The sequence below is a fragment of the Stenotrophomonas sp. 57 genome, assembly GCF_030291075.1.
Lineage (GTDB): Bacteria > Pseudomonadota > Gammaproteobacteria > Xanthomonadales > Xanthomonadaceae > Stenotrophomonas.
The window spans coordinates 1-57046 of the sequence record NZ_CP127407.1 but is presented as its reverse complement, the minus strand read 5'-3'; the positions used below and the strand labels follow the sequence as shown (position 1 = coordinate 57046).

Here is a 57046-nt window from a genome sequence, read left to right as displayed (position 1 = left end):
TCAGCAGCGGGCTTTCCTGCACCACGTCGTCGTACACCAGCGACACCGGCTGCGAGGCATTGAGGTCGAAATCGGTGTTGCCCAGGCCGCGGATGTAGAAGCGCGGGAAGGCACGGCCGTAGGACGACTCGATGTTGAGGCTGGGCACGCGCGCGGCCAGGAAGCGGATGTCATCGCCGGCCGAACCGAGCACATCCAGCTTCTCGCCCTGGATCGCGCTCAGTGCGACCGGTACGTCCTTGGCGTTCTCGACGCGGCGCTGCGCGGTCACCTGCAGGGCATCGAGGGCAACCGGATCCTTGGCAGCGGGGATTTCCTGGGCGGCTGCTACCAGCGGCAGCAGGGCGGAAAGAGCGGCAACGAGGGGGCGCGCGACCGGAAGGCGGCCACGGGAAGTGCGGGTCGGGGACATGGCGGTAGGCTGTGTTTGGAGGGGTGGTAAAACGGCGCTACCAGATAATTGTTGCAATACAGCACCTGCGCCGCAAACGCCCGCCGTTCATGGCCCCGTCGCCGACGCCCCCGGGCGCTCGCTAGACTCGGGGTTTCCACCGCGACGGACCCGCCGCCATGACCCAGTGGTTCTTCCACGCCTCCGCCCAGGCCGAGCGCGTCGGCCCGCTTGATGACGAGGCCGCGCGCCGCTACGCCCAGGCCAATCCACGCGCCCTGGCCTGGTGCCAGGGCATGAGCGGGTGGACGCCGATCGCCGAGGTGGCCGAGCTGCAGGCGCCGGCGCCGGGCATGCCCAATACCCCGCCGCCGGTACCGGCAGGCGTCAGCGGCCGCGCCGACGACATCGAGTTCCGCATCGTCGGCCATGAAATGCAGTTCGTGGAGATCGAGCTCGACCCCGGCGAGAGCGCCATCGCCGAGGCCGGTGCACTGATGTTCAAGGACGCCACGGTGCAGATGGATACCGTGTTCGGCGCCGCCAACGGCGTCCAGGGCGGCTTCATGGGCAAGGTGATGGCCGCCGGCAAGCGCGTGCTGACCGGCGAGAGCCTGTTCGCCACCGTCTACACCCAGAGCGGCCATGGCAAGGGCAAGGTCGCCTTCGCCGCGCCCTACCCCGGCACCGTGCTGGCGATGAAACTGGACCAGCACGGCGGCCGCCTGATCTGCCAGAAGGACAGCTTCCTGGCCGGTGCGCGCGGCGTGCAGATCGGCGTGCAGTTCCAGCGCAAGATCATGACCGGCCTGTTCGGTGGCGAAGGCTTCATCATGCAGAAGCTGGAAGGGGACGGCTGGGTGTTCATCCACGCCGGTGGCTGCGTGGTCGAGCGCGAGCTGGCCGCAGGTGAGCGCCTGGACGTGGATACCGGCTGCGTCGTGGCCTACCACCCGACCGTGGACATGGACGTACGCCGGGTCACCGGCATCAAGAGCATGCTGTTCGGAGGCGAGGGCGTGTTCCTGGCCACGCTGACCGGCCCGGGCAAGGTCTGGCTGCAGTCGCTGCCGTTCTCGCGCCTGGCCGGGCGCATGTGGTTGGCGGCGCCGCAGGGCGGCGGCCAGAGCCGCGGCGAAGGCTCGGTGCTGGGCGGCCTGGGCCGGATGCTGGACGGCGACAACCGGTTCTGAGCCCCTCGCCCGGGCGGTGCCGACCTTGGCCGGCCCCGCCCGCGCTCCATTTCCTGAATAGGCAGCTCCCCCACCCTGCCCGCCCCGCCACCGCTTCGGTATGCTGGCGCCCTTTCCCGAATCCGGCGCCGCGAGCGCACTGCCGATGAGCCTGTTCCGCCCCCGCATGCTGCTGTCCGTCGCCCTGATCGGCCTGCTGGCCGGCTGCGGTGGCGACCCGGTCCGCCCCACGCCGCCGCCGGCACCGACCGTGGTGCCGCAGGCCAAGCCGGTGAAGATCGGTATCGCCCTCGGTGGCGGTGCGGCCAAGGGCTTTGCCCACATCGGCGTGATCAAGATGCTGGAGGCCAATGGCTTCGAGCCGGTGGTGGTGTCGGGCACCAGCGCCGGCAGCGTGGTCGGCGCGCTGTATGCCAGCGGCATGGATGCGTTCCAGATGCAGAGCAAGGCGGTGGCGCTGGATGAAGCCAGCATCCGCGACGTGCGCCTGTTCTCCGGTGGCCTAGTGCAGGGCCAGAAGCTGCAGGACTACGTCAACGAGCAGGTCGCCAACCGCCCCGCCGAGCGCCTGAAGAAGCCGTTCGCCGCAGTCGCGACCCAGCTGGAAACAGGCGAGCGCGCGATCTTCGTGCGCGGCAACGTCGGCCAGGCCGTGCGCGCCTCCAGCAGCATTCCCGGCGTGTTCGAGCCGGTGAAGATCGGCGGCCGCAACTACATCGATGGTGGCGTGGTCAGCCCGGTGCCGGTGGATGCCGCGCGCCAGCTCGGCGCCGACTTCGTGATCGCCGTGGACATCTCCAGCAAGGCCAGCGGCAAGGCACCGACCGGCATGCTCGGCATCGTCAACCAGTCCATCTCGATCATGGGCCAGCGCCTGGGCGAGCAGGAACTGGCGCGCGCCGACGTGGTCATCCGGCCGAAGGTACTGGACATCGGCGCCGCTGATTTCAGCCAGCGCGGCACCGCGATCCTGGAAGGTGAAAAGGCCGCGATGGCGGCGATGCCGCAGATCCGCGCGAAGATCCAGCAGCTGCAGCGCGCACGTGCCGCCGCAGCCGCACCGCCGCCGGTGGCTGCACCCAAGTGCGAGGAAGCCTCGCGTCTGGGCAAGCTGATGGGCCGCAAGGACAAGTGCTGATCCGTTGATGGCTGGCCACCGGGCACGCCCCGGTGGTCGCTCAGGGCTCCAGCTGCGACAGCGGCAACGCCTGGAAGCCCTTCACGGTACGCAGCACGAAGCTGGAATTGGCATCGGCCACGCCACCGGCGTTGAGCAGGCGGTCCAGCAGGAAGCGCGAGAAGTGCTCCAGGTCGCGCACGTAGACGTGCAGCAGATAGTCCATGTCGCCGGTCAGCGCATGGCAGGCCACCACTTCATCCCACGCTTGCACACTGTCCACGAAGTGGCCGATGGCGGCCTGGTCGTGCTTTTCCAGCTGCACCCGCACGAAGGCCTGCAGGCCCAGGCGCAGCTGCCGCGGTTCCAGCCGCGCACCGTAGCCGACGATCACGCCCTCGCTTTCCAGCCGCTGCAGGCGGCGCAGGCAGGCCGAGGGCGACAGGTTCACCCGCGCCGCCAGTTCAGCGTTGGTGGCGCGACCATCCCGCTGGATTTCGGCCAGCAGGCGTATATCCGTGCGATCGAACTGGACTTCTCCGGCCATTGTTGCCCCGCAACATGGTGAGTACGCAAGGATATTGCGCCACCGAGCCCATTCGGCGCAACTTTTGCAACCCTGTTGCGCGAGCTCTGCCCTAGCATCGTGGGTATCCCACCCAGGAGTGCCCCATGGACCTCGCCCAGCCCCGCCGCGTCGAACACCAGCAGACCGACAAGGGCTACGTGCCGGTGTACGCCACCGCGCTCGTCGAGCAGCCGTGGGACACCTATACCGCCGACGACCACGCCACCTGGAGCACGCTGTACCAGCGCCAGCGCGAACTGCTGGTCGGCCGCGCCTGCCAGGAATTCCTGGATGCGCAGGACGAGATGGGCATGAGCGCGCACATGATCCCGCGCTTCGACCAGCTCAACGAAGTGCTTGGCGCCGCCACCGGCTGGACCCTGGTCGGCGTGGAAGGCCTGCTGCCGGAACTGGATTTCTTCGACCACCTGGCCAACCGCCGCTTTCCGGTGACCTGGTGGATCCGTCGCCCGGACCAGATCGACTACATCGCCGAGCCGGACCTGTTCCACGATCTGTTCGGCCACGTGCCGTTGCTGATGAACCCGGTGTTCGCCGATTACATGGAAGCGTACGGCCGTGGCGGCGTCAAAGCGCACGCCATCGGTCTGGACGCGCTGCAGAACCTGACCCGCCTGTACTGGTACACCGTGGAATTTGGCCTGATCAATACGCCCGATGGCCTGCGCATCTACGGTGCGGGCATCGTGTCGTCAAAGGGCGAATCGCTGTACTCGCTGGAATCGGCCGCGCCGAACCGCATCGGCTTCGACCTGCAGCGGATCATGCGCACGAAGTACCGCATCGACACCTTCCAGAAGACCTACTTCGTCATCGACAGCTTCGAACAGCTGATGCAGGCGACCTCGCCGGACTTCACCCCGATCTACGCCGCACTGGCCGACCAGGCGCACCTACCAGCCGGTGATGTGCAGGCCGACGACCACGTGTTCCAGGCCGGCACGGGTGAAGGCTGGGCGGACGGCGGCGACGTGTGATGCGCGCTGCCGCGCGGGTATCCTGCACGGCATGACGGATGCATTTGCTTCGCTGCGCGTAACCGATGTCGCTTTCGACGACGACTTCATCGTGCTGACCCTGGCCGATGGCCGCCGTACCCGCCAGCCGCTGCGCTGGACGCCGGCGCTGTTCGAAGCCACGCCTGAGCAACGCGCGGACTGGGTGGCCACCGCCAGTGGGTTGGGCGTGAACTGGCCTGCGCTGCTGCCGCCGCGCGAGACGGGCGTGGTCGATATCCCCAACCAGGTGTGGGATGACCGCTACGAGGCCGCGCTGGCGCGACTGAAGGCAGCCGCGTGGACGCTGGATGCGCTGTCCGACGAAGACCAGCAGCTGGTGGCGCTGTGGCGCATGGAAGCGGACATCAACAACGGCGGCTTCATGCAGTTCCTGTGCAACTGGGGCGACCCGACCTGCCAGCTGGCGCTGCGTGCGCTGCAGGCGATGGGCGCGGCGCAGACCCACGCGATCCTGGCCGGCATGCGCGGGCTGGTCGACCGGCTGGAAGATGACCCGGCGGTCAAGCAACTGACCGACCTGTACGGCGCGATGACCGAACAGGAGCAGGAGGCGCTGCACGCCTTCGACGAAGCCTATTTCGAGCGACCGGGAGACCTGGCCAGGTTGGGGCTGAAGCACTTCGGCCCGGAACCTGTCGAACGACGATGAGCATGCACGCCGGCGCTGTTCTGTAGAGCCGAGCCCATGCTCGGCTGCGTTTCAATCAGCGCGGGTACACCAGCAGCAGCACCAGATCCTCCTCACCCACCTGCTGCAGCGCGTGCGTGCTGCCGATGCGGGTCAGCAATGCGTGGCCTGCGCGCACGTCGTGCTGCTTGCCATCCAGCACGTAGCTGCCCTGCCCGCTGATGATGTAATAGATCTCATCCTTGTGCTGTGGATGCAGGCCGATGCCGGCGCCCTTGTGCAGCACGCGCTTGCGCAGCACGAACGGCAGGTCCGTGTCGGCGAAGAACGGGTACGCGGTGGTCGGCCCGGCGCCGCCATGCGGGCCGGGCTGGATGCGTGCAACCGTGTCTTCGTGCAGCACCTGCGAGGGCGGCTGCGCATCGGCGCCCTGCGCTGCGCCCATCACGTCGCAGTCGATATCACGCACCAGCGCCGCCTGCAGTGCAGGCAGCAGCGGCACCGCCTCGCGCAGCACCAGGCAGGCCACCGCATGGGCACCGGCCACGCTGAAGTGGGTGCCGTCGGCCTTGTTCTGCCCGGGCACGAACAGGAAATACGGACGTGCACCCTGCTCGCCCAGCGCACGGATCCAGCGCGTGCTGCGATCGTTGAGCTCGATCAGCGCGACGCGCTCGCGCGCCGCCAGCTGCTGCATCGCCAACGTGTAGCGCGCATGCGTATCCAGCAGTGAACCGAAGTCGTACAGCAGCCGCGCCACCGGCGTGACCAGCACCGGCGTTGCGCCCTTGTCACGCGCCACCTCCACGTAGCGCATCAGCAGGCGCGGATAGTCGGTGTCCGGATCGGTGTAACGCGTGCGGTCTTCGAACTTCGCATCGTTGTGGCCGAACTGGATCAGCAGCACGTCGCCGCGGCGCAGCTCGCTGGCGATCGCGTCAAGGCGCCCTTCGTCGATGAAGCTGCGCGTGCTGCGCCCGCCCTTGGCGTGGTTGTGTACCTCGAAGCGTGCCGGGTCCAGGTAGCTCTGCAGCGCCTGGCCCCAGCCCGCCTGCGGCGCGCGTTCCGGCCCGTATTCGGCGGCGGTGGAATCGCCGGCAATGAACAGCCGCGTCGGCGCCGCCTGCGCGGTGGTGCACGACAACAGCAGCAACAGCAGCAGGTTGCGCATGGCGTGGCCCCGGTAGAGCCGAGCCTTGCTCGGCTGCTTTTCGATCAATGTGCAGCAGCCGAGCATGGCTCGGCGCTACAGAACAACACGCTTCAGCGCGCCAGCCAGCCGCCATCGACCGGCAACACGGCGCCGTTCACGTAGTCCGACGCAGACGAAGCCAGGAACACCGCTGCGCCGGCCAGGTCGTCCGGCGTGCCCCAGCGGCCCGCCGGGATGCGCTCGAGAATCGCCTTGTTGCGGTCCGCATCGGCACGCAGCTGGGCCGTGTTGTCCGTGGCCATGTAGCCCGGCGCGATGGCGTTGATGTTCACGCCCTTGCCTGCCCACTCGTTGGCCAGCAGACGGGTGATGCCGGCGATGCCGCTCTTGCTTGCGGTGTAGGACGGCACGCGGATACCGCCCTGGAAGGACAGCATCGAGGCGATGTTGATGATCTTGCCGCGGCCCTGTTCGATGAAGTGGCGGCCGGCCGCCTGCGAGATGAAGAACGCTGACTTGATGTTGACGTTCATCACGTCGTCCCAGTCCTGCTCGCTGAAGTCCACGGCGTCGGCGCGGCGGATCAGGCCGGCATTGTTGACCAGGATATCCAGCCCGCCCAGCCCGTCGATGGTTTCGCGGACGACGCGTGCCACCGGCTCGATGCTGATCAGGTTGGCTTCGATGGCCAGGCATCGGCGGCCCAGCGCGGTGATCTTTTCAATGGTGTCGGTAGGCGGCGCGATGCCAGCCACGGCGACATCGGCACCCGCGGCGGCCAGCGCCACGGCGATGCCCTGCCCCAGGCCGGTGTTGCCACCGGTGACCAGAGCGACCTTGCCTTCCAGGCTGAAGGGATTAGCCATTGCGTATGCATTCCTTGATGGAGGTGAGCGGAGTCACGGTGACGGCCGCCGCCACGCGGTGTGCGGCGGCCGTGCAGGGCTTACTTCAGCTGGCAGATGTCCAGCACGTGCATGTCGGTGTAGTCCAGGTTCTCGCCGCCCATCGCCCAGATGAAGGCATAGTTGCTGGTACCGGCACCCATGTGGATCGACCACGGCGGCGACACCACGGCTTCGTTGTTCTGGATCACGATGTGGCGCTGCGCGGCCGGCTCGCCCATGAAGTGGTAGACGCGGTCGCTGTCGCCCAGGTCGAAGTAGAAATAGACCTCGCTGCGGCGGTCGTGCAGGTGCGGCGGCATGGTGTTCCATACGCTGCCCGGCTTGAGCACGGTCAGGCCCAGAAGCAACTGCGAGGACTGGCAGGTCGCCGGCACGATGTACTGGTAGATGGTGCGCTCGTTGCTGGTTTCCAGCGCGCCGCGGTCCAGCGCCACTGCGTCCTTGATCGACAGCTGCTTGGTTTCGAAGCGGGCATGGGCCGGCGTGGACGCCAGGTAGAACTGGGCCGGGTTGGCCGCGTCACTGGAAGCGAATACAACCTCCTCGCTGCCCATCGCCACATACAGACCGTCCTTCGGTCCCAGCGTGTAGGCGGTCCCGTCCACGGTGACCGTACCGGTGCCGCTGCCGACGTTGATCACGCCCAGCTCGCGACGCTCAAGGAACGGATGGCCTGCGGCCGACGCGGGCTCGGTCTGCTTCGGCAGGGCCAGCGGAGCGTCGACGGGGGCGGCGCCACCAATCACGAAGCGCTCGTAGTGGGTGTACTTGAGCGTCACCGCACCGGCGTTGAACAGTCCGTCGAGCAGGTACAGGTCGCGCAGCTGGTCATTGCTGGCGCCGTTGATGGCATCGGGATGGGTGGCGTAGTGGGTCTTGCTGTACATGGTTTCTCCAGAGCGGGGGGCGGGCCGACGGGTCGGCCCCGGCGCGGTTCCCGGTCGATTCTAGCCAGACAGGAAACCGGTGTCATTTTGCGCCGCACGATGGCGGGAAGCGGAGCGAGCCTTATCGATGGGATGGGGCAGGTGGGAGGGTCACGACCAACGGCCGTGACCTGCAGGATTGATCCCTGCGGGATCAATCCTCCGGCGGCTGGCAGGAATCGCGCACGATCAGGTGCGGCCGCACGCTGGCAATGGGCAGCGCAGTCTGGCCTTCCGGCTGGATCAGCATCGCTGCAGCGGTGCGCCCGGTGTCGCGGGTGTGCCGCCGCACCGATGTCAGCGAGGGCCACAGGCGTGAAGCCAGCGGGCTGTCGTCATAGCCGACGATGGACAGCTGCCGGGGAATGTTGATACCCGCGCGCAGCGCCACCTTGTAGATGCCCGCGGCCATTTCATCGTTGCCGGTGAAGATGGCGGTCGGCCGGCGCTTGCCCAGCAGCAGCTTCTCGGCCGCGGCCACACCGGATTCAAAGGTATAGCCGGCCTCGATGATGCGGTCCTTCGGCAGTTCGATGCCGCGCTGTGCCAGTGCTTCGATGAAGCCGGCGGTACGTTCGTGGGCCGAACGGTACGCACTCGGACCGGTCACCAGGGCAATGTCGCTGTGGCCCAGCGACAGCAGATAGTCCGCGGCTTCGGCAGCGCCGTCACGGTCGTGGGTGACCACCATCTGCGAGGTCTCGTCCAGCGGCAACGCAGCCACACGGGTGAAACGGCAGCCGATCTCGTCCAGCATGTCGGCCAGCGCCTGGTCCTCCGAGGCACGCGGTACCAGGATCACTCCGTGCAGCTTCTGCTGCTGTACGAAGCGACGCACGCCGTCGATGTAGCCCGGGCTGCGGCTGTCGCAGGGATGCACCACCAGCTCGAAGCTGGAGCCGCGCAGCGCGTCCAGCGCACCGTATTGCATATCCACGATGTACTGCGCGGTGGGGTTGTCGTAGACCATGCCGATCAGGAAAGAGCGGCGGAACGCAAGGCCGCGGGCCAGCGGATCGGGCGTGTAGCCTACCTCGCGCATCAGCGCTTCCACCTTGTCACGCGTGTCCCTGCGCACCAGGGGTGAATTGTTGATGATTCTTGAAACCGTTTTCTTGGATACGCCCGACAGTCGCGCGATGTCGTTGATGGTGGCTGCCTTGCCCTTCGCCAATGCCGGCGTAGCGGCATCGTTCTTGTTGCGCACTGACATGTTTTGAACCCGATAAGTCTGGGAATTCCGGCGCCGCGCTCAGTCCAGCGCGCGGTAGCGGAAGCTGCGGAAGGTTACCGCACCGTTGCCGGCCGCATACAACGCCGGCTTCAGCGCCAGGAACCTGCCCGCTACATTGTGATGGTAACCGGACACTTCCATCTGAACCGGGTACTTCTGCCAAGTGTGCCCGTCGGTACTGGAGTGGAAGGTGACGATGTGGCGGTTGTTGGTCACCCGCAGCCACAGCCTGCCGCCCTTGCCACTGGCCGCCAGCCGGGAAGGGCGCTCCTCACCGTAGCGGTGCATGATGAACGACTCGCCGTTGCTGCCCACGCCCACGTACAGGCGATCGCTGTAGAACAACAGGGCCCCGCCCACGGCGCCCGCGGCGATCTCCATCTCCACCTCGAACTGGTAGGCCGGGTCGCCGGCGATGACGGTCAACGGCGACGCATCACGCGGGGTGCTGCCCTTGCCCTGCACGACCAGCCCGTCGCCGCTGAAGCCCAGCCGCCGGTACTCGTCCTGCGCCGGATTGAAGAACGCCCACTGCTGGCCCAGCGCGCTGCCACGGAAATCATCCGACAGCGCCATGCCATGCGGCGACAACGCCTGACCGGCCGGCTTGCGCAGCGGCTGGCCGAGGTCGCCGCCGGTGGCCCGGAACCAGCCATCATCGGTCCATTCGATCGGTTCCAGCAGGGCCTGGCGACCCAGCGTCCAGAAGCCGTTCTCGTAACCGTGGTACATCATCCACCAGCGCCCATCGGTGCCTTCGATCACCGTCGCGTGGCCACGTGACCACCAGGGCTCGGCCGCGGTTTGCGTGCGCGTGATCGGGTTGTTGGGCGCGTTCACCCACGGACCATGGATCGATCGCGAGCGGGCGGTAATCACCATGTGCCCGGTCGGCGGACCGGCCGTTCCACCCACGGCCGTGGTCATGTAATACCAGCCATCGCGCAGGTGGATCTTCGGGCCTTCCTGGGCATAGGCCTCCACGTCCCAGTTCTGCGGGTAGGTCCAGCCGTCATAAACATGCTTCGGCGTACCCACCACGCTCAAGCCGTCGTCAGCCAGTTGTACGTAGTCGCCGCCACTGAGGAAAAGATACCGCTTGCCATCCTCGCCCACGGCATGGCCGGGGTCGATGTAGCTGCCCAGGCCGATATCGATCGGCTCGCTCCACGGCCCGGTGATGTGGTCGGCCCAGACCACGAAGTTGCTGCGGCGCTCGCCTGTACGCGCCGGAAAGTAGATGTAGTAGCGTCCCTGGTGCTTGACGATGTCAGGCGCCCAGATCGCGCCCACATTCCTCGTGATCGCATTACCCAGGGGCTGCCAGTTCACCAGGTCGCGCGAGTGCCAGATCGGCAGGCCGGGGTAGGCATCGAACGACGACAAGGTGAGGTAATAGTCGTCGCCGTCCTTCAGCACGGACGGATCGGGATGATCGCCCGCCAGCACCGGATTGAGGAACGTGCCATCGCCGCGATCCGCTTGGCGCTGGTGCTCGATGCCACGCTTCCACGGCCCGGCCGCCCACGCCGGCACCACGGCCAGCAGCAACCCGAGCACCGCCGTGGCCGCGACGCCGCGGCACCGCGTCGTGACCGCTTCCCCGCTGCGCATCATGCGCGCAGCGCCGCAGGCAGCCACAGCGACAGCTGCGGGAAGAAGGTGACGATCAGCAGCACTGCCAACGCAGCGAACCAGAACGGCCAGATGGTGCGCATGCTCTGGCCCACGCTGATCTTGCCGATGGAGGTACCAATGAACAGCACCGACCCTACCGGCGGCGTCACCAGGCCGAGGCCGCCGGTCAGCACCAGCACCAGGCCGAAGTGGATCGGGTCGATGCCATAGGCCCTGGCCACCGGCAGGAAGATCGGCGTGCAGATCAGGATCATCGGCGCCAGGTCCATGAAGGTACCCAGCAGCAGCAGCATCACCACGATCATCAGCAGCACCATGAACTGGCTGTGTGCGAACGACTGCAGGAAGTCCACTGCGGCGGTCGGCACCTGCAGGTAGGCCAGCAGCCAGCCGAACACCGCGGCGGTGGCAATGACGAACAGGATCACGCCGGTGCTGCGCGCGGCATGGATCACCGTGTCGAAGAATTCGCGCCAGCGCAGCTGCCGGTACAGCACGGTGGTCACCAGCAGGGCGTAGACCACGGCGATGGCCGCGCTCTCCACGGCGGTGAAGATGCCGGCACGGATACCGACGAAGATCAGCGCTACCAGGCCCAGGCCGGGCAGCGCGGAGACCACGCGCAGCAGCACCGCGCGCCAACCGGGGAAGATTTCCACACCATAGCCGCGGCGGCGTGCCACGGCGTAGCCGGTCAGCATCAGGGCGACGGTCATCAGCAGGGCCGGCACGATGCCTGCGGCGAACAGATCAGCGATGGACAGGCCCCCCCCGGCGGCGGCCGAGAACAGGATCAGGTTGTGCGAAGGCGGCACCAGCAGCGCCACCAGCGCCGCGGTGATGCTGACGTTGACGGCAAAATCGCGGTCATAGCCGCGCTTGACCATCTGCGGGATCATCGTGCCGCCGACCGCCGAGACGTCAGCGATGGCCGAGCCGGACACGCCGCCGAAGAACAGCGACGACAGGATCGAGACCTGGCCGAGGCCACCGCGCAGGCGGCCGACCAGCGAGGACGCCAGTGCGATCAAGCGCTCGGAGATGCCGCCGCGCATCATGATCTCGCCGGCGAAGATGAACAGTGGGATGGCGATCAGCGAGGCCGAGCCGGTACCGGCCGAGATCTGCTGCACCAGCACGATGCTGGGAATGTCCAGGTAGAGCAGGGTGGCCAGCGCGGCGGCGGCCAGCGCATAGGCCACCGGCACGCCGAGCAGCAGCAGCACGGCGAATACGGCGAACAGGATGGTGATGCCCATGGGTCAACGATCTCCTTCAGCGTCATCGCTGCCGGCATCGCGGGCCTGCAGCGCTTTCCACGCGCGGTTCAATGCGAACAGCACCATCAGCCCGCCGCCCACCGCCAGCGGCAGATAGTTGATGCTCTGCGGCAGGTTGGCGCCGGCGGCCTTGATGTCCAGCCCGTCGAGCAGCAGGTCGGCCGACCAGAACGCGATGAATCCACCGAGCACGGCCACCACCAGCTGGATCAGCACATCCACCGCGCGACGCAGCGCCGGGCCCATGTAGGCGTGCAGCAGGAAGAAGCCGAAATGGCGGTTGGTGTGCACGCCGCAGGCTGCGCCCAGGCTCATCGCCGTGGCCAGCAGCAGCAGCGTGACCGGCTCGGTCCAGCTGGGCGAATCGTTGATGACGTAGCGGGCGAATACCTGCCAGCCCTGCACCACCACCAGCCCGAGGAGGGCGGCGACGGCGCAGTAGATGGCGATGTCGGCGATGCGGTCCAGCAGGCGCTGTCCTGGCCCGGCGACGGGCGTCAAGGTCTCGGTCATGTTGGGTTCCTCAGGCAGCGCGGATGCGGTTTACCAGCGCGGCGATGTCCGGCTGTTGCAGGTACTGCTTCAGCAGCGGCTGCGCCGCGGCGTGGAAGGCGGGCATGTCCACTGCGTTGGCTTTCACCCCGGAATCGAGCACGGCGCGGCGTGCGGCGCTCTCCGATGCGTCCCAGTGCTCGCGCATCACCTTCACCGAGGCACGGGCGGTGCGCAGCAGCAGCTGGCGATCATCGGCGCTGAGCCGTTCAAAGCTGGCGCGCGACATCAGCAGCACGTCCGGCGCGTAGGAGTGATCGCTCTGCGACCAGTAATGCGCAGCCTCGAAGTGACGGCTGGAGTGGAAGCTGCGCATGTTGTTCTCGGCACCGTCGATCATGTGCGTTTCCATGCCCGAGAACGTATCGCCCAACGACATCGGCGTGGGGTTGGCACCGAGCAGGCGCATCAGCTGGATGAAGATGTCCGAGGAGGCCACGCGCAGCTTCAGGCCATGCAGGTCCTTCGGCGAAACGATCGGATGCCGGGTGTTGTAGAAGCAGCGCGCGCCGGAATCGTAGATCGCCAGACCGACCAGGTCGCGGCGTTCGAAGCCGCGCAGCACCGCGTCGGCCACGCCGTCGTCCAGTGCGGCGCGCTGGTGTGCCACCGACGTGAACACGTACGGCAGGCACAGCGCCTGGGTCAGCGGGAACGCATTGTTCAGTGCACCGGCATAGACGCGGGTGATGTCGATGGCGCCGAAGCGGGCCATGTCGATGGCTTCCGATTCGCGGCCCAGCTGGCCCGAGTGGTACTGGCGCAGGCGCAGGCGGCCGTTGGTCTCGCGCTCCAGCGTTTCGCCGATCCACTTCACCGCAGTCACGGTGGGGTAGTCGGCCACGTGCACATCGGTGGCGGTCAGCGCCAGGCTGCCCTCCACACCGGCGGCCGGCCCGCGGCCGCAGGCCGCCAGCATCGGCGTGGCCAGGGCAGCAGCGCCGCCGGCCAGGAAGTTACGTCGTGTGATCATCTGCGCCCTCCCGCGCGTGTTCACCAGGGCAGGCCGGCGGTCATCCCGCCGGCACGGCCCGGCAGGCAATGTCGCCGAAGCCAGCGAACCGCACCAGCGCGGTCTGCCCCACGGTGATGTCATGGATGCCGGTGGCGTTGCCGGTGGCGATCAGGTCACCCTTGCGCAGCGGCCGGCCACGCAGGGCCGAACGGGACAGCGCGAAGGCGTACGCAGCGCGCAGGCCACCCGGCAGGCGAGTTGCTCCGCCAGTGCCGACCACGTCGCCTTCGATCAGTGTCTCGGCGCGCAGCGAGGTTTCATCGCGTGCGGTCCAGTCAACGATCTCCGGCCCCAGCACCAGGCCATTGTTGTTGCCGAAATCGGACACCACCACGCGCGGGCCCAGCTCATTGATGGTGGCCAGCGGGCTGCTGGCTACCTCCACGCCGATATACAGGCGAGCGGGCAGGGCCTCGGCCTGTTCCGGCGACCAGTGCAGTTGTCCGGCAGGAGCGTCCTCCAACAGCTCCAGCACGTACTCCGCTTCAACGGCGCCGAAGCCACCGACGAACACCGGAATGTCGGTTGTTCTACCGGTATCATTCCAGAGCTGACGCTTGAAGATCGGGCCCAGCAGGCGCTCATCGCCGGAGCCATCTCGACGCTCCGCGGCGATATAGCCCACTTTCCAACCGATCACCTGGTCGTCCCACCGATCAATCGCCCGGTCCTGAACCTTGTAGGCGCCCACCAGATCGGTCGGGATCGCGCCGGGAAACGCGGGCAGGGCAGTGCCTGCGCGACGTGCCTCGGTGAAAGCGCGGGCGATCGCGGCTGCATCGTCCGGCGCCGGTGCCTGCCCCTGTGTGCCGTGTTCGTTGCTCAAGAACGGTCTCCCTCTACGTTGTTGCACTGCCCATCGACAGCGTCTGCATGTGGTGTATATGGTAAACCGGTGTCATCACGCAAGCCGCAGCGCATCACGCCTCGTTCCCGGGCGCGTGCGGCACGCTGCCCATTCCCGCTGGAGCCCGGCCTGTCATGCTTCTATTCCGTTCTGTGCTGTGCCTGTCCGTTCTGCTGTTGCTCGCCCCGGCGCATGCTGCCGATGTTCCGCTGCGCGATGGCCAGCGGCTTGCCGGGGAGGTGGCGGGCGAACGCCTGCCGCTGTGGCCAGACGGTCAGGTGCCTGGTGAAAGCGGCCCGGCGCGGGCCGCACGCGTGGTTGAACGCAGCGCCGATCCCGCACGTCCAGACCGGTTCGTGGATGGCATCGATGCGCCGTACATGATCGTGCACGCCCCACCCCATCCGAACGGCCAGGCCGTGCTGGTCATTCCAGGCGGCGGCTACCAGCGGGTGGTGATCGACAAGGAGGACAGCGAGCTGGTACCCGACTGGGTGCAACGCGCGGGCTTCACACTGTTCGTACTTCGCTACCGTCTACCGCAACCGGGCCGGGACCGCCAGGCGGCACTGGCCGACGCCCAGCGTGCGCTGCGGGTGGTACGCGAGCAGGCGGCGCGGCGCGGCCTGGACGGCGACGGCGTGGCGGTCATGGGCTTCTCCGCCGGTGGTCACGTGGCTGCGCGACTGGCCACCGCATTCGATGCGCCGGTCTATCCCGCGCGGGATGGGATCGATCGTTTGAGCGCGCGGCCTGCGCGGGCGGTGCTTGTCTACCCGGTCATCGACATGGGCGCGCACGCGCACAGCGGCTCGCGTGCACGACTGCTGGGCCAGCAGCCTGACGCTGCGCTGGCTGGCGCGTACTCCGTGCAGCAGCACGTCCGTGCGGACATGCCTCCGACAATGCTGATACATGCCAATGACGATCGCGTGGTAAGCGTGCACAACAGCGAGGTGATGGCCAAGGCACTGGCCGCAGCAGGTGTAGAACACGAGCTGCACCTTTTCGCCCACGGTGGCCACGGCTTCGGCATGCGGGTACCGGCGACCGCCACGCTTGCATCATGGCCCCTGCTGGCGCAGCGCTGGCTGGCACCCCGCATGGACGGGCGCGAGTGATGCGTCGGGCACCGACCGATCTGCAGCGCCGTCGCTTCCTGCGCGACAGCGCGCAATGGGCAATGGCGACGGCCACGCTGGCGGCACTGCCAGCTGCTGCGATACCCAACGTACGCGAGGAGCGCCCGCCCATCGTCCGCGTGCGCGGCGGGCGTCTGCGCGGCCAGCAGCAGCAGGGCGTGCGGGTGTTCCGCGGCGTGCGCTACGGCGCCGATACCGGCACCCATCGCTTCCAACCGCCACGGCCGGAAGTGGCGTGGAACGGGATCGCCGATGCAGTGGGTTATGGCGCCTCGGCACCACAGCGCGGCGCAGAAGGCCCCGGCAGCGAAGACTGCCTGTTCCTCAACATATGGACCCCGGCGCTGGGCGACGGCGGCCGTCGTCCGGTGCTGGTCTATATCCACGGCGGGGGCTTCAACAACGGCTCCGGCAGCGACCCGCTGTACGACGGCAGCGCGCTCTGCCGTCGCGGCGATGTCGTGGTGGTCACCGTCAACCATCGCCTCAATACCTTCGGATACCTGTACCTGGGCGCGCTGGGCGATGCACGCTATGCGGCGTCGGGCAATGTCGGCCAGCTCGATCTGGTGCAGGCGCTGCAGTGGGTTCGGGAGCATGCCGCGATCTTCGGTGGTGATGCCGGCAACATCACGGTGTTTGGCCAGTCCGGCGGGGGCGCCAAGATTGCTACGTTGATGGCAATGCCAGCCGCGCGCGGACTGTTCCAGCGCGCGTGGACGATGAGCGGCCAGCAGGTCACGGCGGCAGGCCCGCGTGCAGCCGCACAGCGCACGGCAATCGCGATGCAGGCGGTGGGCGCGAAGGACCTGGAGGCACTGCTGCGACTGCCCGCCGCCGATCTGCTGGCGGCAACCGGCGCACGCGATCCCTCCCGGGTGGAAAGCACATCGTTGTATTTCGGACCTGTGTTGGACGAGGTCAGCCTGCCGGTCCATCCGTTCTGGCCGCAGGCGCCGCTGCAGTCGGCCGGCATTCCAATGGTGATCGGCAATACCCGCGATGAGACCCGTGCCTTCCTGGGCAATGATCCGGCCCACTTCGCGCTGACCTGGGAGACGCTGCCGGCGGAGCTGGAAAAGCAGCAGTTCGTCGATCTGCTGCCGCAGGCGGTGATTGCCGAGTATCGCCGGCTGTATCCCCATTACACGCCGTCGGAGGTGTTCTTCGCCGCCACCACCGCCGGGCGTTCCTGGCGTGGTGCCGTGGAGGAACTGGAAGCGCGCGCGCGCCAGCCCGGTGGCGCTGCCCCCACCTGGGCCTACCAGCTGGACTGGCCCTCACCGGTGGAAGAAGGCCGGCTGCGCGCTTTCCATACCCTGGACATTCCGCTGGTGTTCGACAATGCCGGCCTGCCCAGCGCACGCACCGGTGGCGGCGCGGACGCGCACGCGCTGGCGGCGACGATGAGTGACGCGCTCATCGCCTTCGCCCGGACCGGCGATCCCAATCATCGCGGCATGTCGCACTGGCCCGCGTACGATCTGTCACGGCGGCAAACGATGCTGTTCGATCGCGAGAGCCGCGCGGTGGACGACCCACGCGCCGGCGAGCGCGCACTGTATGGGAAAGTGCCATTCCTGCAGCGCGGCACGCAGTGATGACACCGTTGTGCAAACATTCTGTTAACCGCTGTCGGCTAGAGTCGGGTCATGGAAGCAATGTCCACGCCACTGCCGTTCACCGGCCGGGAGCGCCTGGTTGCCGCGATCGATTCGGCGGTGATGCTGGGCAGGCCTGAGGCGATCACCGACGCGCTGCAGCAGGTTCTGCGCGAGGCCATCGTCGATCCGTCCATCCAGCTGCCGCCCTGCGTGCGGCGCCCGGTTGAAGGGCATTACGCGCGTCGCGAGCTGTACCGCAGCCCCACGCTGGGCTACAGCATCATCGCCATGTGCTGGGGGCCGGGCCAAGGCACGCCACTGCACGACCATGATGCGATGTGGTGCGTGGAGGGGGTCTGGCAGGGCGAGCTGGTGGTGACCCCTTATGCGCTCCTGGAGCAGGAGGGCGAGCGCCATCGCTTTGCTGCACAGCCGACGCTGTACGGCCATCGCGGCAGTGCCGGCAGCCTGATTCCGCCCTATGAGTACCACACGCTGTGCAACGCCAGCGAGGAGGACGTGGCGATATCGCTGCACGTCTACCAGGGCGTGATGGAACGCAGTGCAGTATTCGATCCGCTGGACAACGGCTGGTACCAGCGGCGGATGAAAATGATGGAGACCGACGCGGCCTGAACGCGCCCCGCCGGGCTTGATCCGGCGGCGCCGCCTCCCATCAACGCGGTACGTACACCACGTTGTTCAACCGGGTCACTTCCTCACCACCATCGGCCAGTGCCACGCGCACGCGCAGGCCGCTGCGGTCGCCCATCGGCAGGGGCAGCGATACCTGCACCGTCTTCGGTTGCAGATCGCTCGGCGCGGCCAGTGCCGGTACTTCGGTGCGAGCCAGCTCACGACCGCGGGCATCTTCCAGCACGGCCACGCCCACGCCACTGCCGACATGGCCCAGGCTGTGCACGGTCACGTGCACGTGGCGGCCGTCCACGCGCACATCGCCGCGGCCGATGCCCAGGTCCGCGCGGGTTTCCACCGGTGTGCCGGCACTCATCCGCTCGAATTCGAAGATCTCGGTGCGCCCCGGGCGGAACTGCATCGGCACCGATACGCTGGTTTCCAGCGCTACGCTGCGTTCGGTCGGCGTACCGTCGATGCGGCCATCACCATCGGCGTCCACGCCGCTACGCACGCGCCAGGTGCCGCTGGCCACGTTCCATCCGGTCATGTCGGCGGCGATGATGCGCGTGCCCAGGTTATAACTGGTCACGGTGAAACGTTCGCGCGAGGGTGCATGCACCAGCAGGGCGACCTGCTCGGCGGCACCGTCGCGGTCGAAGCGCCAGCTGACCGTGTGGCCAGGCCAGCTCTGGTTGCGCTTCAGCGCGATACCCCCCAGGCGCGCGCGCTGCAGGAACTCACTGGGCGCTTCCACGCGGTCGGACCACCAGTGGCCCTCAGTGTTCATGTAGGCGCGCTGCACCTTGGCCTGCAGGCCGTCGGCATGCAGCGCGTCGATGTACTTCGTATCGCCGCTGGCCTGCCACGCCATCAGGCTGGCAAAACCGGTCTTGCCGGCATCGGCCTCGGCGGTCAGCAGCGGATACCAGTCCTGCTGCCGACCCAGCGCTTCGACGTAGTTCTCGCCGAGGTTGGCCAATGCGCTCGGGCCGCCGCGTGCCACCCGGTAGTCCAGGGCCTGCAGGTACTTCGCATCGCCGGTCCAACGCCATGCCGCCCAGAACGTATGCATGATGTCGCCGCTGCCGGAGCCGTTGTTCAACTCGCCGCCGCGGGTGGCACCGGTGGCCCAGTTGATCTCGTTGGGCAGGGTGAAGCGCCCCTTCGCGTCGGTGCCTGCGTGGGCCAGGTAGCCATCGGCCAGGCCGATCACCAGCTTGCGGCCGGTCGGATCGGCGTTGTACTGGCCCAGCAGGAACGCCGGGTGCAGCACCGGGAAGGAGTAAGGCTTCTGCCACTGCCAGTTCGGCTCACGGTAGACCTTGTTGCCACCGAACCAGTTGCTGGAAAACAGCAGGTGGCCCTGCGGATTGCGCAGGATGATGCGCTCATCGAACGCCTTCACTGTTTCCATCAGGCGCTCCAGCGTCAATGGATCGCCCCAGTTGAGGTACAGCATGGCGCTGTTGGTGTTGATACCTTCCTCGTACGAATGCAGCTCGTCGGTTTCGATGGTGCTCAAGCCATTGCTGAACATGCCATTGCGGTAGACCGCATCGGACAATGCGGTCAGCGAGGCGTTCAATCGATCTGATTGCACGCCCATCAGCGCCAGCCCCGGCCACTGCTGGGTCAGGTCGGAATCATCGGAGATGCCGCCGCCGAAGTCGCCGTAGGCCACCTGGCGCTGGTCGATCCACCAGTCGACGAACTGCCGCACCTGGGCCAGGTCCTGCACCTGGTGGAATGCCCATGCCGGCACGCCCTTGGGCACCGCCGGTGCGGTGTAGGGCGGGCGGCCCTGGCTGTTGTAGCTGATGTAGTTCCAGTACAGGCGGCCGAGCTCGTGGTCCGGGTCCACCCGCAGCAGATCGCTCAGGTCGGCGTACACGCGCGCGTACAGGCGCTGACGCTTGGACGTGGTGTGTTCCTCCACCAGGAAGCCCCAGTTGTCGCGCACCTGGTTGAAGCGGTCGGCCAGGTGTTCCTTCAGGGCGTCGGTGCGCGGCTTGAACACCAGGCGGATCTGCGCGCCATCCAGCGCGCCGGCGTCGAAGCCCGGCGCGGCCGAGGCGATGCTCAGCCACAGGCTGTCGGGTGTGAGGATGCGGTCACGCAGGTCCAGCCACAGCGTGCGTTTCTGCCCCGGCGGCACCGACACCGAGACATCGATCATGTCGCGCGCCGGCCAGATCGGATCCTTGATGCGGATGTTCAGTGGAATCAGGCCATCGTGCGTGGCCGCCAGGTCCAGTGCGGGAAGGTCGATGGCTACGCCATCGAGGCCATCGTGCATGTTCTCCCAACTATAGGCCCAGCTACGGATCAACGGCTGGTTGGCGGGGGCATCGCCCACGCCTGATGGAATCAGCACGTGCACGATCGGCCGCGGCTGCGCCGGCAGGCTGTCTGGCCCGCGGCGGCGGGAACCGGCGCCCTTGGGCAGGGCCATCACCGTGCTGCGCTCGGCCACCGGGTAGCGGCCATCGATGTAGCGGCGCAGCGCGTCCAGGTTGGTGTAGTCGGGCAGCGCCTGGCTGTCGACGATGTAGGTCTGCTTCACCGTGCCTTCCGGTTCAGCACCCTCGCTCACGTTGTAGGCCCAGATCTCCTGGATCGGTGTTTCCTGCTCCACATTGCTGAAACGCAGCACGCCGCCCTGGTGCGCGGCAATGTCCTGCACGCTGCGCACCACGCCACGCGGCCGGGTGGCCAGCACTTCGGTGGCGTGATCGGCATCGGGGCCGTGGGACAGGCTGCCGAACGCCGCGCCGCGGATCTCCACCCGGTTCACTGTTTCACCGGCAGGCAGGCGCAGATCCAGATGCTGGCCGCTTTCGACGTACGTGTTCCAGTCAGGCAGCTGGAAGTAGTCGTTGCGGCCGGGCAAGCGCGAGCGGTTGTAGACGCCTGGCCAGGTGGTTTCGGCGATGCCGTCGGTGGCCTTCCACATCCACGCCTTGAGGTCGCGGGTATCGGCGAATTCGATTTTGCGGATGCGCGTTCCGCCCGAGGACAGTGCAGGTGGCGCCGCAGCTTCCCAGCCGAAACGATGGCGCCAGGCGCGCTCGTCGGACGCCGGCGCCACCGCGCTGTCCGCGTTCCTGCCGGCTGCCACGGCCTGCACGGCGGTGGCATCCAGCATGCGGTCATACACGCGGATGTGCTGGAAATCGCTGCCGCGCAGGAAGTTGTAGCGGCTCTGCACCTGGTACGGTGCCATCACGCGGCCCGCCAGGCCCAGCTGGTCCAGCGCGGCATCGTAGTCGCCGGTGGCCTGTGCACGCGCCACTTCGCGGCCGTCAACGAACAGGCGCACACCCTGATCTTCGTCCCAGGCGAAAGCCAGGTGCAGCCACTGGTCCGGCCGCGGCGGTGTGTCCATGCGGAACGACACGCGGGTACGTGCCAGGTTGGCGTCGGTCACGAAGGCATCGAAGCCGTGGCCATTCCAGTCGATGCGCAGCCAGGCCATGTCCCAGCTGCTGTGGTCGGCGTAGCCGACGCGGAAGATGACAAACGGTGCTTCGCCCACCGCGTAGCGCGAACGCCAATCGAAGGCGAGCGTGCCGCGCTGGGCCTGGATGTTGCCCGGTGCATCCCAGGCCAGTACCCCATCGTCTTCCCACTGGATGGCCTTGCCCCCTGCGCCGTCATCGACGACCGCCACCTTGTCGCGGAAATTCGGCGCGGTTTCGCCGTGTGCGGTCGCCGCATGCAGGCCCTGGTTGGCATCGACGTGGAACAGCAGGGTAGGCGGGGGCGGGGCATCGGCGGCGGCCGTCGTGGCGCCAGTGGCCAACGTCACTGCCAGCAGCAGGCAGCGGCACAGGGTCGTACGGTGCGGCATGAACACGTTTCCTTTCAACGGACGACGGCCGGCGATGGGCCGCCGGACCGTAGCAAGGCCACGGCACGACGGCACCTTGCGGCGCAGCAGTGGTCACGGCGAACGGCGGCGCGCATCAGCGCGCGCCGCCGGCGTTGCTCAGAACTTGTAACGTACACCCAGCAGGAACTGGCGCCCGGTTTCGGTGTACTGCAGCGGCAGGCGGCCGGTGGCGGGTGAATACACCCACTCGTCGGATGCCTCGTTGGTCAGGTTGATGCCTTCCAGGCTCAGTTCCAGCTGGTCGCTGATCCTGTAGCGGATGGATGCATCAATCACCGTGGTACCGGTCATGCCGTGGTAGCCCTCCAGGTTGAAGCCGGTTTCCTGCCCCGGCACCTGGGTGAGGTAGTCATCGCGGTTGGTGGCGGACACGCGACCGGAGAAGGTTTCGCCTTCGTAGAACAGGGTCGCATTCCAGGACGTCTTCGACAGGCCCAGCAGATCGTTCTTCATCACCGGCTGGCCGGCGGAGTTGATGTACTGGATCTTCGATTCCACCCAGGTGTAGTTCAGCTGCACGCCCAGGTTCGACCACTTGCCGGGGAGGAAGCTGAAGGGCTGCGTGTAGTTTGCTTCCGCACCGTACAGCTCACCGCCGGGCGTGTTGACCGGCCGGGTGAAGGTGAAATCGTCGGTGGGCGAGGCGCCGGTGCCGGTCAGCAGCTCGGCGGGCAGGCCACTGTCGGTGAACGGGCGGTTCTCGCGCAGGGTCTGCACCGAGGTCTCGATGTCCTTGTAGAACAAGCCCAGGCCAGCCATCGCACCTTCGGCGAAGTACCACTCAAACCCCAGGTCGACATTGGTGGCGCGGGTCGGGTCCAGATTGGGATTGCCGCTGGAGATGGTGCGTGCACCACCGGCCACCGCTACCGTGGCGCCGGGGGTCAGGCTGCCCAGTCCCGGGCGCGTCATCACCTTGGCTGCGCCCAGGCGGATCAGGAAATCGGGCGTGACCTCGGCCACCAGGTTGAACGAGGGCAGCGTGTCGTCGTAGGTGCGGGTGGCGGTGGTTGAGGTAGTACCACTGGCGAGCGTGGACAGTCCGGTGGACGACTGCTTGGTACGCACGTAGCGAACGCCGAAGTTGCCCGACAGCGGCAGCGAGCCGATCTCGGTGCTGAACTCGCCCATCAGGTACGCGCCGCGATCCTTCTCTTCCACGCTGCGCACGTTGTTGGCTCGTGGTGCCACGGCGTAGATGCCACTGTTGCTGTAGATGTCGAACTGGTCGGCGATCGCATCCAGGTTGGGCACCACCCAGTTGGACGGGCTGCCGTTGATGCCGTTCAGGCCGGCGGGACTGGTCATGTCCACCGGCACGATCCTGCTGCCGTTGGCGAAGGTGGGCACGGCCAGTTCGCTGGCACGGCGCAGCTCGGTGGTCTTGAACGTGTAGTCCTTGGCCAGCACTCCGCCCTTCAGGCGGAAGCCCGGGCTGATGTTCCAGTTGAAGTCGATCTGGCCAGTGTCGAAGTCGTTGTCCACGTACTGCGGACGCAGGCGGATTTCCGCCAGTTCCCAACCGTTGGGATCTGTTGGATCAATGCCATAGTTGAGGACCGGGAATCGGCTGTTGCCCCGGTAATCGTAGCTGTAACCCTTGACGTCGTACTTGTCCATGATGACGGTGGTCTGCACCGGGTTCTCGTGCCTGGAGCGCGAGATGCCGAGCTTGCCGGACAGGGTGAAGTCATCGCCGAAACGGTGTTGGCCGTTCAGGCTGATCTGCTTGAACGCAGTACTCCACTCGTCATGGCGGTTCTCGGTGCGGATGTCGACGTTGTCGAATTCGCCATAGACCAGCGCACCGTTGCGCACTTCACCGTTCCTGACAATGGTCGACGGCTTGCCATCGCGTTCGGGGCGGCGCGGAACGCTGGTGTCGCGGTTGCGGCTGAAGGAAATCGCTTCGATGTAGCGCTCGTCGCGCGTGGCATCGATCTTCGAATACAGCATATCCAGCGAGACTTCGGTGGCACTGCTGGGCTTCCACTGCAGCGAGCCGGTCACCCCCAGGCGCTTCTGCTCGTGTTCCATCTGCACATAGCGCGGGAAACGCGGGTGGTAGACATCAGCGCTGCGTGCGGCGGTGAAGGGCGATGCCGCGCTGAAGCCACCGTTGCTGGGGCCGTTGGCCCAGCGTCCGGTGTTGGAGCCTTCTTCAAGCACCTGGCGCTCGGAGTAGGCCACCGACAACAGGGCACCGAAGGTGCCATCAGCGAACGTATTGGAGATCAACGCTGCCAGCCGCGGGTCGGCTTTCTCGGACATCTGGTTGTAGCCGGCCTGGCCGCTGGCGGCGAAGGTGAAGCCGTCATAGTCGAACGGACGCGCCGTGCGCAGGTCGACCGTAGCGCCCAGCGAGCCTTCTTCCACATCGGCCGAAGCGGTCTTGCGCACCAGCAGCTGCGAGAACAGGTCCGACGCGAACACGTTGAAGTCGAAGCCGCGGCCACGATTGGTGCCGCCGCTCTGGTCACCGGCACCGACGGTGGTCAGCGCCTCCATGCCGTTGATGCGAACACGCGTGAAATCCGGGCCGAGGCCGCGTACCGAGATGTTGCGACCCTCACCGGCCTCGCGGGTGATCACCACGCCGGGGATGCGCTGCAGCGATTCGGCCAGGTTCAGGTCCGGGAACTTGCCGATGTCCTCGGCGACGATGGCGTCGACCACGCCGGCTTCGCCGCGCTTGATGTCCAGCGCCTTCTCGACACTGGCGCGATAGCCAGTGACGTTGACCGTGTCCAGGTCGGTGGCGGTCTGTTGTTGCGCGGTCGCGTTCGCCGACAGGGCCAGTGCTACGCCCATCGCCAGCAAGGTAACCGGTGTCTTTTTTCCATGGATCCGAGATTGCATGCCTTTCCCCTCTCCCAAAGGTCTGGTATCGCGCTGTGCAGCGGAATGACACCGCTAGTCAAATCCGACGTTAACAGCACCACGGGCATCGGGCATCTTGCAGCGCAACAGATCTGTAATGTCTCCAAGAGGCTTGCGGGACAATGCTTTCGACATGATGACCAAGCACGTGCAAGGCAGACTCGGTCTAGAATGACACCGATAGTCAATTGCCACGCCCCCTCGCGTGGTCCACTTACATGCCATGCAGTGTCCCATGCTGGTGGCGCGCGTGAAGGAGCTGATATGGGTCGTATCGTCTGTTTCGGTGAACTGTTGCTGCGCTTGGGCGCGCCCGGCCACGAGCTGCTGCTGCAATCGCCACAGCTGCAGGTCCACGTGGGAGGCGCCGAGGCAAACGTAGGTGTCTCGCTGTCCCGGCTGGGACATCACGTGGCGATGGTGGGCGCCGTGGCGGGCAATCCGCTGGGTGCCCATGCGCTGGGCGAACTGCGCCGGCACGGCGTGGATACCCGTCATGTGCGCGAAGTACCGGACGCACGCATGGGGCTGTACTTCCTCACCACCGGCGCGGTCCAGCGTGCCAGCGAAGTGGTCTATGACCGCGCCGATTCAGCGTTCGCGCGCAGCACTGCGGCTGACTATGACTGGCCCGCGCTGCTGCAGGGCGCACAGTGGCTGCACCTGTCCGGTGTCAGCCCGGCACTGGGACCGGAGGTGGCGGCCGCCACGCTGGCGGCGGCATGCGCGGCCCGCCAGGCCGGTGTCCGGGTCTCCTTCGACGGCAATTTCCGGCCCCGGCTCTGGCAGCGCTGGGGGGGAGATGCCCAGGCGGTATTGCGCGAGCTGTTCGCGCAGGCTGACATCGTGTTCGCCGACTACCGTGACATGGAAGTGGTGCTGGGTACGCGCTTCAGTCAGCCGGAGGTGATGGAGCGGATCGACGCGGCTGCAAGCGCCGCGTTCAGTGCCTTTCCGCAACTGCAGTGGATGGCATGCACACAGCGGCAGGTGCTGAGCGTGGACCACCATGCGATGGGCGCGTTGCTGCTGGGTCGTGACGGGACGCGCGCGCACGCTCCGCCGCGCCATCTGCAGGGCATTGTCGACCGCATCGGCGGCGGTGATGCCTTCGCGGCCGGCATCCTGCATGGCATCCTGTGCGACCTTGATGCCGACGCCACCGTGCGTTTCGGCCTGGCCGCCGGGGCGTTGAAGCACTCCATTCCCGGCGATTTCAATCCTGTCAGCGAAGCTGACGTGCTGGCCCTGTTGGGCGAGGAGCGATTCGATGTCCGCCGCTGATCCGCGCCTGCGCGCACTCTTGAAACTGGCACCGGTGATCCCGGTGTACACCCCCGAAGATGTGGATGAAGCAGTCCACGTGGCCAAGGCGCTGTTCCGCGGCGGCCTGCCGGTGATCGAAGTGACCCTGCGCACGCCGCAGGCACTGGATGCGATCACGGCCATGGTTGAAGCGGTACCCGACGCGGTGATCGGTGCCGGCACCGTGCTCACCCCTGCGCAGATGCAGGCGGCAAAGCAGGCAGGCGCGCGTTTCGCGGTGTCTCCCGGTGCAACGTCGACGCTGTATGCCGCCGCGCGCGATGCCGACCTGCCATACCTGCCCGGTGCCGCCACCGCCTCGGACCTGATCCTGGGCCTGGAACATGGCAAGGACACCTTCAAGTTCTTCCCGGCGGTGCAGGCCGGCGGTGCGGCGCTGCTGGCGGCCTGGCACGGCCCGTTCGCCGACGTGCGCTTCTGCCCGACCGGTGGCATCAGCGCGCAGACCGCGCCGCAGTTCCTGCACCTTCCCAACGTGCTGTGCGTGGGCGGTTCGTGGCTGACCACGGCGGCGCTGCTGCAGACCCGCGACTGGGACGCCATCGAACGCCTGGCGCGAGAGGCTGCCGTACTGGCCAGCTGAACCGCAGCGTCGATCTTCCATAGTTTGATCGTGATCAAAGCGCCGGCCTCGAGCCGGCGTCATTCTGTGGGCAAGCGCACTACGGAGATCCGAGCATGCATTCCACCATGAAGGCCGCCGTCGTACGCGAGTTCGGCAAGCCACTGGTCATCGAGGAAGTCCAGGTACCGCGCCCGGGGGCGGGCGAGGTACTGGTCAAGATCGAGGCCTGTGGCGTCTGCCACACCGACCTGCACGCCGCCGAGGGCGACTGGCCGGTGAAACCGAACCCGCCATTCATCCCCGGCCACGAGGGCGTGGGGCACGTCGTGGCCGTGGGAGGCGGGGTAGGGCACGTCAAGGAAGGCGACAGGGTCGGCATCCCCTGGTTGTACTCGGCGTGTGGCCATTGCGAACACTGCTTGGGCGGCTGGGAAACGCTGTGCGAAACGCAGCGCAACACCGGCTACTCGGTCAACGGCGGGTTCGCCGAGTACGCACTGGCCGATGCCAACTATGTCGGCCTGCTTCCGAAGGGAGTGGGCTTTGTCGAGATCGCGCCGGTGCTGTGCGCCGGCGTGACCGTCTACAAGGGCCTGAAGGTGACCGACACCAAGCCGGGTGACTGGGTGGTGATTTCCGGCATCGGCGGCCTGGGCCACATGGCCGTGCAGTACGCCCGCGCGATGGGCCTGAACGTGGCCGCGGTGGACGTCGACGACAACAAGCTGGCGCTGGCCCGGCAGCTGGGTGCGCAGGTCACCGTCAACGCGCGCACCACCGACCCCGCTTCCTTCCTGAAGAAGGAAATCGGCGGCGCGCACGGCGCCCTGGTCACCGCGGTGTCGCCGAAGGCATTCGAGCAGGCACTGGGCATGGTCCGGCGTGGTGGCACCGTGTCGCTCAACGGCCTGCCGCCGGGCAATTTCCCGTTGGACATCTTCGGCATGGTGCTCAATGGCATCACCGTGCGCGGCTCGATCGTCGGCACCCGGCTGGACCTGCAGGAGTCGTTGCAGTTCGCCGCCGAGGGCAAGGTCGCAGCCACGGTCAGCACCGACCGCCTGGAGAACATCAACGAGGTGTTCGCGCGCATGCACGCGGGCACCATCGAAGGCCGCGTGGTGCTCGACTTCGCCGCCTGACCGCCTGTGCATGGCCGCCGTCGCTCCGTCCCCCTCTCCCACGGACGCGGCGGCCATGCCGATCCATCGGTCGTACCGGCCGCAGGCCGCCAAACCCCGGGCACGTCGCGCAGCCGTACAATGTGCGCATGCCCGATCTGCTCAAGACCCTGTTCCTTTCCATCGTCGCCCTGATCGGCGGCGTGCTGTCGCTTGCGCTGGTCAGCAGCGTCGCCAGCTGGCTGCCGCCGCTGGTGGGCCTGTCGCCGGACAACAACAGCGTGCAGCTGGGGTGGGACCTGGCCTTCAGCGTGCTCGGTGGCGTCGCCGGCATTTCCTTCGCCACCTACTACGCGCCCTGCTGGCCGCGCTCGCATGGTTTTTCGATCTGGTCGCTGATCGCGCTGGGCTGCGGCTATGCGGTGTGGACCGCGGGCGCGGATTTCCCGCTCTGGTTCGTCATTTCGCTGCTGGCATCGCTGCCGTTGCAGCTGCTGGTCGGCTGGTGGTTCGGCCGCCGAGCCTCGCGCGACGCAAGGTAACGCCGGTCCTGTAGAGCCGAGCCCCTGCTCGGCTGCCTGTGTCGATGTGCATGCAAGCCGAGCATGGGCTCGGCGCTACAGGTCCATGCGCGGCAGCGTCTGCTTCAAGCGCTCGATGCCGTGCCACGGGTTTCCCTTCAGCCGCTGCGCCCGCGCCAGTGCCTTGGCCATCGGAAACGCGTCAGCCGCGCTGACGCGTGCCAGTTCTTCCCAGCGCAGCGGCACTGCCACACCGGCCGAATCGCGCGCGCGCAGCGACCACGAGCACACGCTGGTGGCGCCGCGGGTGTTGCGCAGCCAGTCGATGAAGATCACGCCATCACGCTTGGCCTTGCTCATCGTCGCCACATAGCGGTCCGGTTGTTCCTGCGCCATTGCCTGGGCAAAGGCCTCGCAGAACGCCTTGGCCTGTTCCCAATCGGCCTTCGGCTGCAGCGGCACCACCACGTGCAGTCCCTTGCCACCGGACAACCGCACGAAACTTTCCAGTCCCACTTGCTGCAGGCGATCACGCACATCGCGAGCGCCATTTTTTACCTGTGCCCAGCTGACGCCTTCACCAGGATCGAGATCGAACACCAGGCGATCCGGATGCTCGGGGTCGGCCACGGTGGCTCCCCACGGATGCAGCTCCAGGGTGTTCATCTGTACCAGTTGCAGCAGGCCCCGCACATCCTCGATGTAGACATAGTCCTCGCGACCGCTCTTCTGCTGCAGGGGCACCGCATGTACCGCATCACCGAGGCCGGGCCCATGGTGCTTCTGGAAGAAGCAGGCCTTGCCCACGCCATCCGGGCAACGCAGCAATGACAGTGGCCGGCCGGCAATCTCGGTCAGGATCCAGCGTGCCATCTGCCGGTAGTAGTCCGCCACGTCTCCCTTGCTGAGCGTCTGCTTTGGAAACACCACCCGCTCCGGATGAGTGATCTGGACCTCGCCTCCGGTTTCGGCATCCGCGGTGCTCATTCCCAGGTCCTCCTTCTGCTTGTCGCTGCGCAGTCGCTTGAAACTGGCCTGGCGCAGCAGGCCTTCCTTGCCCCAGCCCCGGAACGCGACCTCGGCCACCGCGACCGGCGTCACCCAACGCACGCTGGCAGCGCGGAACGGCACATGCGCCGGCAGCTGCAGCACGGGCTTCTTCACGGCCAACGGCTGCAGTGCCTTGAGCAGCGCGCGCAGGCTTTCGTCGTCGAAGCCGGTGCCAACGCGGCCCACATAGCGCAAGCCGCCCTTGTCCGGCGTCGCCAGCAGCAGCGAGCCGAACCCCACCCGGGAACCCTTGGGTGCCGTGTAGCCGACGATCAGGAACTCGTCGGTGTCTTCGTGCTTCACCTTCACCCAGCTGCGCGCGCGGGTATTCATGTACGGGGCATCCACCTGCTTGCTGACGATGCCTTCGAATCCGGCCTTGCCACTGGCGTCGAACACCTGCGGGCCGTGGTCGATCACGTGCTCGCTGAAGGCCAGGGTGCCAGGGGCGGGCCCAATGAGCGCTTTCAGGAGTGCTTTGCGCTCCAGCAACGGCGCACGACTGATGTCCGCGCCAGCCACGCCCGGAAGATCGAACACGATGTAGCGCAGCGGTTGCTTCGAACTGCCGTCGATGACCCGCTGCAACGCTGCGAAGTCACTGCGTCCTTCCTTGTCCAGCACCACCAGTTCGCCATCCAGGCGCGCATCGCGCACCGGCAGCGCCTGCACGGCCTGCACCACTTCGGGAAAATCATCGGTCCAATCCAGGCCATTGCGGGAGCGCAGCTTGACCTCGCCATTGTGCAGATCAGCCAGCAGGCGATAGCCATCCCACTTGATCTCGTGAAGCCAGCGGTCGCCGTCCGGCGCACTGTTGCGATGATCGGTCAACTGCGGTTTGAAGGCGCGCGGGTAGGGGACGTCACGCGCACCGTCCAGTTCCAGTGCACGCGCGTGCCAGCGTGCATCGGCCTTGCGGTTCGCCGTGCGTGCGGCCGGCGCGGCGCGCGCGGCCTTCCTCGCGGTGCGCTTCTTCACTGCCGATGAGCGTTTCGGCGCGGACACTCCCAGCAGATCGTCTGCTTCTGCATCGCGCGCTTCCTCGTCATCGCGCTTGATCAGCAGCCACTGCACCTGGCGCCCTTTCATCGCCGTGCGCACCAGCTTCCAGCCACCGGCCAGGCGTTGTCCATGCAGCACGAAGTCGATCTTGCCCGCCGCCAAAGCCTGCAGTGGATCGCCTTCACAGGCCCAGGTGCCGTGATCGAAGACATCCACGTGGCCCGCACCATAGTGGCCTTCAGGAATGTCTCCCTCGAAACCCGCGTAGGACAGCGGATGGTCTTCCACTTCCACGGCCAGCCGCTTTTCACCGACGCGCAGCGAAGGCCCCTTGGGCACCGCCCAGCTCTTCAGTACGCCGTCCATTTCCAAGCGGAAGTCGTAGTGACGCGAGCTGGCATGGTGCAGCTGGACGACAAAGGTCGGCCGCCCCTTCGGATCACCGGGGGCACGCGTGTCGTCAGGTTCCGGCGTCTGCCCGGCGCCACCGCCAAGCCGGCGTTTGCGCCGATACTGGTGCAACGACATGGCTCACCCCGCCTTGCGTCGAGGTGCGGTCTTCTTTGCAGCCTTCTTCGTTGTTTTCTTTGCGGCCGTCTTCGCTGGCGACGTGGCAGATGCTTTGCGCGTTGCGGCCTTCTTCGCTGGCGTTCGCTTGTTCGCATCCAGGCTCTTCTGCAGCAGTGCCATGAAGTCGACCACATTGGTAGTGGCGTCCTCGCGCGGTGCCGGCTCATCGTCCACCCGCGTGGTGCCGCCCTTGGACTTGATGCGCTTGTTCAACACCTGCTGCAGGCGCTCGCGGAACTCATCGTGGTAGTGCGACGGGTCCCACTCACCGGACATCGACTCGATCAACTGCTCGGCCATCGCCGTTTCCATGCTGGTGATGCGGTAGTCGGACAGTTTGCCGGTCGGCAGCTTGTAATCCTCGGGATCCACCAGTTCCTGTGGATAGCGCAGGATCATCAACACCAGTGCGTCCTCATGAGGCATGACCGCGCACAGGTATTCGCGCGTGCGCACCACCACCCGCGCGATGCCCACCTTGCCGGTGCTGCGCAGGGTTTCGCGCAGCAGCACATAGCCCTTTTCAGCCTTCTTGCCAGGCACCAACAGATACGGCTTCTCGTAGTAGCGCGGGTCGATCTGGGCTGCATCCACGAACGATTCCACCTCCACCGCTTCGTGGCTTTCCGGCGCGGCCGAGCGGATATCACCTTCCTCCAGCACGACATAACTGCCCTTGTCGTACTCATAGGCTTTGACGATGTCCTTCCAAGGCACTTCCTCGCCGGTGTCGGCGTTGACCCGTTCGAAACGGATCGGCTTGCGATCGCGGGAGTCGAGCATGCGGAACTGCAGGTCGACCTTGCGCTCGCCGGACATCAACGACACTGGCACATTGAGCAGTCCGAACGACAGCGTGCCGGTCCAGATCGGGCGGGCCATGGTGACACCTGTTACGGGGCAGGGGATGCCCAGCTTCTGCCCATCGGTGTAAACCACCCGTGTCCGTGCCGTGCAGGTCAGGTGGCGCGGCCTCCTGGCTGTAGCGCCGATCCCACGCTCGTCCGCTTCAGGCGCCCGCCACTACTGCAGCAGCGGCCTCACCGCCGCCGCCGGAATATGGTCCAGCGCGCGCCAGGCGTCTTCCACCACCGGTCGCGCCTGGGACCAGCTCAGCCGTGACTGTCCGCGCATCTGTTCCCAGTGCTCGGCCAGTTCCTCGCAGGTATCGGCGGCATCACCGCGCGGCCAATCGGCGGCGTGGGTGGTCAACGCGAAGGCATAGACCGGGCACAGATCACGCCAGTTGCGGTGACCGGGCCCGCGACGCTCCTCGTAATCGCTGAGCATGTATTGCAGGTAGTCCTGCGCAACCGCCTGCGGGTCTTCATGCCGACGCGTGCGGCGCTGCGCGGTGCGCTGGCCGAGCGGATCGAGCAGGGCATTGAACACGGACGGTGCGGGTCGTTCAAGACGGGGCATGGCCGGCTCCTGCAGCGGGGGCGGGTGGGCAGGAATACGCGCGGTGCCGTTACCAGCGGGTGAGCGAGATGTTCATGACGCTAGGTTCGCGGCGCCTTTACCTTGCTGGCGGTGTAGTGGGGCCCCCCGAGCGCAGGTAGCCAGACCATGAGCCGAGAGACCTCCCGAGACCCGCTGCGGGAAAACCACCCGCCCATTCCCGGCGAACAGCGCGGCAAGCGCGATGCCGACAACGCCGACTTCCGCGGCACCGGTGCGCCGTTTTTGGACGCCGCCCAGAACGACGAACATCTGCCGGTGAAGCGACAGGCTGAACAGGCGGCCCAGGACCGCAAGGATGGCGGCGACCGCCATCGCGGTGGCCAGGAAAGCCCGCTCAAGCGCCGCGAGCGCAAGCAGCATGCCAGTGACAACCAGGACCAGGCACTGGAGGAGACCTTCCCGGCCAGCGACCCGACCTCGCCGTTCGTGCCGGCCAAGGCCCCCGATTGACGGTGGCGGCGGACCATGCCCGGCGAGCGCGGCGGTCCCGCGCTAGCGCCACGACCACTGCACACCCACGCTGGCCCGTCGCCCCGGCCCGGGCTCGTAGTAGCGCCCATTGCCATCGTTGACGATCACCGAGCCGATGTAGGCTTGGTCCAGCACGTTCTCCAGACGCGCGAACGCACGCAGCTCGCCGCCCGGCAGGGTCCAGCGGCGCCCACCCTCCACGTGCAGCAGGGCGAAGCCCGGCGCGCGCTCCGTGGCCAGATCGTTGACCACGGTATCGCTGCTGGCGGTCGCCTCCAGCGCCCACTGCCAGTCGTCCGGGCTCCACTGCAGGCGAGCAAACGCCTGTTGCCGCGGCACACCGGGCAGGCGGCTGCCCGCGGCGACCACATTGTTCGAGGTCAGGTAGGGCGAGCGCACCTGCGCCTGCAGCCAGGTCCAGGCCAGCTGCAGTTCCAGCTGCTCGGCCAGCGGCTGGCGGTACTGAAGCTCCAGCCCCTGGCGCCGGGTGCGCCCGATGTTGCGGTAGGTGCTGCGTCCACCGATATTGCTGGCAACGGCCAGCTCATCGCCGGTATCTGCACGGAACAGGCTGACATCGAGCCGGGTTCCGCCCTGCGCGTGCCACTTGCTACCCATCTCCAGCGAGCGGCTGCGCGCGGCGGCCAGATCCAGCGCCAGCCCGGCCTGGCCGTCGGCGCGGTAGCCCAGTTCGTTGAAGGTGGGGGTTTCGAAACCGCGTCCCACCGCCGCGTGCAGCCGCCATTGCGGGCTCGCCTCGAAGCTGACCCCGGCCACCGGCGTGGTGGCCTGGTAACGGCGGCGGCCGCTGTCGTCCGGGTTGCGGCCGGTGATGTAGCGGTCGTCCGATTCGAAGCGCACGCTGCTGTGACGCACACCGGCCAGCAGTGACCAGCGCGGGCGCCACTGCCACCACGCCTGCGCGAACTGATCGACGTTCTGCACGATGTCGATCTGGTCGCGGCGCAAGCGGCCGCGCACGCCCAGCGTGCTGCCGATGAAGTTCTCGTAGCCGGTGCGATGCTGGCGCTGGCGGTCGGCACTGAGCCCGGCCACCACGTCCAGCGGCCGCCCTGCAAGATCGCCGTGCCAGCCCCAGCGCGCGTCCAGGCCACCATAGCCGCCCTCAAGATCGATCACGCCGCCTGCATGCAGCGGATTGGCCTGGGCCGTCGGCGGAATCGGCAGGTACTGGCTCACCGCGCGCTGGCCGGCGTAGCTCATCAGCTGCCAGCGCTGCGCCCCGTTCTCGCGGGTCCAGCGCAGGCCGGCCTGCTGCTGGCGCACCGATTTACGCGTGTTGTACTGGTCGGCGACCGACGTGGCCTGGCGCGGATTGGCTGCCACCTGCGCACGGGTCAGGCCCAGCGGGTCCTGCGCATCGGGAGCGTCCAGCGCATTGAGCAGCAACTCCAGGCGGCCACCGCCCAGCTCGCCGCCGATGCGTGCATTGAGCGATTCACGGCGGGCACGGCTGTGGTCGCGCCAGCCATCGGTGCGGAAGTGGTTGGCGGCGATGTTGTAGTCCAGCCCGTGGCCGGCCCCCTTCAATTGCGCACCGACGCTCAGCGTGTTGTCGGCACCGGCGTTGAGCCGCAACCGCCAGGGATCATCGGCCCGGCCTTGCGCGCTCCAGACCTGCAGCACGCCACCGGAGGAGTTGCCATACAGCGCCGAGAACGGCCCGCGCAGCACCTCAATGCGCTCGGCGCCGAGCAGGCTGGCGTGCGACAGCTGGCCCTGCCCATCCGGCATGGTGGCCGGCACGCCGTCGATCAGCACGCGCACCCCGCGCACGCCGAAGGTCGAGCGTGCGCCGAAGCCGCGGATCGACAGCTGGGTGTCCTGGGCGAAGTTCTGCCGATCGCGCGCCAACAGCCCCGGCACCCCGGCCAGCGCCTCGGACAGCTGCGCGCCCGCGCCGGCGCGGCCGGCATCGATCCAGACCGTGTCCTGGCTGGACGGCAACGCGAACGGGTCGATGCCCGGCACCCGTGCAGCCTGTACCTGCACCGCCGGCAGGGCGGTGGGCGCAGGGTCGGCCAACGCCGCCAAGGGCGACAGCAGCAGGGCGGAAAGCGACAGGCTACGGCGGCGTGTAGCGGTTTTCATGATTCAGGTTGATGGATCCGGCGGCAACGCACGCCATGGTACGGGGCCACGGATGACGATGGCGGCGGCCAGCCCCGGCAGGCTTTGTTACGATGGGCTGTTTCCGGCCGGAAGGCCGCAAGCCGCGTGGCGTAATTCCTCCCCCTTTCCGTCTACCGAACGAGTACCGCCGTGTCCTTCTTTGCAAACGTGGAACTGGTCCCAGGCGACCCGATCCTGGGCCTGACCGAGGCGTACAACGCCGACAGCCGCCCGACCAAGGTCAACCTGGGTGTGGGCATCTACTACGACGAGAGCGGCCGCATTCCGCTGCTGCGCGCCGTCAAGCAGATCGAGCAGCAGCTCGCCGCTGAAGCCAAACCGCGCGGCTACCTGCCGATCGATGGCCTGCCGGCGTACACGCAGGCCACGCGTGAGCTGGTGTTCGGCAAGGACTCGCCGCTGCTGGCCGCCGGCCGCGTCACCACCGCACAGACCGTCGGTGGCAGCGGTGCGCTGCGCGTCGGCGCCGACGTGCTGAAGAAGCTGCTGCCGCACGCCACCGTCGCGCTGAGCAACCCGAGCTGGGAAAACCACCGCGCGGTGTTCAGCGCGGCCGGCTTCGAGGTGGTGGAGTACACCTACTTCGACCCGACCACCCATGGCGTCAACTTCGATGCCCTGCTGGCCGACCTGGGCAAGCTGGAAGCGGGCACCGTGGTGCTGCTGCACGCCTGCTGCCACAACCCCACCGGTGCCGACCTCACGGTCACCCAGTGGAAGCAGGTCGCGCAGCTGCTGAAGGACAAGCAGCTGTTCCCCTTCATCGACATGGCCTACCAGGGCTTCGACAAGGGCATCGAGCAGGACGGCGCCGCGGTGCGCATCATCGCCGAAGCCGGCATCGACAGCTTCATCGTCGCCAACTCGTACTCCAAGTCGTTCTCGCTGTACGGCGAGCGTGTGGGTGCGCTGTCGATGGTGGCGCCGACCGCCGCGGACGCCAAGGCCGTGCAGTCGCAGGTCAAGCGCGTGATTCGCACCATCTACTCCAGCCCGTCCACCCACGGTGCCGCGCTGGTGGCCGGCGTGCTGACCAACCCGGAACTGCGCGCGATGTGGGAGCAGGAGCTGACCGAGATGCGCGAGCGCATCCACGCCCTGCGCCAGGGCCTGGTCGAGAAGCTGGCCGCGGCCGGTGCGCCGCAGTTCGGTTTCATCAACGAACAGGCCGGCATGTTCTCCTACTCCGGCCTGAGCCGTGAGCAGGTCGAGCGCCTGCGCGACGAGTTCGGCATCTACGCCGTCGGCACCGGCCGCATCTGCGTGGCCGCGCTGAACCAGAACAACCTGGAATACGTCGCCAAGGCCGTGGCCACCGTCGCCAAGGGCTGAAGCAACGCTCCAGCGGTTTGAGAACAAAGGCGCCGAAAGGCGCCTTTGTTTTTGCTTCTGCTTTGCTTCTGCTTTGCCTCTGCCTTTGCCACACCCTCCGCGCTCGCGGCGAACCCTGAAGCGCAGGGCGAGGTACACCGTGGCCAGGACCGTGAGGCGCATGGATGCGCCGACCGAGCCCCCATGGATGGGTTTACGGCGTGTCCTGGCCACGGTGTACCTCGCCCTGTGCCTCCATGAAGGAAGGCGCCACGAGCGCAACGCATCTGGAAACGATTACGCCTCCCTGCGCTCACGCACGCGCTGGCCGGACGGGCGACAATAGGCGTTTTCCCGCTGCCGAGACCTGCCCGACCATGTCCCGTACTTCGTTGACCCGCTTCCTGATCCAGGAACAGCACGCCGGCCGCATCAACGCCGACCTGCGCCAGCTGATCGCGGTCGTCGCCCGCGCCTGCACCAGCATCTCCATCGCCGTCAGCAAGGGCGCCCTCGGTGGCGTGCTCGGCGACGCCGGCACCGGCAACGTGCAGGGTGAAGCGCAGAAGAAGCTGGACGTCATCAGCAACGAGATCCTGCTCGAAGCCAACGCCTGGGGTGGCCACCTCGCGGCGTGCGCCTCGGAGGAAATGGACCACAGCCAGCCGGTGCCGGACATCTACCCGCGCGGTGATTTCCTGCTGCTGTTCGATCCCCTCGATGGCAGCTCCAACATCGACGTCAACGTCTCGGTCGGCACCATCTTCTCGGTGCTGCGCTGCCCGACCAACGTCGAGCTGCCGGGCGACGACGCCTTCCTGCAGCCGGGCAGCAAGCAGATCGCCGCCGGCTACTGCATCTACGGGCCCAGCACCCAGCTGGTGCTGACCGTCGGCCACGGTACCCACGCCTTCACCCTGGACCGCGAGAAGGGCGAGTTCGTGCTGACCACCGAGAACATGCAGATCCCGGCGTCCACCCAGGAATTCGCCATCAACATGTCCAACCAGCGCCACTGGGAAGCGCCGATGCAGGCGTATGTCGGCGATCTGCTGGCCGGCAAGGAAGGCGCGCGCGGCAAAAACTTCAACATGCGCTGGATCGCCAGCATGGTCGCCGACGTGCATCGCATCCTGACCCGCGGCGGCATCTTCATCTACCCGTGGGACAGGAAGGATCCGTCCAAGGCCGGCAAGCTGCGCCTGATGTACGAAGCCAACCCGATGGGCCTGCTGGTCGAACAGGCCGGCGGCGCCGCCTGGACCGGCCGCGACCGCATCCTCGACATCCAGCCCGACCAGCTGCACCAGCGCGTGCCGGTGTTCCTCGGCTCGCGCGAGGAAGTGGCCGAAGCCGTGCGCTACCACCACGCGCACGACGCCGCACAGGCCTGATAGGCGTTGCCCTACCGCGGTCATGGCAGATCGATGACATGACCATGGGGTGACACCGAGGGCGGCAAACGGCACCATCAAGCCGTTGCCGCTTAAGGAATGCACGCATGCACGAGCAGGGCCCGGTCGATTTCATCGAAGTCATCCACAATGCGGTCCCCAATGAGGTCTGCGCGGCGATCGTCGAACGCATGCGCGCTGCACAGGGCCTGCGACCGGGTGCGGTAGGCAGCGGTGTGTTCCCGGAACTCAAGCACAGCAAGGATCTGCGCATCAGCGGCCTGGACGGCTGGCAGGATGTGGATCATCAGTTGCAGCACGCAGTGTTCAACGGCCTGCTGACTTATCTACGCCGTTATCCACAGGCGTTGATCGCACCGCTGATGTTGCAGATCCAGGACAGCGACGGCCAACCGCGACGCCTGTCTGCCGAGGACTTCCCCGACATGTCACAGGAGCAGCTGGGCGATCTGGCCCGCACCTGCCTGCGTCCGGGCGCGATCAACCTGCAGTGGTATGCGGCGGGCGAGGGCGGTTACCCGTACTGGCACTGCGAGCTGTACCCGAAGGATCCGCAGGCCGAGACCCTGCACCGGCATGTGCTGTGGACGCTGTACCTCAACGACGGATTCGAGGAAGGCGAAACCGAGTTCCTGTTTCAGGGGCGGAAGATCGCACCACGCACCGGCAGTTTGTTGATCGCCCCGACGGCGTTTACCCACACCCATCGTGGCAACCGGCCGCAGGGCGGTGACAAGTTCATCGCAACGAGCTGGATCCTGTTCCAGAGTGCGCAGAAGTTGTTCGGGGGGTAAAGGTCGAGCGTGCTCGACGCTATCGCGTGCTCGACTTCGTTCCACTTTCAGTCGAGCAATCTCTACCGTGGGCGACGGCGATAGAGAATCGTGCCCGCCGCTACACCGAACACCGCCACACCGAAGCCAACGAGCTCTTCTTCTCCAAGCGCGTCGCCCGACATCAGCTTGCCGGCCGTCAGCAGCAGAACGTTCAATGGAAGCATCCACAGGAACGCGATGCCAAGCCAGTAGATAATCTTCATGTCATGTGCTCATGGGTCCGGATACATCGACTTGAAGTTGCTGTGTACAGATTGATGCCGCTTGGTCATCTCGTGGGCCCAAAGGTTCGCCAGAGATTTCCGTCGCCGCCTTGCCAGGCACTGAGCTTCTCGACAGGGATTTCCTTGAGTTGACAGGTGAACTGGAGATAGAAGGAACGGTCTTCCTTTCGATAACTGTTCCACCCGACAGACGTCACTTTGACCTCCATCCGACCATCGCGCTCGTGCGGCTGATCTAGTTCGACGTTCACGGAATCGGCCAACCAATAGTCTCCCTTGTGCGCAAAGCCCGCACCGCCACTGGCCAAGCGCGCATCCACTACCTCCGGCATTCCTTCGGACGAAGGCGAGTATCGCTTCAGGCTCCCGGTGATCTTGGTGAACTGCTGGGAATCGATCACGCCCGGCGACTCCGAGAAGAGCCGCAGCAGAAGCAGTGTGTCCGTGCCCTTGCTCACCCACTGACCGGTATTTGCCGTCCAGAGATGTTGCTCGAACTCGTCCAGGTCGGCTGGCATATCAGTGGCAATCGACGCCTGCGGAACGACGATGCATTCGTGGATGGCGCTTGCCTGAACCTGCAGGGTCGCAAGGGAGAAAAGGAGAGCGATGGCCGGAAGAAAACGCAGGCGTTTCATCATGCAGACACCGTTGATTCGACTTCAATCACGTGGGCGATTGGCAGGATGTGCCTGATCGAAAGGGGATGCGTCGGGATCAAATGCTCCCGTCCATGCATTGAGGTCGTGCATCTGCAGGGGCGAGGCTTTCAGGCGCTCTGATAGCTCGGTCGGTGCGTCACATTCACCGCGCCATTGCAGTGGGCTTGCGGAGCGGAGCGTTGCATCGACCAGGAGCTCGATGCCGGAGTCACCGGCGGAAACCACGGTAATCTGCCCTGCGACCGGCACTGCGTAGCAGCCCGTCTTTCCGGCAAATGCGCTGGATCCACTGCTATGAAACAGCCGTACGCGATCGTCGGAGACAGCGAACCGGTCACCTGCTTTCGCATCGGCGGGGAGCTGGATCGTGAGTTTGCTGAAGGTGGAACGGTCAGTCCTCCACGACGAGCGGAATCGTCTCAGCCCAATCACACGGCTGTTGCCGACAACGATCTGGTGACAGGCAAAGAGCCGCTGGCGTGGCTCGACCGTAAGGCAGGCGGGGTCGCGGATGGCAGCGTCTTCAACGAAAAACGCACGGGCAGCCTCTGCATCGGCACCACAGAAGTACAGAAACGCACCACAGCTGAAAGCCGATAGCCGCTTCACGGGCGAACCGATTCATCGTAAAGCGAACGGAATTGCACCGTCGCTGATCGTAGGTCATCCATCTGCATCCTTCCCTGGCTTGCAGGCCATCCGGCCAAGTGCAGATTGTTGCCGGTAAGTCGGGCAGCGGTCCAGCGCTCTAGAACAGACTTCCCTGCGGCGAATCCTTCTTCGGCGGCAACGGCTTCTGGAACCGACTGCAATCCAGCTTCGGCCAATGGCTGTTCTGCGCATTGAAACCCAGCCGCTTGCGCGCCAGCTTGAATCGGTTGTTCAGCAGATCCGCATACACGCCCTGGCCCCGCATCCGCGTGCCGAACTGGCTGTCGTAGTCCTTGCCGCCGCGCAGCTGCTGGATGGTGCTCATCACGTGTGCAGCGCGATCGGGATGATGGGTGTCCAGCCAATCGCGGAACAGCGGTGCCACTTCCAGCGGCAGGCGCAGCAGCACATAGCCTGCGGTGCTGGCGCCGGCATCGTGTGCGGCCTCCAGCACGGCTTCCAGTTCGCTGTCGTTGATCCACGGAATCACCGGCGCCACCATTACACCCACCGGAATACCCGCTTCATGCAGACGCTTCATCGCGCGCAGTCGTGCATGCGGCGCCGACGCGCGAGGTTCCAGCTTTGCGGAAAGATGCGGATCCAGCGAGGTCACCGAAAAATGCACGCTGACCAGGTTCTCCGCGGCCAGCGGTGCGAGCAGATCGATGTCGCGCTCGACCAGGGCGTTCTTGGTGATCAACGAAAACGGATGCTTGGTTTCCAGCATCACTTCGATCAGCTGGCGGGTCAGCTTGAACTTGCGTTCGATCGGCTGGTACGCGTCGGTGTTGATGCCCAGCGCGATCGGCTGCGGCACGTAACCCGGCTTCGACAGCTCCTTGCGCAGCAGCTGCGGCGCATTGGTCTTGGCAAACAGCTTGGTCTCGAAATCCAGGCCCGGTGACAGGTTCAGATAGGCGTGCGAGGGGCGCGCGAAGCAGTAGGAGCACCCATGCTCGCAACCGCGATACGGATTCACCGACTGGCTGAAGCCGACGTCCGGCGAAGTGTTACGGCTGATGATGCTGCGCGCGGTCTCGGCACGAACCTCGGTGCGCAGTCGCGGGGCGAGGAATTCCTCGCTCTGATCCACCGCCCAGCCATCGTCCACCGCCTCGCTGACGGTGCTTTCAAAGCGCCCGGCAAGGTGGGACGTGGAACCTCGGCCCTTGATCGCAATACCCATGCCCGCAGGGTACGCCGCGCCTGTCTCAATGACTGCGACGGTCGCCTGAAGGATTCAGGGCGGTGCTGAGCCGAGCATGGGCTCGGCTCTACAGTTCATGCAGAGACCTTGTAGAGCCGAGCCTACGCTCGGCTGCATCCATCGGTCACAGCAGCGCCAGGTAGCCCCGCACCGTGGCATCCAGCCCGTCATACAGCGCCTCACCGATCAGCGCGTGGCCGATCGACACTTCCAGCACGTCCGGTACGTGGGCCAGGAAGTCACGCAGGTTGTCCTGCGACAGGTCGTGGCCGGCATTGACGCCCAGCCCCACCGCCTGCGCGCGGCGTGCGGCGGTGGCGAACAGCGCCAGCATCGCCTCGGCATCACCGGCGGCGTGCGCTTCGGCATAGGGGCCGGTATACAGCTCGATGCGGTCGGCACCGACTTCAGCTGCCTGCTCCAGTAGCGGGTTGCCGGCGTCGACGAACAGGCTGACGCGGCAGCCCAACGCTTTCAGTTCGGCCACCAGCGGGCGCAGGCGCTCGCCGTCACGTTCGAAGTCGAAGCCATGGTCCGACGTGATCTGCCCATCGCCATCCGGCACCAGGGTGGCCTGCGCCGGGCGGGTCTGCGCGCATAGCGGCAGCAGCCCTGGGTAGCCCGCGCGTGGCGGCGCGAACGGGTTGCCTTCGATGTTGAACTCGACGCCGCGCGCGCCGGTCAGCGTGGACAGGGCCAGCACGTCCTCGGCGGTGATGTGGCGGCGGTCCGGCCGCGGGTGCACGGTGATGCCATGCGCGCCGGCGTCCAGGCAGGCCTGGGCGGCACGCAGCACGTCCGGTTCGGCACCGCCGCGCGAATTGCGCAGGACGGCGATCTTGTTGACGTTGACGCTGAGCTGGGTCATGGAACGGAACTACTGGGAAAGAGGGGACGGATCATGCTCGTCGGGGTCGGCGCTGCGACGTGCCTGGGCCTGCTCGCGCAGGCGGCGCAGTTCCTCGGCGTCCACCAGGGTGGCAGGATCGCGCTGAAGGTCGCCGAAGCGCGCGACGTAGCGGCCCCGCACCCAGGCCAGCAGCAGGGCCAGGGCGGCCAGCAGGCACAGGGTCATCAGCCCGGGGCTGGGCGTCTTCAGGGCGAAGGCAAAGCAGCCCAGCGCCAGCAGCAGGTACAACCAGTACATAGTCGGGCTCCCCGGGTAATCGCCGCAGTGTAGCGCTGCGTTACAGCAGCGGCGAGGCCAGCCGGGCAAAGGCCTCGGGCAGGCGGTGCAGCCACAACGAACGGCCGGCCTGGTCGTGGACCCGGGTCGCCCGCTCGAACTCGCCCTGCAGCAGCTCGGCCAGCTCGGCAACGCGGTCACGGTCGCTGATCATCATCGACAGCTCGAAGTTCAGGCGGAAGCTGCGATGGTCGAAGTTGGCGCTGCCGACGATGCAGACCTCGTCATCGGCGATGAAGGCCTTGGTATGCAGCATGCGGGGGCCATACTCGTAGATCTTCACGCCGGCATGCAGCAGCTCGTCGAAGTAGGAGCGTGCGGCCTGGGTGACGAACCAGGAGTCGCTCATCTTCGGTACCAGCAGGCGGACGTCCAGTCCGCCCAGCGCGGCTGAGGTCAGTGCCATCCGCGCCGCTTCGCCGGGCACGAAGTAGGGCGTCACCAGCCAGACCCGTTCGTGGGCCTCCTGGATCGCCGCCACGTGCAGCCGATGGATGGTTTCCCAGCCGGAGTCTGGCCCGGAGACCAGCACCTGCGCGTTGATCGGGCCATCGGCGCGCAACGGCATCTCGGCGGGCCAGAGGCGGGCGATGTCCATCTGCGAAGGATCCTGGCCGCTGGCGTAGAGCCAGTCTTCGGCGAACACCAGCTGCAGGCTGCGCACCACGTGGCCGCGGATCCGCATGTGCAGGTCGCGGTAGGCGTCGGGCCGGCGGCTTTCGTCCTCCTCGTCGGTGATGTTGATACCACCGGTAAAGGCCAGGCGACCATCGATGATCACCAGCTTGCGGTGGGTACGCAGATTCAGCCACGGGCGCTTGAAGGGCTTCAGCAGTTGCCGCGGATGGAACCAGATGGCCTCGCCGCCGGCGTCCAGCAACGGTTGCAGGAAGCGGCGGGGCAGGGCGGAGGATCCCACGGCATCCAGCAGCAGGCGCACCTGCACGCCCGCGCGGGCGCGTTCGACCAGGGCATCGCGCAGCGCGGTGCCGGCGTGGTCCGGATTGAAGATGTAGTACTCCAGGTGCAGATGGTCGCGGGCCTGCGCCACCGCCTCCAGCAGCGCGGCGTAGGTGGCCGCGCCATCGACCAGCCACGTCACTTCGGTGGCACTGCTCGGCGCCAGGCCGGTGGTGGCCTGGGCGATCTTGGCCAGCTCGGTGCAGTCGGCATCGGGCGGGCAGACGTCGCTGTAGTGCTCCATGCCCGAACGGGCACGGCCACGGCGCAGCCGCTGACGCTTCACCTTCTGCGGGCCCAGTAGGTAATAGATGAACAAGCCGAGGTAGGGCAGCAGCGCCAGCGACAGGATCCAGCTCAGCGTGGCCACCGGCTCACGCTTCTGCAGCATGATCCAGCCGGTCAGCGCGAGCAGATACAGCAGATAGGCTACCGCCAGGATCGTGCCGAGGTGGGCGATGCCGTCGAGCCAGTGGCGCAGGGAGTCGAAGAGGGCGAGCATCCGCCGATCATAGCGGCGCGTGCAACCTGATGGGGTCAGATCCCTTCCTGCGCGAAAGGGAGCTGACCCCGACGAGCCCCGCGGGCATAAAAAAAGACGCCCCTGTCTCCAGGGGCGTCTGCAGTCGCGTCATGACTGTTGTGTTGCGGTGTAGCGATTACTGCTGCACAAAACCGATCTTCTTCATCTGAGCGTTCTTCGCGGCGGCCAAAACCTTGGCCATCACGTCGTACTCGGAATCCGGGCTGGCGTCGATGCGCAGTTCCGGCTGGTTGGTCGGGTCACGCTGGACCTCCTGCTCCATCCGCTGCTGCAGCTCGCTGGTATTGATCGGGCTGTTGTTCCACGAGACCTGGTTGCTGGCGTCGATCTTCAGTTCGATCGGCGGCGGCGGTTCGACCAGCTGCGGCGGTGGGTTGAGCACGCGCTGCGGCAGGTCCACGGCGATCGGGTACGTCATGATCGGCGCGGTCACGATGAAGATGATCAGCAGAACCAGCATCACGTCCACGAGGGGCGTGACGTTGATGTCTGCCATGGGGCCCTTGCCACCACCACTACTGAATGCCATGGCTTATTGCCCCTTTTCTTTGGTCGCGACGAAGCCGACGTCCAGCATGCCCTGCTCCTGCGCGACCTTGGTCAGGTCGTTGATGACGCGCATCTTGGTGGTGCGGTCACCACGCAGGTTCAGCGGCGGCTGCGGGGTCTGCTGGGCGGCGGTCGCCAAGCGCGACTCGAGAGTCTGCTTGTTGATTTCTTCGTCGTTCCAGTAGATCGAGCCGTCTTCCTTGACTGCCAGCGTGATCGGTCCGGAACGCTTCTCAGCGTCTTCCGGCTTCTGGATCAGGTTGGCTTCCGGCAGATCCACCTTGACCTTGTGGGACATCAGGGGCGCCGTGATGATGAAGATGATCAGCAGCACCAGCATCACGTCCACGAGGGGCGTAACGTTGATGTCGGCCATGGGGCCGCCGCTGTTACCACTACTGAAAGCCATAACGGGCTCCGTCTAGATCTTGGTGACTACTTACGTTCGTCGCTGGGTGACGCGCGCCGCAATTAGCGGACGCGCGAGCCGGTGGCGAAGAAGTCGTGCAGGTCGTGCGCGAAGGTATCGAACTTGCTGATGGTCGCGCTGTTGATCTTGCTGAAGAAGTTGAAGGCGAACACGGCCGGGATTGCGACGAACAGACCGATCGCGGTCATGATCAGCGCTTCACCCACCGGGCCGGCAACGGCGTCGATCGAAGCGGAGCCGGTGGCACCGATCTTGATCAGCGCGCCGTAGATGCCCCACACGGTACCCAGCAGACCGACGAACGGAGCGGTTGCACCGACGGTGGCGAGCAGGGTCATGCCCGACTGCAGCTTGTTGCTTTCACGGGTCACGGCCTGACGCAGGGCGCGGTCGACGAACTCCGAACGGCTCAGGTTCTCACCGACGCCGCCGGTGGCGCCGCCTTCAGCGCGCTGGTGGTGGGCAGCAGCCTGGGCAGCGTCCAGGGCGATCTTCGAGAACGGCTCGGAAGCCGGCTGCTCTTCCATCGCACGGATGGCGTCCTGCGCGTTCGGGGTATCCCAGAACAGGCTGACGACGCGATCAGCGGCGCTCTTCAGGCGGGTAGCACGGAAGATGTTGATGACGGTCCAGTACCAGGACATGGCCGACATGACGACCAGGGTCAGCAGCACGACCCAGGAAACCGCGAAATCACCCGGCTTGGTGGTCATTTCGTGGATCAGGTGCTCGAAGCCCATCTGCGACAGGGCGTTGGACGGATTGCCCCCGGCAGCAGCGGCGATGAAAATTTCCTGCAGCATGACGCTTACCTTTGTTGTGTGTGGTGATAAAGGGTGTAGCTAAGCTAAACAATCGAACCGGGAGCGGGGGTGGCCAGGCGGCCACCCGGTCGCATCAGTTCAGCGCAAAGTTGACCGGGACGCGAACGCGACCTGCCGCCTTCTTACCGCCAGATTCAGCGGCGTTGAAGCGCCACTTGCGAGCTGCTTCCATCGCAGCACGGTCCAGGTCGCGGTTACGGCTGGACTTTTCCACCGTGACATTGGTGACGTTGCCGTTGGCATCGACATCAATGATCAGGATCACTTCGCCTTGGATACCGGCGCGGAAGGCTGCCGGCGGGTAGCGCGGCGGATTCATGGCCTTCGACGAAATGTCCACGCTGGCCTCGATCGAGGTCGCAGGTGCCGGCGGCGCAGGCGGCGACGGCGGGGTGACGATATCGTTCGGGCGCGGCTCCGGCACGTCCACGACCGGCGCCTGCGGCGGCGGCGGGACCGGCGACGGCTTCGGCGGCGACAGATTCTTCACCGGCGGCGGCGGAGTATCGGTCGGCGGCGGCGGCGGCGGCGGCGGCGGCGGCGGCGGCGGCGCATCGACGATGGTCACCATGACGTTGCGCTCCTTCTCCGCGACGGCCTTGGGAGCCACGGCGGGGATGAGGAGCATCATGAAGGCGGCCAGATGCAGGGCAATTACAAACGCGATGCCGACGATGCGAGGCCAGCTCAGCCCCTTGTCATCGGGTTGTTCGTACCGGTGAACGACTAGTTGTTCCGTCATGCGCCAAGAGCTCAATAGTGGGGCCGGGATGCCGGGGGCGGAATCCCTGATCAGCGGTGCATGACACCGCAGGAACCTCCAAGCTTATACCAATCCTGAGCGCCTGCGCATCAACTGAGCAGGCATTCAGGCGTTATTCCTACTTACTTCAGGTTGATGATTTTTTTGGCATCAGCCTGGTTCTTCACACCCTTCGCCAGCGCCTGCTGGGCGGCCTGCTTGGCCTCCGGGATGCGACCCTCGGCATGCAGGACGCGTGCCAGGTTCAGGTAGGTCTCACCGTCCTTGGACAGCGGGGCAGCCTTCTGCCACGCATCGATCGCCTGCGGCACCTGGTCGGAGTAGTAGTAGGACTGGGCCAGCGCCAGGTAGACCTGGTAGTCCGGCTTCAGGATGCCCTTCTGCAACCCTTCGTTGATGACCGCGATGACGTCCTTTTCCTTGTGTTCGGTGTTGGCATAGATCGAGTACAGCTGCTTGTACTCGCGCTCTTCGGTGAGCTGGCCGCTGCTGCGCAGCTTGTCCATCACCGCAGCGGCCTTGTCCATCTGGTCGGCCTGCATGTACATGCTGGCGAGGTTCAGCTGGGCCTTCTTGTCGTTCGGGTTCTTGGCGGCCAGGGCCTCGGCTTCCTTGACCGCTTCACCGGACTGGCCGGCTTCGGACAGAGCCGCCATCAGCAGCTGGTTCCAGTTGTCCTTCGGTTCGGCGGAACCGGCGATGGCCTGCTTCAGCACCGGGATCGCTTCCTGGTAGCGCTCCAGCTGGTACAGCGCCTGGCCCTTGGCGATCAGTTCTTCCGGCTTGGTCGACTTGCTCTCGGCGAAGTACTTGTCGAGGGTGGCCAGGCCTTCGGCGGTCTTGTCTTCCTGCAGCTCCAGCTGGCCCAGCATCAGCATCGACTGGAAGTGGCCGTTGTTGTCCAGGCCGTTGAACTGCAGGACCTGCTTCAGGTAGGCGATCGCCGCCGGGGTGTCGTCGGTCTGGTAGGCGGCCTGCGAGGCCAGCTGCGCAGCCAGCGACTTGTCGTACTCGTTCGCGGCGCTGTCAGCCAGGATCGCATCGGCCTGGGTGCGGGTCTCCGGGAACTTTTCCTTGTTATAGCTGTCGATCATTTTCTGCAGCTTGCTGCCCAGCTTGGCCGAAGCCTTGACCGTCGGCTCCTGGCGGGTCGCGTTCGGGTACAGCACCTCGGCCTTGGCCTGCTTGCCGCCGCGGTTGCCGCGCTCGGACGAGCGCGAGGACTGCGCGAAGGCATCGGTGACCACGGCGCCGGTCAGGGCGGTCGCGACGAGGACGGAAAGCACAGCTTTGTGGTTACGGAAAATCATCGTTCACCTCGATCGAACCGCCGGTTAGCGGCAAAGTCGGACTGTCAGAAAAATCTGAGCCGCCAAACGTATCAGAAACAGATGGCGTGAGAAATCGTTTTATGTGCTGCACTACAGCATAGAACTGCGCACTCATCCGCACTTTGGCCGCAGTCCGGCGGCCTGCGCCTGCTCGTAGACCGGCGTCAGTGCCGGCGCATCGCGTCGCAGTTCCTGGATCCGGTTGGCCGGATCGGGGTGGGTGGACAGCCATTGTGGGCTGCGACCGCCGCTGGCCGCCATCATGTTCTGCCACAGATCGACCGCCTGCGCCGGGTTGAAACCGGCCTGGGCCATCAGTCGCTGGCCGATCACGTCAGCCTCGCTTTCCTGGGTGCGCGAGCCCGGCAGCAGGAAGGCGGTCTGCGCACCCATGCCACCGAGCTGGTTGACGGTGCTGGCGGCGCCTTCGCCGTAAGCGGCTCCGGCCAGGGCACCGAGCACGGCCAGGCCGGTCTGGGCGCCCATCTGGCGGGTGATGCGCTCTTCGTGGTGGCGGGCGATGACGTGGCCGATTTCATGGCCGATCACGGCAGCCAACTGGTCCTGGTTCTTGGCCACGGTGAAGATGCCGGTGTTCACACCAACCTTGCCACCGGGCAGAGCGAACGCGTTGGGTTCCTTGTCGACGAACACCGCGGTTTCCCACCGTACGCCACGGTATTGAGGCGGCAGCTGCGCGACCAGCGCATTGACCACACATTGCACGTAGCCGTTCTGGCGACCGTCGGTGCTGATCTTTTGCTTCTGCTTGGTTTCAGCGAACGCCTGTGCGCCGAGCTGATCCAGCTGTGCCTGCGATACGCCGCCCACCATCTGCCGACGGCCGGTGGGCGAGGTCGTGGTCGCGCAGGCGCTGACCAGGGTGGTGATGACAAGGGCCAGCAGCAGTTGTTTCATGGAAGCTCCCCCGTGTTCATGTGCGCAGTGTGTCGGGTTGCGGCTTAATCTTTCGTCAAGCGGGCACGGCGTTACGTTGACCCCAGGAACACCATCGCGGCAAGTGCCACCGCGTTGTTCAGCGCATGCGCGGTGATCGCCGCCCACAACGTGCCGGTGCGCTTGTAGAGCCAGCAGAACGCAGCGCCCATGCCGCCATAGACCAGCCACAACTGGGCCATTCCCAGCAGCGAATTCCTGCTCAGTCCGGGGACTTCATGGACCAGCGCGAAGGCCAGGCTGCTGAGGAGGATGCCCAGCCAGGGGCGGCCTGCCTGCCAGAGGCGCCCGAACAGCACGCGTCGGAACAGCAGCTCCTCGTAGGCCGGGGCCAGCACCACCGCGAACAGGACCAGGAACAGCGGGAAACGCGCGATTGCGTTCTGCATCAGTTCCACGTTGGTCGGTACCGGCTCGATGCCGAACTGCTTGGCCAGGAAGGCGATGCCGTTGCTGCCGATCACGATCAGCGTGGCCACCAGCAGCGTCCAGCCCCAGGTCGAGGGACGGCGCAGTGCCTGGCGGGAGGCGAGGCGTTCGCCTGCGTTGGCGGGACGCCGCAGGAAGTACAGCAGCAGGGCCGCGCCACCGGTGGCGATCAACGCCATCAGGATCTGCGCCAGGGCGCCGGGCTGGCCCACCGCCGCGCCGACAGCGTCGGGCGACAGCGCGCCACCATTGGCCGCCGCGTTGGCGCGGCTGACCACGATCGCGCGATAGAACCCCCACAACAGGCCGGTCGCCATGCTCAAGCCGAACAGGGTAACGGCGGCAATGCCCAGGTCGATGAAGAAGCCCGCCAATGCGGAACCGGCACGCGGCGCGGCCGAGGCCGGCGGAATCGGGGGCGGGGCGGAAACCGGGGCGGATGCGGACATCGGGTACCTGCGTTCAAGGATCGAAGGCCGGTGCGCCTCCCCGCGCACCGGCCATCACCGGATTGTGTCAGATATCCAGGTTGGCGACCTTCAGCGCGTTGTCCTCGATGAAATCGCGACGCGGTTCGACGACATCGCCCATCAGGGTGCTGAAGATCTGGTCGGCCGCGACAGCGTCTTCGATGCGCACCTGCAGCAGTCGGCGGGTTTCCGGGTTCACGGTGGTGTCCCACAGCTGCTCCGGATTCATTTCACCCAGACCCTTGAATCGCTGGATCTGGCGGCCGCGCTTGGCCTCTTCGAGCAACCAGTTCTGCGCCTTGGCAAAGCTGTCCACTTCAATCGACTTGGCGCCGCGGGAGATGGTCGCACCTTCGCGGACCAGGCCATGCAGCAGCTTGGATGCCTGGTGGATCGCGCGCAGTTCACCACTCTCGAACGCCGACATGGGCAGGACCTGGATATGCTGTTCGCCCATGTGGCGACGGGTGACCAGCACAGCTGCGGGGCGCTCATCGTTCGGCTCCTGCAGTTCCAGGCTGAAGCGCGGGCTGCCCAGGCTGCCCTGGTTGAGGCGCTTGGCCAGCGCATCCAGGCCTTCGCCTTCGCCGGCATTGCGCAGGCTCTCCAGGTCCATCGGCACGAAATCGACCAGCGCTTCCAGCAGGTTGCGGTCATAGCGGTGGGCGTTGCGCTCGATGGAATCGAGGGCAGCGGCGTAGGCCAACAGCAGCTTCTCCAGCGCCAGGCCTTCGATGCCCGGTTCGCCGGTGGCCGGCACCAACGCAGCGTTTTCCACCGCGCTGCTGGCCAGGTAGCTGTCCAGCGCCGGGTCGTCCTTCAGGTACAGCTCCTGCTTGCCCTGCTTGATCTTGTACAGCGGCGGCAGGCCGATGTAGACGTAACCGCGCTCGATCAGCTCCGGCATCTGGCGGTAGAAGAACGTCAGTAGCAGGGTGCGGATGTGGGCGCCGTCAACGTCGGCGTCGGTCATGATGATGATCTTGTGGTAACGCAGCTTGTCCGGGTTGTACTCGTCACGGCCGATGCCGGTGCCCAGCGCGGTGATCAGCGTACCGACCTGGTCGGAGGACAGCATGCGGTCGAAACGTGCGCGTTCCACGTTGAGGATCTTGCCGCGCAGCGGCAGCACCGCCTGGTTCTTGCGGTTGCGGCCCTGCTTGGCCGAACCACCTGCCGAGTCACCCTCGACGATGAACAGTTCGGACAGCGCCGGATCCTTCTCCTGGCAGTCCGCCAGCTTGCCCGGCAGGCCGGCGATATCCAGCGCACCCTTGCGGCGGGTCAGGTCGCGGGCCTTGCGCGCCGCTTCACGTGCACGGGCGGCATCGACGATCTTGCCGGCGATCGCCTTGGCTTCGTTCGGGTTCTCCTGCAGGAACTCTTCCAGGCGCGCACCGAAGGCATTTTCCACCGCCGGGCGCACGTCAGAGCTGACCAGCTTTTCCTTGGTCTGGCTGGAGAAGCTCGGGTCCGGCACCTTCACCGACAGCACCGCGATCATGCCTTCGCGCATGTCGTCGCCGGTCAGGTTGATCTTGGCCTGCTTGGCGATGCCGTTCTGCTCGATGTAGTTGTTGAGTACGCGGGTCAGCGCACCGCGGAAACCGGCGAGGTGGGTACCGCCGTCCTTCTGCGGAATGTTGTTCGTGAAGCAGTACATCGTCTCCTGGTAGGAGTCGGTCCACTGCAGCGCCACCTCTACGACGATGCCGTTGTGCTCGCCGGTAACCGAGATGACGTTCGGGTGCAGCGGGGTCTTCAGCTGGGCCAGATGCTCCACGAAGCTGCGGATGCCGCCTTCGTAGTGGAAGTCATCGCGGCGGCCATCGCCACGCTCATCCGTAAGGACGATCTTGACGCCGGAATTCAGGAACGACAGTTCGCGCAGGCGGCGGGCCAGGATGTCGTAGTGGAATTCCACGTTGCCGTGGAAGGCGACGGTCGACGGCCAGAAGCGCACGGTGGTGCCACGCTTGGTGGTAGCTTCCAGCTTGGCCAGCGCGGTCACTGCGGCGCCGTTGCTGAATTCCTGCTGGTAGTGGGAGCCGTTCTGGAACACGTCGACCAGCAGCTTCTGCGACAACGCGTTGACCACGCTGACGCCGACGCCGTGCAGGCCGCCCGAAACCTTGTAGCTGTTGTCGTCGAACTTGCCGCCTGCGTGCAGGACGGTCATGACGACTTCGGCCGCAGACACTTCGCGACCGAGCTTGGCACTCATCTGCTCGTGCTTGCCGGTCGGGATACCACGGCCGTTGTCGGATACCGAGACCGAGCCATCGGCGTGGATCGTTACGGCAACATGGTCGGCGTGGCCGGCCAGGGCTTCGTCGATCGAGTTGTCGACGACCTCGAACACCATGTGGTGCAGACCGGTGCCGTCATGCACGTCGCCGATGTACATGCCGGGACGCTTGCGGACAGCCTCCAGGCCTTCCAGGGCGGTAATGCTGTTGGCGTCGTAATTGCCGTTGTTTGCCGGGGTGTTCTGTTCGTCGCTCATTGCGCTTGCCGTAGGCTCCGCAGGTCGGGCACCGCCTGGGGCGATGCGCCGAGAATGAAAGGATTCCAACCCGAATTATACCAGCCGGGGTCGTGCGGCCCTGGTGTGCCCACTATGGCACAGCCACGATCTGTGCATGTTCCACGTGGAACCGGGCGATCTGGGTCGAGTCCTGCAGCGCCGCCGGGGTTTCGGTGGCGGTGATGAAGATCTGTGCCGGGCCATTGAGCAGGCGCTCCAGTACCCGCGCCTGATGGGTGCGATCCAGCTCGGAGGCAAGATCATCGAGCGCGATCACGGGCCACTCGCCGCGCTGCTCCGCATAGTCCTCGGCCTGTGCCAGCAGACAGGCCAATGCCGTCAGCTTGGCCTGGCCCCGCGACAGCGCATCGCGGCCCGGAATGCTGTGGAAATCCACACTCCAGTCCGCCCGATGGGGTCCCACCGAGGTATAGCCAGCCTGCCGGTCGCGTTCACGGGCCAGAAGCAGGGCATCGGCCAGCGGAAGCTCATGCCGACGCCAGCCCGGACTCAGATCCAGCCCCTGGATGCCCAGCTGCGGCGCCAGACTGGCAGCCAGCGCCACCGTTCGTTGCTGCAGGCGCTCCAGATAGTGTTGGCGGCGGCTGGTCAGCGGTTCCCCGGCCTCGGCCAGCTCGTGATCCCAGGTATCGAGCATCCGCGACGGCCCACCCTGCTTGAGCAGGGCATTGCGCTGCTTCAGCGCCCGTGAGTAACGGCGCCACAGGGAAAGGAAATCCGGTTCCACGTGGAACAAGCCCCAATCGAGAAAGCGCCGGCGGGGCTCGCCACCACCGCTGACAAGGGCATGGCTGCCCGGCTCGAACGTCACGACTGCCAGCGCGGCGCACAGATTGCCAAGCTGGGCCACGTCTTCGCCATCCAATCGCCCCTTCCATTCCTGCCCGCTGTGGCGCAGGCCCGCCTTGCGGCGATGCGGTGGGTGATCGGCGCGCTGTTCGTCCCATTCCACGAAGATTTCCAGCGCTTCCTGGCCCTGTCGGACCAGGCCGTCTCGGACCCGACCACGGAAGCTGCGTCCGTAGGCCATCAGATGCAGGGCTTCGAGCACGCTGGTCTTGCCGGCCCCGTTGTCGCCGGTCAGCAGGTTCAAGCCTGGCTGGGGCGACAGGTCCACCGCACTGAAGCGACGCAGGTGATGCAAGGCGAGGCGGCGGATAAGCATGGGGCGCGAAACACCATCCGCACGGGGCGGTAGCAGGGCAGGGAATCCATCAGCTTACTGCATCGGTCAAGCCGGGCGCGGGGTCGCGCCGGTCAAGCCGAAGATGCTGCTTCTGCGCCCATCAATGGACGCGTTCCACGTGGAATGCGGTGACGCGCCCACGCGTGCAGGGCTGGAATGGCCCGGAATTTCTTCAAATCTGCGCGGGGTTCCAGGGTCCAGGCCCTCAGATTTCGACGATTTCGCAGGCACTGCAGGGCCCTCCTGGGGCACCTCGCGGATGATGTCGACGGATGATCCCGCCGATTCCTTCAAATCTGCGACCCGATGCCCCGCAGGGTTCCACAGATTTCAAGAAATTCAGGACGCTTGTTCCACGCTGTCCACAGCAGGTCTGTATGACTTATACACAAGGTATGGGCAATCTGTGGATAAAAAAGCCCTTTTGCTCCGCCCCAGAAACTATCCACAGGTTCCCCCCCAGCCCGAGGGCCCTCTATACAGGGGGTTTCAGACTCACAATTCTCTTTGAAAACAAAGAGATAATGTATTCTTCCACGAAATCTGGCTCTACCATCACCACCATGCTTTAGATTTATACCCAGATTTAGAAGCTAGGCCCGCCCCAGACTGCCGCCAAGGCGGCCTGTGGACAGTGTCGTTTGCAGAAGCGGAGACCTGCTCCCGCGGAATATGACCTGCTGCGTCCGATATCGAAGATCAGGACAGCGAAGTGGGAATGAGAAAAGGCCGCTGCCAGAACCGCGATTGCCTGAAGCCTGGCAGGCACCCCAAGGCGAACTTCCAACATCCAGCATTCCGGAGTTGCCTCCAGCAAACGAGATCAAGCGGGTCTCGGCCGGGCAGGGTACGTCCGGGCTTTCTCCGATACGGATCGGCAATGCTCCACGTGGAACATAAAAAAAACGCCCGGGAGGTCCCGGGCGCTTCTGGGTTCCACGTGAAACAGCGCTTCCGTCAGAGACGCAGCGGCATCACCACGTGACGCGACTTCTCGCTGCTGGATTCACGCACCAGCGCAGACGAGTTCGAATCGCGCAGCTGGATGATGACTTCCTCGTCGCGCAGCGCAGACAGGGCGTCCAGCAGGTAGTTCACGTTGAAGCCGATGGCCAGGTCACTGACCGTGGTATCCGCTTCGATCTCTTCCTGGGCTTCTTCCTGCTCCGGGTTGTGCGCGCTGATCTTCAGGTTGCCCGGCGAGACTTCCACGCGGATGCCGCGGTACTTCTCGTTGGACAGGATCGCGGCACGCTGCAGCGACGCACGCAGGGCTTCACGGTCTACCTTCACTTCGCGGTCGGCGCCGATCGGGATCACCGCTTCGTAATCCGGGAAACGACCGTCGATCAGCTTCGAGGTGAAGGTGACATCGTCGCGCTTGACGCGGACGTGGCTGCGGCCGACTTCCAGCTCGATCTCGCGATCACCGCTTTCCAGCAGGCGCTGCAGTTCGGTCACGCCCTTGCGCGGCACGATGATCTGTCGCTTGGAACCGCTGGGCTTGGCCAGGTCGGTTTCACACAGGGCCAGGCGATGGCCATCGGTGGCGACGGTACGCAGGGCATCACCGCGCAGGTCGAACAGCAGGCCGTTGAGGTAATAGCGCACGTCCTGCTGAGCCATCGCGAACGCCGTGCGTTCGATCAGTTCCTTCAGGGTCGCTTCGCCAATGGCCACGCGCTCGGTGGCTTCCACTTCATCCACCGACGGGAAGTCGTTGGAGGGCAGGGTCGCCAGCGTGAAGCGGCTGCGGCCAGCCTGCACGGTGATCTTGTCACCGGTCTGCGAGACGGTGATCCGGCTGCCGTCGGGCAGGGCGCGGATGATCTCGAACAGCTTGCGGGCGGGAATGGTGGTTTCGCCGTCCTGGGCGTCTTCAACCGCGATCCGCGACACCATCTCCACTTCCAGGTCGGTACCGGTCAGCGACAGCTGGCCGTTCTGCACCTGGACCAGGAAATTGGCCAGGACCGGAAGGGTCTGGCGGCGTTCGACCACGTTGACGACCTGTGCCAACGGCTTGAGAAAGGCTTCGCGCTGCAGTGTGAAACGCATGTGGTTCCGTGCCCCTATGCTTTAAAAAAATGTGGAATAAATCAAAAGCTTGGTGGTGCTGGTAGAGACAGAATCGCTGGAAAACAACGCTAAGTCTTTGTAAATAAAAGAATTTCAGAGCTCGAAACCCTCTGTATTACCGACCCCCAGGGGGTGGGGAAAGCTGTGGATAAATTCGGCGCGATTTCAAACGCCATTTTTATCCACAACGTGTCCCGCGCTTGCTACCGGATTCTGCACCGTTTTGTGCGATGACGCCTCATCGGCATCCGTGCATCATTCGCTCAGCTTCCGGATCAGCTTGTCCCAGTCCTCGCGGAGCTTGCCGTCGGTTTCCATCAGGGTGCGGATCTGGCGGCAGGCATGCAGCACCGTGGTGTGATCACGACCGGCAAAGGCATCGCCGATCTCGGGCAGGCTGTGCTCGGTCAGTTCCTTGGTCAGGGCCATGGCGACCTGGCGCGGACGTGCCAGCGAGCGGGTCCGACGCTTGGACAGCAGATCCTTGATCTGCAGCCCGTAGTAGTCGGCCACGGTTTTCTGGATGTTGGGAATGCTGATCGCCTGCTGCTGGGCGCGCAGCAGGTCGCGCAGGGTTTCCTGAGCGAATTCGGTGGTGATCGCGCGGCCGGTGAAATTGGCACGGGCGGTCAGGGTATTGAGCGCGCCCTCGAGGTCGCGCACGTTGGAGCGCATCTTCTTGGCGATCAGGAACGCAACATCATCGGGAATCTCCGCGCCGCGCTCGCGTGCCTTGGCCAGCACGATCGCTGCGCGCGTCTCGAAGTCCGGCGGTTCGATCGCGACCGACAGGCCCCAGGCAAGCCGCGACTTCAGGCGCGCTTCCAGGCCTTCCACTTCGCGCGGATAGCGGTCACAGGTCAGGATGATCTGCTGCTTGCCATCGAACAATGCGTTGAAGGTGTGGAAGAACTCTTCCTGGGTGCGGTCCTTGCCGGCGAAGAACTGGATGTCATCGATCAGCAGCGCGTCGACCTGCTGGAACTGGCGCTTGAACTGATCCATGGTCTTTTCCTGCAGGGCCCGGATCATCGCGCTGAAGAACTGTTCAGAACGCAGGTACAGCACCTTCGCGCCCGGATTGGCCTGGCGCATGGCGTTGCCGGCAGCGAACATCAGGTGGGTCTTGCCCAGGCCGGTGCCTCCGTACAGCAGCAGCGGATTGTGCGCGCGGTCGCCCGGTTTCTGCGCTGCCTGGAAGGCGGCGGCCAGGCCCAGCTGATTGCTGCGGCCTTCAACGAAGTTGGCGAAGGTGTAGTGATTGTCCAGATTGCCGGCAAACGGCACCTGCGGTTCGCTGGAAACATGCGCCGATGACGTGGAAACCGGCGCGTTCTGCGCCTCCACAGGGCGCGGGCGCGAGCCGATTTCAAGAAAAACGTCGCTGAAGCCGGCGAAATGCGCCAGCAGTTCGCGGATCCGGGCCAGGTACAGCTCGCGGACCTGGTCGACGATGAAGGCATTCGGTGCATACAGCACCAGGCTGTCCACGCGCAGATCGGCCTGCAGAGGCTTCAACCAGGTATGAACGTCTTCCGGCGGGAACTCCGCTTCGAGGCGCTCGAGACTACGGGACCAAGCATCCAT

At 66.0% G+C, this 57046-nt stretch carries 49 protein-coding genes and 1 pseudogene (1 of these 50 cut by a window edge); 16 read left to right on the top strand and 34 right to left on the bottom strand.

Features of this window, described 5'->3' with window-relative positions; translation table 11 throughout:
• Positions 1 to 412, bottom strand: the 5' end (the start) of a protein-coding gene (locus QP512_RS00250) for a TonB-dependent receptor (protein WP_286070481.1). Its footprint begins 1859 nt before the window's first position; the window shows 412 of its 2271 coding nt (coding positions 1-412); it begins with the start codon at positions 410 to 412; the stop codon falls past the left edge of the window.
• Positions 413 to 570: 158 nt separating this feature from the next.
• On the opposite strand from QP512_RS00250, the gene QP512_RS00245 reads away from it, so the two are divergent.
• Positions 571 to 1584, top strand: a complete 1014-nt coding sequence (locus QP512_RS00245; RefSeq protein WP_286070480.1) for a TIGR00266 family protein — start codon at positions 571 to 573, stop codon at positions 1582 to 1584.
• 145 nt (positions 1585 to 1729) lie between these two features.
• On the top strand, positions 1730 to 2722 hold the full coding sequence (locus QP512_RS00240; protein WP_286070479.1) for a patatin-like phospholipase family protein: 993 nt from the start codon (positions 1730 to 1732) through the stop codon (positions 2720 to 2722).
• A gap of 40 nt (positions 2723 to 2762) precedes the next feature.
• Here the strand turns inward: QP512_RS00240 and QP512_RS00235 are convergent, their stop codons facing one another.
• The gene (locus tag QP512_RS00235) at positions 2763 to 3248 is read right to left on the bottom strand and encodes an Lrp/AsnC family transcriptional regulator (protein WP_164137061.1); all 486 of its coding nucleotides are present in this window, start codon (positions 3246 to 3248) and stop codon (positions 2763 to 2765) included.
• Positions 3249 to 3373: 125 nt separating this feature from the next.
• On the opposite strand from QP512_RS00235, the gene phhA reads away from it, so the two are divergent.
• Both phhA and QP512_RS00225 read left to right on the top strand, forming a co-directional pair.
• Entirely contained in the window at positions 3374 to 4267 is an 894-nt protein-coding gene (gene phhA / locus QP512_RS00230) for a phenylalanine 4-monooxygenase (protein WP_286070478.1), read from the top strand.
• A 31-nt stretch (positions 4268 to 4298) separates the two neighbouring features.
• Positions 4299 to 4958 (top strand): DUF4375 domain-containing protein, encoded by a 660-nt coding sequence (locus QP512_RS00225; RefSeq protein ID WP_286070477.1) that lies wholly within the window; start codon positions 4299 to 4301, stop codon positions 4956 to 4958.
• Positions 4959 to 5013: 55 nt separating this feature from the next.
• Here QP512_RS00225 and QP512_RS00220 read toward each other — a convergent pair whose 3' ends face one another.
• From QP512_RS00220 to QP512_RS00180, 9 genes and pseudogenes are all read right to left on the bottom strand, one after another.
• Positions 5014 to 6108: a GDSL-type esterase/lipase family protein gene (locus QP512_RS00220; protein WP_286070476.1), complete on the bottom strand. Its 1095-nt coding sequence runs from the start codon at positions 6106 to 6108 to the stop codon at positions 5014 to 5016.
• Positions 6109 to 6200: 92 nt separating this feature from the next.
• A complete protein-coding gene (kduD, locus tag QP512_RS00215) occupies positions 6201 to 6956 on the bottom strand; it encodes a 2-dehydro-3-deoxy-D-gluconate 5-dehydrogenase KduD (protein ID WP_125429153.1) in 756 nt (251 codons plus the stop codon).
• 80 nt (positions 6957 to 7036) lie between these two features.
• A complete protein-coding gene (gene kduI, locus QP512_RS00210) occupies positions 7037 to 7885 on the bottom strand; it encodes a 5-dehydro-4-deoxy-D-glucuronate isomerase (RefSeq protein WP_285318591.1) in 849 nt (282 codons plus the stop codon).
• A 193-nt stretch (positions 7886 to 8078) separates the two neighbouring features.
• On the bottom strand, positions 8079 to 9137 hold the full coding sequence (locus QP512_RS00205; RefSeq protein WP_106549175.1) for a LacI family DNA-binding transcriptional regulator: 1059 nt from the start codon (positions 9135 to 9137) through the stop codon (positions 8079 to 8081).
• A gap of 39 nt (positions 9138 to 9176) precedes the next feature.
• A pseudogene (locus QP512_RS00200) lies at positions 9177 to 10670 on the bottom strand (family 43 glycosylhydrolase); the annotation flags it as partial.
• 101 nt (positions 10671 to 10771) lie between these two features.
• On the bottom strand, positions 10772 to 12055 hold the full coding sequence (locus QP512_RS00195; protein ID WP_106549174.1) for a TRAP transporter large permease: 1284 nt from the start codon (positions 12053 to 12055) through the stop codon (positions 10772 to 10774).
• Between the two features lie 3 nt (positions 12056 to 12058).
• Positions 12059 to 12589 (bottom strand): TRAP transporter small permease, encoded by a 531-nt coding sequence (locus QP512_RS00190; protein ID WP_106549173.1) that lies wholly within the window; start codon positions 12587 to 12589, stop codon positions 12059 to 12061.
• Positions 12590 to 12599: 10 nt separating this feature from the next.
• Positions 12600 to 13601 carry a TRAP transporter substrate-binding protein gene (locus QP512_RS00185; RefSeq protein WP_286070474.1) on the bottom strand — a complete coding sequence of 334 codons (1002 nt, stop codon included), beginning with the start codon at positions 13599 to 13601 and terminating at the stop codon, positions 12600 to 12602.
• A gap of 40 nt (positions 13602 to 13641) precedes the next feature.
• Complete coding sequence (locus QP512_RS00180) at positions 13642 to 14469, bottom strand: 2-keto-4-pentenoate hydratase (RefSeq protein WP_286070473.1); 828 nt, start codon at positions 14467 to 14469, stop codon at positions 13642 to 13644.
• 173 nt (positions 14470 to 14642) lie between these two features.
• Here QP512_RS00180 and QP512_RS00175 point away from each other — a divergent pair, with 173 nt between their 5' ends.
• The 3 genes from QP512_RS00175 to QP512_RS00165 are packed head-to-tail and all read left to right on the top strand — an operon-like array spanning position 14643 to position 17872.
• Complete coding sequence (locus tag QP512_RS00175; RefSeq protein WP_286072076.1) at positions 14643 to 15611, top strand: alpha/beta hydrolase; 969 nt, start codon at positions 14643 to 14645, stop codon at positions 15609 to 15611.
• Positions 15611 to 17233 carry a carboxylesterase family protein gene (locus tag QP512_RS00170; RefSeq protein WP_286070472.1) on the top strand — a complete coding sequence of 541 codons (1623 nt, stop codon included), beginning with the start codon at positions 15611 to 15613 and terminating at the stop codon, positions 17231 to 17233. Before QP512_RS00175 ends, QP512_RS00170 begins: the two co-directional genes overlap by 1 nt.
• Positions 17234 to 17284: 51 nt before the next feature.
• Positions 17285 to 17872: a cysteine dioxygenase family protein gene (locus tag QP512_RS00165; protein ID WP_286070471.1), complete on the top strand. Its 588-nt coding sequence runs from the start codon at positions 17285 to 17287 to the stop codon at positions 17870 to 17872.
• 40 nt (positions 17873 to 17912) lie between these two features.
• Here the strand turns inward: QP512_RS00165 and QP512_RS00160 are convergent, their stop codons facing one another.
• Both QP512_RS00160 and QP512_RS00155 read right to left on the bottom strand, forming a co-directional pair.
• Positions 17913 to 21725 (bottom strand): LamG-like jellyroll fold domain-containing protein, encoded by a 3813-nt coding sequence (locus QP512_RS00160; protein WP_286070470.1) that lies wholly within the window; start codon positions 21723 to 21725, stop codon positions 17913 to 17915.
• A 138-nt stretch (positions 21726 to 21863) separates the two neighbouring features.
• On the bottom strand, positions 21864 to 24626 hold the full coding sequence (locus QP512_RS00155; protein WP_106549166.1) for a TonB-dependent receptor: 2763 nt from the start codon (positions 24624 to 24626) through the stop codon (positions 21864 to 21866).
• 285 nt (positions 24627 to 24911) lie between these two features.
• Between QP512_RS00155 and QP512_RS00150 the strand changes: the two genes are divergently transcribed.
• The 4 genes from QP512_RS00150 (at position 24912) to QP512_RS00135 (ending at position 28201) form a co-directional block, all read left to right on the top strand.
• Positions 24912 to 25931, top strand: coding sequence for a sugar kinase (locus QP512_RS00150; RefSeq protein ID WP_286070469.1), 1020 nt, complete (start codon positions 24912 to 24914; stop codon positions 25929 to 25931).
• Entirely contained in the window at positions 25918 to 26556 is a 639-nt protein-coding gene (eda, locus tag QP512_RS00145; RefSeq protein ID WP_286070468.1) for a bifunctional 4-hydroxy-2-oxoglutarate aldolase/2-dehydro-3-deoxy-phosphogluconate aldolase, read from the top strand. The genes QP512_RS00150 and eda overlap by 14 nt, the downstream gene beginning before the upstream one ends.
• A 95-nt stretch (positions 26557 to 26651) precedes the next feature.
• Positions 26652 to 27680 carry an alcohol dehydrogenase AdhP gene (gene adhP, locus QP512_RS00140; protein ID WP_286070467.1) on the top strand — a complete coding sequence of 343 codons (1029 nt, stop codon included), beginning with the start codon at positions 26652 to 26654 and terminating at the stop codon, positions 27678 to 27680.
• A gap of 128 nt (positions 27681 to 27808) precedes the next feature.
• Complete coding sequence (locus QP512_RS00135) at positions 27809 to 28201, top strand: hypothetical protein (protein ID WP_286070466.1); 393 nt, start codon at positions 27809 to 27811, stop codon at positions 28199 to 28201.
• 75 nt (positions 28202 to 28276) lie between these two features.
• Here QP512_RS00135 and ligD read toward each other — a convergent pair whose 3' ends face one another.
• The 3 genes from ligD to QP512_RS00120 form a co-directional block, all read right to left on the bottom strand.
• Complete coding sequence (gene ligD / locus QP512_RS00130) at positions 28277 to 30763, bottom strand: DNA ligase D (RefSeq protein WP_286070465.1); 2487 nt, start codon at positions 30761 to 30763, stop codon at positions 28277 to 28279.
• Between the two features lie 3 nt (positions 30764 to 30766).
• Positions 30767 to 31687 (bottom strand): Ku protein, encoded by a 921-nt coding sequence (locus QP512_RS00125; protein WP_286070464.1) that lies wholly within the window; start codon positions 31685 to 31687, stop codon positions 30767 to 30769.
• Positions 31688 to 31828: 141 nt separating this feature from the next.
• Entirely contained in the window at positions 31829 to 32227 is a 399-nt protein-coding gene (locus tag QP512_RS00120; protein ID WP_053448370.1) for a hypothetical protein, read from the bottom strand.
• Between the two features lie 147 nt (positions 32228 to 32374).
• Here QP512_RS00120 and QP512_RS00115 point away from each other — a divergent pair, with 147 nt between their 5' ends.
• Positions 32375 to 32719 carry a hypothetical protein gene (locus QP512_RS00115; protein WP_286070463.1) on the top strand — a complete coding sequence of 115 codons (345 nt, stop codon included), beginning with the start codon at positions 32375 to 32377 and terminating at the stop codon, positions 32717 to 32719.
• A 42-nt stretch (positions 32720 to 32761) separates the two neighbouring features.
• Here the strand turns inward: QP512_RS00115 and QP512_RS00110 are convergent, their stop codons facing one another.
• Entirely contained in the window at positions 32762 to 34852 is a 2091-nt protein-coding gene (locus QP512_RS00110; protein WP_286070462.1) for a TonB-dependent receptor, read from the bottom strand.
• A 171-nt stretch (positions 34853 to 35023) separates the two neighbouring features.
• On the opposite strand from QP512_RS00110, the gene QP512_RS00105 reads away from it, so the two are divergent.
• The 3 genes from QP512_RS00105 (at position 35024) to QP512_RS00095 (ending at position 38414) form a co-directional block, all read left to right on the top strand.
• Positions 35024 to 36226, top strand: coding sequence for an amino acid aminotransferase (locus QP512_RS00105; protein ID WP_106549157.1), 1203 nt, complete (start codon positions 35024 to 35026; stop codon positions 36224 to 36226).
• A 356-nt stretch (positions 36227 to 36582) separates the two neighbouring features.
• The gene (locus tag QP512_RS00100; RefSeq protein WP_286070461.1) at positions 36583 to 37599 is read left to right on the top strand and encodes a class 1 fructose-bisphosphatase; all 1017 of its coding nucleotides are present in this window, start codon (positions 36583 to 36585) and stop codon (positions 37597 to 37599) included.
• Positions 37600 to 37706: 107 nt separating this feature from the next.
• Complete coding sequence (locus tag QP512_RS00095; protein ID WP_286070460.1) at positions 37707 to 38414, top strand: 2OG-Fe(II) oxygenase; 708 nt, start codon at positions 37707 to 37709, stop codon at positions 38412 to 38414.
• Between the two features lie 62 nt (positions 38415 to 38476).
• Here QP512_RS00095 and QP512_RS00090 read toward each other — a convergent pair whose 3' ends face one another.
• A complete protein-coding gene (locus tag QP512_RS00090) occupies positions 38477 to 38659 on the bottom strand; it encodes a hypothetical protein (RefSeq protein ID WP_286070459.1) in 183 nt (60 codons plus the stop codon).
• Positions 38660 to 38724: 65 nt separating this feature from the next.
• Positions 38725 to 39318, bottom strand: coding sequence for a hypothetical protein (locus QP512_RS00085; protein ID WP_286070458.1), 594 nt, complete (start codon positions 39316 to 39318; stop codon positions 38725 to 38727).
• 318 nt (positions 39319 to 39636) lie between these two features.
• Between QP512_RS00085 and QP512_RS00080 the strand changes: the two genes are divergently transcribed.
• Positions 39637 to 39942, top strand: a complete 306-nt coding sequence (locus QP512_RS00080; protein WP_286070457.1) for a hypothetical protein — start codon at positions 39637 to 39639, stop codon at positions 39940 to 39942.
• A 148-nt stretch (positions 39943 to 40090) separates the two neighbouring features.
• Here the strand turns inward: QP512_RS00080 and QP512_RS00075 are convergent, their stop codons facing one another.
• The 15 genes from QP512_RS00075 to dnaA all read right to left on the bottom strand — a co-directional run bounded on the left by QP512_RS00075 (position 40091) and on the right by dnaA (position 57046).
• A complete protein-coding gene (locus tag QP512_RS00075) occupies positions 40091 to 41182 on the bottom strand; it encodes a PA0069 family radical SAM protein (protein WP_286070456.1) in 1092 nt (363 codons plus the stop codon).
• Positions 41183 to 41327: 145 nt separating this feature from the next.
• Entirely contained in the window at positions 41328 to 42071 is a 744-nt protein-coding gene (locus QP512_RS00070; protein WP_286070455.1) for a pyridoxine 5'-phosphate synthase, read from the bottom strand.
• Positions 42072 to 42080: 9 nt separating this feature from the next.
• A complete protein-coding gene (locus QP512_RS00065) occupies positions 42081 to 42350 on the bottom strand; it encodes a hypothetical protein (protein WP_286070454.1) in 270 nt (89 codons plus the stop codon).
• A 40-nt stretch (positions 42351 to 42390) separates the two neighbouring features.
• Positions 42391 to 43851 carry a cardiolipin synthase gene (cls, locus tag QP512_RS00060; protein ID WP_286070453.1) on the bottom strand — a complete coding sequence of 487 codons (1461 nt, stop codon included), beginning with the start codon at positions 43849 to 43851 and terminating at the stop codon, positions 42391 to 42393.
• A gap of 157 nt (positions 43852 to 44008) precedes the next feature.
• The gene (locus QP512_RS00055) at positions 44009 to 44422 is read right to left on the bottom strand and encodes a biopolymer transporter ExbD (RefSeq protein ID WP_005411740.1); all 414 of its coding nucleotides are present in this window, start codon (positions 44420 to 44422) and stop codon (positions 44009 to 44011) included.
• Positions 44423 to 44425: 3 nt separating this feature from the next.
• A complete protein-coding gene (locus QP512_RS00050; RefSeq protein ID WP_005411739.1) occupies positions 44426 to 44851 on the bottom strand; it encodes a biopolymer transporter ExbD in 426 nt (141 codons plus the stop codon).
• A gap of 62 nt (positions 44852 to 44913) precedes the next feature.
• Positions 44914 to 45675 carry a TonB-system energizer ExbB gene (gene exbB, locus QP512_RS00045; protein WP_004132614.1) on the bottom strand — a complete coding sequence of 254 codons (762 nt, stop codon included), beginning with the start codon at positions 45673 to 45675 and terminating at the stop codon, positions 44914 to 44916.
• 94 nt (positions 45676 to 45769) lie between these two features.
• Positions 45770 to 46327: an energy transducer TonB gene (locus QP512_RS00040; protein ID WP_176510643.1), complete on the bottom strand. Its 558-nt coding sequence runs from the start codon at positions 46325 to 46327 to the stop codon at positions 45770 to 45772.
• A 254-nt stretch (positions 46328 to 46581) separates the two neighbouring features.
• The gene (locus tag QP512_RS00035; protein ID WP_286070452.1) at positions 46582 to 47769 is read right to left on the bottom strand and encodes a tetratricopeptide repeat protein; all 1188 of its coding nucleotides are present in this window, start codon (positions 47767 to 47769) and stop codon (positions 46582 to 46584) included.
• Positions 47770 to 47901: 132 nt separating this feature from the next.
• Positions 47902 to 48708 (bottom strand): M48 family metallopeptidase, encoded by an 807-nt coding sequence (locus tag QP512_RS00030; RefSeq protein ID WP_286070451.1) that lies wholly within the window; start codon positions 48706 to 48708, stop codon positions 47902 to 47904.
• A 71-nt stretch (positions 48709 to 48779) separates the two neighbouring features.
• Positions 48780 to 49625 (bottom strand): CPBP family intramembrane glutamic endopeptidase, encoded by an 846-nt coding sequence (locus tag QP512_RS00025; protein WP_286070450.1) that lies wholly within the window; start codon positions 49623 to 49625, stop codon positions 48780 to 48782.
• Between the two features lie 67 nt (positions 49626 to 49692).
• The gene (gyrB, locus tag QP512_RS00020; protein ID WP_286070449.1) at positions 49693 to 52152 is read right to left on the bottom strand and encodes a DNA topoisomerase (ATP-hydrolyzing) subunit B; all 2460 of its coding nucleotides are present in this window, start codon (positions 52150 to 52152) and stop codon (positions 49693 to 49695) included.
• Between the two features lie 112 nt (positions 52153 to 52264).
• Positions 52265 to 53359 carry a DNA replication/repair protein RecF gene (gene recF / locus QP512_RS00015; RefSeq protein WP_286070448.1) on the bottom strand — a complete coding sequence of 365 codons (1095 nt, stop codon included), beginning with the start codon at positions 53357 to 53359 and terminating at the stop codon, positions 52265 to 52267.
• A 978-nt stretch (positions 53360 to 54337) separates the two neighbouring features.
• Positions 54338 to 55438, bottom strand: coding sequence for a DNA polymerase III subunit beta (gene dnaN, locus QP512_RS00010; RefSeq protein WP_005411731.1), 1101 nt, complete (start codon positions 55436 to 55438; stop codon positions 54338 to 54340).
• A 276-nt stretch (positions 55439 to 55714) separates the two neighbouring features.
• A complete protein-coding gene (dnaA, locus tag QP512_RS00005) occupies positions 55715 to 57046 on the bottom strand; it encodes a chromosomal replication initiator protein DnaA (protein ID WP_057503118.1) in 1332 nt (443 codons plus the stop codon).

Bases quoted from the DNA above. Each gene is read 5' to 3' on its own strand.
- QP512_RS00245 (WP_286070480.1), top strand. From the start codon at position 571: ATGACCCAGTGGTTCTTCCACGCCTCCGCCCAGGCCGAGCGCGTCGGC.
- QP512_RS00240 (WP_286070479.1), top strand. From the start codon at position 1,730: ATGAGCCTGTTCCGCCCCCGCATGCTGCTGTCCGTCGCCCTGATCGGC.
- QP512_RS00235 (WP_164137061.1), bottom strand. From the start codon at position 3,248: ATGGCCGGAGAAGTCCAGTTCGATCGCACGGATATACGCCTGCTGGCC.
- phhA (WP_286070478.1), top strand. From the start codon at position 3,374: ATGGACCTCGCCCAGCCCCGCCGCGTCGAACACCAGCAGACCGACAAG.
- QP512_RS00225 (WP_286070477.1), top strand. From the start codon at position 4,299: ATGACGGATGCATTTGCTTCGCTGCGCGTAACCGATGTCGCTTTCGAC.
- QP512_RS00220 (WP_286070476.1), bottom strand. From the start codon at position 6,108: ATGCGCAACCTGCTGCTGTTGCTGCTGTTGTCGTGCACCACCGCGCAG.
- kduD (WP_125429153.1), bottom strand. From the start codon at position 6,956: ATGGCTAATCCCTTCAGCCTGGAAGGCAAGGTCGCTCTGGTCACCGGT.
- kduI (WP_285318591.1), bottom strand. From the start codon at position 7,885: ATGTACAGCAAGACCCACTACGCCACCCATCCCGATGCCATCAACGGC.
- QP512_RS00205 (WP_106549175.1), bottom strand. From the start codon at position 9,137: ATGTCAGTGCGCAACAAGAACGATGCCGCTACGCCGGCATTGGCGAAG.
- QP512_RS00195 (WP_106549174.1), bottom strand. From the start codon at position 12,055: ATGGGCATCACCATCCTGTTCGCCGTATTCGCCGTGCTGCTGCTGCTC.
- QP512_RS00190 (WP_106549173.1), bottom strand. From the start codon at position 12,589: ATGACCGAGACCTTGACGCCCGTCGCCGGGCCAGGACAGCGCCTGCTG.
- QP512_RS00185 (WP_286070474.1), bottom strand. From the start codon at position 13,601: ATGATCACACGACGTAACTTCCTGGCCGGCGGCGCTGCTGCCCTGGCC.
- QP512_RS00170 (WP_286070472.1), top strand. From the start codon at position 15,611: ATGCGTCGGGCACCGACCGATCTGCAGCGCCGTCGCTTCCTGCGCGAC.
- QP512_RS00165 (WP_286070471.1), top strand. From the start codon at position 17,285: ATGGAAGCAATGTCCACGCCACTGCCGTTCACCGGCCGGGAGCGCCTG.
- QP512_RS00160 (WP_286070470.1), bottom strand. From the start codon at position 21,725: ATGCCGCACCGTACGACCCTGTGCCGCTGCCTGCTGCTGGCAGTGACG.
- QP512_RS00155 (WP_106549166.1), bottom strand. From the start codon at position 24,626: ATGCAATCTCGGATCCATGGAAAAAAGACACCGGTTACCTTGCTGGCG.
- QP512_RS00150 (WP_286070469.1), top strand. From the start codon at position 24,912: ATGGGTCGTATCGTCTGTTTCGGTGAACTGTTGCTGCGCTTGGGCGCG.
- eda (WP_286070468.1), top strand. From the start codon at position 25,918: ATGTCCGCCGCTGATCCGCGCCTGCGCGCACTCTTGAAACTGGCACCG.
- adhP (WP_286070467.1), top strand. From the start codon at position 26,652: ATGCATTCCACCATGAAGGCCGCCGTCGTACGCGAGTTCGGCAAGCCA.
- QP512_RS00135 (WP_286070466.1), top strand. From the start codon at position 27,809: ATGCCCGATCTGCTCAAGACCCTGTTCCTTTCCATCGTCGCCCTGATC.
- ligD (WP_286070465.1), bottom strand. From the start codon at position 30,763: ATGTCGTTGCACCAGTATCGGCGCAAACGCCGGCTTGGCGGTGGCGCC.
- QP512_RS00125 (WP_286070464.1), bottom strand. From the start codon at position 31,687: ATGGCCCGCCCGATCTGGACCGGCACGCTGTCGTTCGGACTGCTCAAT.
- QP512_RS00120 (WP_053448370.1), bottom strand. From the start codon at position 32,227: ATGCCCCGTCTTGAACGACCCGCACCGTCCGTGTTCAATGCCCTGCTC.
- QP512_RS00115 (WP_286070463.1), top strand. From the start codon at position 32,375: ATGAGCCGAGAGACCTCCCGAGACCCGCTGCGGGAAAACCACCCGCCC.
- QP512_RS00110 (WP_286070462.1), bottom strand. From the start codon at position 34,852: ATGAAAACCGCTACACGCCGCCGTAGCCTGTCGCTTTCCGCCCTGCTG.
- QP512_RS00100 (WP_286070461.1), top strand. From the start codon at position 36,583: ATGTCCCGTACTTCGTTGACCCGCTTCCTGATCCAGGAACAGCACGCC.
- QP512_RS00095 (WP_286070460.1), top strand. From the start codon at position 37,707: ATGCACGAGCAGGGCCCGGTCGATTTCATCGAAGTCATCCACAATGCG.
- QP512_RS00090 (WP_286070459.1), bottom strand. From the start codon at position 38,659: ATGAAGATTATCTACTGGCTTGGCATCGCGTTCCTGTGGATGCTTCCA.
- QP512_RS00085 (WP_286070458.1), bottom strand. From the start codon at position 39,318: ATGAAACGCCTGCGTTTTCTTCCGGCCATCGCTCTCCTTTTCTCCCTT.
- QP512_RS00080 (WP_286070457.1), top strand. From the start codon at position 39,637: ATGAAACAGCCGTACGCGATCGTCGGAGACAGCGAACCGGTCACCTGC.
- QP512_RS00075 (WP_286070456.1), bottom strand. From the start codon at position 41,182: ATGGGTATTGCGATCAAGGGCCGAGGTTCCACGTCCCACCTTGCCGGG.
- QP512_RS00070 (WP_286070455.1), bottom strand. From the start codon at position 42,071: ATGACCCAGCTCAGCGTCAACGTCAACAAGATCGCCGTCCTGCGCAAT.
- QP512_RS00065 (WP_286070454.1), bottom strand. From the start codon at position 42,350: ATGTACTGGTTGTACCTGCTGCTGGCGCTGGGCTGCTTTGCCTTCGCC.
- cls (WP_286070453.1), bottom strand. From the start codon at position 43,851: ATGCTCGCCCTCTTCGACTCCCTGCGCCACTGGCTCGACGGCATCGCC.
- QP512_RS00055 (WP_005411740.1), bottom strand. From the start codon at position 44,422: ATGGCATTCAGTAGTGGTGGTGGCAAGGGCCCCATGGCAGACATCAAC.
- QP512_RS00050 (WP_005411739.1), bottom strand. From the start codon at position 44,851: ATGGCTTTCAGTAGTGGTAACAGCGGCGGCCCCATGGCCGACATCAAC.
- exbB (WP_004132614.1), bottom strand. From the start codon at position 45,675: ATGCTGCAGGAAATTTTCATCGCCGCTGCTGCCGGGGGCAATCCGTCC.
- QP512_RS00040 (WP_176510643.1), bottom strand. From the start codon at position 46,327: ATGATGCTCCTCATCCCCGCCGTGGCTCCCAAGGCCGTCGCGGAGAAG.
- QP512_RS00035 (WP_286070452.1), bottom strand. From the start codon at position 47,769: ATGATTTTCCGTAACCACAAAGCTGTGCTTTCCGTCCTCGTCGCGACC.
- QP512_RS00030 (WP_286070451.1), bottom strand. From the start codon at position 48,708: ATGAAACAACTGCTGCTGGCCCTTGTCATCACCACCCTGGTCAGCGCC.
- QP512_RS00025 (WP_286070450.1), bottom strand. From the start codon at position 49,625: ATGTCCGCATCCGCCCCGGTTTCCGCCCCGCCCCCGATTCCGCCGGCC.
- gyrB (WP_286070449.1), bottom strand. From the start codon at position 52,152: ATGAGCGACGAACAGAACACCCCGGCAAACAACGGCAATTACGACGCC.
- recF (WP_286070448.1), bottom strand. From the start codon at position 53,359: ATGCTTATCCGCCGCCTCGCCTTGCATCACCTGCGTCGCTTCAGTGCG.
- dnaN (WP_005411731.1), bottom strand. From the start codon at position 55,438: ATGCGTTTCACACTGCAGCGCGAAGCCTTTCTCAAGCCGTTGGCACAG.
- dnaA (WP_057503118.1), bottom strand. From the start codon at position 57,046: ATGGATGCTTGGTCCCGTAGTCTCGAGCGCCTCGAAGCGGAGTTCCCG.